At 39.6% G+C, this 42,762-nt stretch carries 44 protein-coding genes, 1 tRNA gene and 1 other annotated feature (1 of these 46 only partly in view); of the genes, 14 read left to right on the top strand and 31 right to left on the bottom strand.

Features of this window, described 5'->3' with window-relative positions:
* Nucleotides 1–206 precede the first annotated feature (206 nt).
* The 10 genes from pal to HMPREF3020_RS04575 form a co-directional block, all read right to left on the bottom strand.
* Entirely contained in the window at nucleotides 207–674 is a 468-nt protein-coding gene (pal, locus tag HMPREF3020_RS04615) for a peptidoglycan-associated lipoprotein Pal (protein ID WP_005696669.1), read from the bottom strand.
* A gap of 24 nt (nucleotides 675–698) precedes the next feature.
* Nucleotides 699–1,982, bottom strand: coding sequence for a Tol-Pal system beta propeller repeat protein TolB (tolB, locus tag HMPREF3020_RS04610; protein WP_049366381.1), 1,284 nt, complete (start codon nucleotides 1,980–1,982; stop codon nucleotides 699–701).
* A gap of 41 nt (nucleotides 1,983–2,023) precedes the next feature.
* Entirely contained in the window at nucleotides 2,024–3,277 is a 1,254-nt protein-coding gene (gene tolA / locus HMPREF3020_RS04605; protein WP_070775703.1) for a cell envelope integrity protein TolA, read from the bottom strand.
* Between the two features lie 18 nt (nucleotides 3,278–3,295).
* Nucleotides 3,296–3,715, bottom strand: a complete 420-nt coding sequence (gene tolR / locus HMPREF3020_RS04600) for a colicin uptake protein TolR (protein ID WP_032803822.1) — start codon at nucleotides 3,713–3,715, stop codon at nucleotides 3,296–3,298.
* A 78-nt stretch (nucleotides 3,716–3,793) separates the two neighbouring features.
* Complete coding sequence (gene tolQ, locus HMPREF3020_RS04595; RefSeq protein ID WP_005696675.1) at nucleotides 3,794–4,480, bottom strand: protein TolQ; 687 nt, start codon at nucleotides 4,478–4,480, stop codon at nucleotides 3,794–3,796.
* A gap of 20 nt (nucleotides 4,481–4,500) precedes the next feature.
* Complete coding sequence (gene ybgC, locus HMPREF3020_RS04590; protein WP_178162665.1) at nucleotides 4,501–4,929, bottom strand: tol-pal system-associated acyl-CoA thioesterase; 429 nt, start codon at nucleotides 4,927–4,929, stop codon at nucleotides 4,501–4,503.
* A 71-nt stretch (nucleotides 4,930–5,000) separates the two neighbouring features.
* Entirely contained in the window at nucleotides 5,001–5,288 is a 288-nt protein-coding gene (ybgE, locus tag HMPREF3020_RS04585; RefSeq protein ID WP_049369237.1) for a cyd operon protein YbgE, read from the bottom strand.
* Between the two features lie 2 nt (nucleotides 5,289–5,290).
* Nucleotides 5,291–5,389: a cytochrome bd oxidase small subunit, CydX/CbdX family gene (locus HMPREF3020_RS09420; protein ID WP_101494276.1), complete on the bottom strand. Its 99-nt coding sequence runs from the start codon at nucleotides 5,387–5,389 to the stop codon at nucleotides 5,291–5,293.
* An 11-nt stretch (nucleotides 5,390–5,400) separates the two neighbouring features.
* Complete coding sequence (cydB, locus tag HMPREF3020_RS04580; protein WP_070591486.1) at nucleotides 5,401–6,540, bottom strand: cytochrome d ubiquinol oxidase subunit II; 1,140 nt, start codon at nucleotides 6,538–6,540, stop codon at nucleotides 5,401–5,403.
* 14 nt (nucleotides 6,541–6,554) lie between these two features.
* The gene (locus tag HMPREF3020_RS04575) at nucleotides 6,555–8,120 is read right to left on the bottom strand and encodes a cytochrome ubiquinol oxidase subunit I (RefSeq protein WP_049370505.1); all 1,566 of its coding nucleotides are present in this window, start codon (nucleotides 8,118–8,120) and stop codon (nucleotides 6,555–6,557) included.
* A gap of 458 nt (nucleotides 8,121–8,578) precedes the next feature.
* On the opposite strand from HMPREF3020_RS04575, the gene HMPREF3020_RS04570 reads away from it, so the two are divergent.
* On the top strand, nucleotides 8,579–8,899 hold the full coding sequence (locus tag HMPREF3020_RS04570) for a DUF5339 domain-containing protein (protein WP_049364495.1): 321 nt from the start codon (nucleotides 8,579–8,581) through the stop codon (nucleotides 8,897–8,899).
* 56 nt (nucleotides 8,900–8,955) lie between these two features.
* Here the strand turns inward: HMPREF3020_RS04570 and ruvB are convergent, their stop codons facing one another.
* The 9 genes from ruvB to aspS form a co-directional block, all read right to left on the bottom strand.
* On the bottom strand, nucleotides 8,956–9,963 hold the full coding sequence (ruvB, locus tag HMPREF3020_RS04565; protein ID WP_070775702.1) for a Holliday junction branch migration DNA helicase RuvB: 1,008 nt from the start codon (nucleotides 9,961–9,963) through the stop codon (nucleotides 8,956–8,958).
* A 13-nt stretch (nucleotides 9,964–9,976) separates the two neighbouring features.
* On the bottom strand, nucleotides 9,977–10,588 hold the full coding sequence (gene ruvA / locus HMPREF3020_RS04560) for a Holliday junction branch migration protein RuvA (protein WP_070775701.1): 612 nt from the start codon (nucleotides 10,586–10,588) through the stop codon (nucleotides 9,977–9,979).
* 58 nt (nucleotides 10,589–10,646) lie between these two features.
* Nucleotides 10,647–11,219, bottom strand: coding sequence for a crossover junction endodeoxyribonuclease RuvC (ruvC, locus tag HMPREF3020_RS04555; RefSeq protein ID WP_070775700.1), 573 nt, complete (start codon nucleotides 11,217–11,219; stop codon nucleotides 10,647–10,649).
* Nucleotides 11,220–11,270: 51 nt separating this feature from the next.
* Nucleotides 11,271–11,705: a hypothetical protein gene (locus tag HMPREF3020_RS04550; protein ID WP_049376483.1), complete on the bottom strand. Its 435-nt coding sequence runs from the start codon at nucleotides 11,703–11,705 to the stop codon at nucleotides 11,271–11,273.
* A gap of 17 nt (nucleotides 11,706–11,722) precedes the next feature.
* Nucleotides 11,723–12,463, bottom strand: coding sequence for a YebC/PmpR family DNA-binding transcriptional regulator (locus tag HMPREF3020_RS04545; protein ID WP_049370509.1), 741 nt, complete (start codon nucleotides 12,461–12,463; stop codon nucleotides 11,723–11,725).
* Between the two features lie 49 nt (nucleotides 12,464–12,512).
* Nucleotides 12,513–12,971 carry a dihydroneopterin triphosphate diphosphatase gene (gene nudB / locus HMPREF3020_RS04540; protein ID WP_070775699.1) on the bottom strand — a complete coding sequence of 153 codons (459 nt, stop codon included), beginning with the start codon at nucleotides 12,969–12,971 and terminating at the stop codon, nucleotides 12,513–12,515.
* A gap of 101 nt (nucleotides 12,972–13,072) precedes the next feature.
* Nucleotides 13,073–14,341, bottom strand: a complete 1,269-nt coding sequence (locus HMPREF3020_RS04535) for an NRAMP family divalent metal transporter (protein WP_070775698.1) — start codon at nucleotides 14,339–14,341, stop codon at nucleotides 13,073–13,075.
* 273 nt (nucleotides 14,342–14,614) lie between these two features.
* Nucleotides 14,615–15,136 carry an opioid growth factor receptor-related protein gene (locus tag HMPREF3020_RS04530; RefSeq protein ID WP_049366392.1) on the bottom strand — a complete coding sequence of 174 codons (522 nt, stop codon included), beginning with the start codon at nucleotides 15,134–15,136 and terminating at the stop codon, nucleotides 14,615–14,617.
* Nucleotides 15,137–15,185: 49 nt separating this feature from the next.
* Complete coding sequence (aspS, locus tag HMPREF3020_RS04525; RefSeq protein WP_070775697.1) at nucleotides 15,186–16,952, bottom strand: aspartate--tRNA ligase; 1,767 nt, start codon at nucleotides 16,950–16,952, stop codon at nucleotides 15,186–15,188.
* Nucleotides 16,953–17,136: 184 nt separating this feature from the next.
* On the opposite strand from aspS, the gene cmoA reads away from it, so the two are divergent.
* Entirely contained in the window at nucleotides 17,137–17,862 is a 726-nt protein-coding gene (cmoA, locus tag HMPREF3020_RS04520) for a carboxy-S-adenosyl-L-methionine synthase CmoA (protein ID WP_070775696.1), read from the top strand.
* Nucleotides 17,863–17,930: 68 nt separating this feature from the next.
* Here the strand turns inward: cmoA and pgtP are convergent, their stop codons facing one another.
* On the bottom strand, nucleotides 17,931–19,259 hold the full coding sequence (gene pgtP / locus HMPREF3020_RS04515) for a phosphoglycerate transporter protein PgtP (protein WP_049381648.1): 1,329 nt from the start codon (nucleotides 19,257–19,259) through the stop codon (nucleotides 17,931–17,933).
* Between the two features lie 235 nt (nucleotides 19,260–19,494).
* On the opposite strand from pgtP, the gene gloA reads away from it, so the two are divergent.
* The 4 genes from gloA (at nucleotide 19,495) to priC (ending at nucleotide 22,986) form a co-directional block, all read left to right on the top strand.
* Nucleotides 19,495–19,902: a lactoylglutathione lyase gene (gene gloA, locus HMPREF3020_RS04510; protein WP_049356445.1), complete on the top strand. Its 408-nt coding sequence runs from the start codon at nucleotides 19,495–19,497 to the stop codon at nucleotides 19,900–19,902.
* Between the two features lie 74 nt (nucleotides 19,903–19,976).
* Entirely contained in the window at nucleotides 19,977–20,666 is a 690-nt protein-coding gene (gene rnt / locus HMPREF3020_RS04505) for a ribonuclease T (protein WP_049381647.1), read from the top strand.
* A gap of 116 nt (nucleotides 20,667–20,782) precedes the next feature.
* Nucleotides 20,783–20,910 (top strand) — a sequence feature (His leader region).
* 103 nt (nucleotides 20,911–21,013) lie between these two features.
* Complete coding sequence (locus HMPREF3020_RS04500; RefSeq protein WP_049381646.1) at nucleotides 21,014–22,366, top strand: Na+/H+ antiporter family protein; 1,353 nt, start codon at nucleotides 21,014–21,016, stop codon at nucleotides 22,364–22,366.
* Between the two features lie 38 nt (nucleotides 22,367–22,404).
* Nucleotides 22,405–22,986 (top strand): primosomal replication protein PriC, encoded by a 582-nt coding sequence (gene priC, locus HMPREF3020_RS04495; RefSeq protein ID WP_070775695.1) that lies wholly within the window; start codon nucleotides 22,405–22,407, stop codon nucleotides 22,984–22,986.
* Between the two features lie 68 nt (nucleotides 22,987–23,054).
* On the opposite strand, the gene HMPREF3020_RS04490 is transcribed toward priC, so the two are convergent.
* Nucleotides 23,055–23,144 (bottom strand) — tRNA-Ser (locus tag HMPREF3020_RS04490).
* Nucleotides 23,145–23,298: 154 nt separating this feature from the next.
* The gene (rne, locus tag HMPREF3020_RS04485; RefSeq protein WP_070775694.1) at nucleotides 23,299–26,142 is read right to left on the bottom strand and encodes a ribonuclease E; all 2,844 of its coding nucleotides are present in this window, start codon (nucleotides 26,140–26,142) and stop codon (nucleotides 23,299–23,301) included.
* Between the two features lie 427 nt (nucleotides 26,143–26,569).
* Here rne and rluC point away from each other — a divergent pair, with 427 nt between their 5' ends.
* The 3 genes from rluC (at nucleotide 26,570) to hflX (ending at nucleotide 29,286) form a co-directional block, all read left to right on the top strand.
* On the top strand, nucleotides 26,570–27,550 hold the full coding sequence (gene rluC / locus HMPREF3020_RS04480; RefSeq protein WP_070775693.1) for a 23S rRNA pseudouridine(955/2504/2580) synthase RluC: 981 nt from the start codon (nucleotides 26,570–26,572) through the stop codon (nucleotides 27,548–27,550).
* 86 nt (nucleotides 27,551–27,636) lie between these two features.
* Nucleotides 27,637–27,921: an RNA chaperone Hfq gene (gene hfq / locus HMPREF3020_RS04475; protein WP_005697164.1), complete on the top strand. Its 285-nt coding sequence runs from the start codon at nucleotides 27,637–27,639 to the stop codon at nucleotides 27,919–27,921.
* A 9-nt stretch (nucleotides 27,922–27,930) separates the two neighbouring features.
* Complete coding sequence (gene hflX / locus HMPREF3020_RS04470; protein ID WP_070775692.1) at nucleotides 27,931–29,286, top strand: ribosome rescue GTPase HflX; 1,356 nt, start codon at nucleotides 27,931–27,933, stop codon at nucleotides 29,284–29,286.
* Here the strand turns inward: hflX and HMPREF3020_RS04465 are convergent.
* The 6 genes from HMPREF3020_RS04465 to mepM form a co-directional block, all read right to left on the bottom strand.
* Complete coding sequence (locus tag HMPREF3020_RS04465; RefSeq protein ID WP_049364477.1) at nucleotides 29,276–30,226, bottom strand: sigma 54-interacting transcriptional regulator; 951 nt, start codon at nucleotides 30,224–30,226, stop codon at nucleotides 29,276–29,278. The two genes, hflX and HMPREF3020_RS04465, sit on opposite strands and share 11 nt — an antisense overlap.
* A gap of 120 nt (nucleotides 30,227–30,346) precedes the next feature.
* Nucleotides 30,347–31,255 carry a siderophore ABC transporter substrate-binding protein gene (locus HMPREF3020_RS04460; RefSeq protein WP_070775691.1) on the bottom strand — a complete coding sequence of 303 codons (909 nt, stop codon included), beginning with the start codon at nucleotides 31,253–31,255 and terminating at the stop codon, nucleotides 30,347–30,349.
* A gap of 14 nt (nucleotides 31,256–31,269) precedes the next feature.
* A complete protein-coding gene (locus tag HMPREF3020_RS04455) occupies nucleotides 31,270–32,031 on the bottom strand; it encodes an iron ABC transporter ATP-binding protein (protein WP_070775690.1) in 762 nt (253 codons plus the stop codon).
* On the bottom strand, nucleotides 32,022–32,981 hold the full coding sequence (locus HMPREF3020_RS04450; RefSeq protein WP_070775689.1) for an iron chelate uptake ABC transporter family permease subunit: 960 nt from the start codon (nucleotides 32,979–32,981) through the stop codon (nucleotides 32,022–32,024). The genes HMPREF3020_RS04455 and HMPREF3020_RS04450 overlap by 10 nt, the downstream gene beginning before the upstream one ends.
* Complete coding sequence (locus HMPREF3020_RS04445) at nucleotides 32,974–33,927, bottom strand: ABC transporter permease (RefSeq protein ID WP_005697091.1); 954 nt, start codon at nucleotides 33,925–33,927, stop codon at nucleotides 32,974–32,976. Before HMPREF3020_RS04445 ends, HMPREF3020_RS04450 begins: the two co-directional genes overlap by 8 nt.
* 133 nt (nucleotides 33,928–34,060) lie before the next feature.
* Nucleotides 34,061–35,536, bottom strand: coding sequence for a murein DD-endopeptidase MepM (gene mepM, locus HMPREF3020_RS04440; protein ID WP_070775688.1), 1,476 nt, complete (start codon nucleotides 35,534–35,536; stop codon nucleotides 34,061–34,063).
* A 178-nt stretch (nucleotides 35,537–35,714) separates the two neighbouring features.
* Here mepM and znuC point away from each other — a divergent pair, with 178 nt between their 5' ends.
* From znuC to tilS, 5 genes are all read left to right on the top strand, one after another.
* Nucleotides 35,715–36,509, top strand: a complete 795-nt coding sequence (gene znuC / locus HMPREF3020_RS04435) for a zinc ABC transporter ATP-binding protein ZnuC (protein ID WP_070775687.1) — start codon at nucleotides 35,715–35,717, stop codon at nucleotides 36,507–36,509.
* A 9-nt stretch (nucleotides 36,510–36,518) separates the two neighbouring features.
* Nucleotides 36,519–37,304, top strand: coding sequence for a zinc ABC transporter permease subunit ZnuB (znuB, locus tag HMPREF3020_RS04430; protein WP_070775686.1), 786 nt, complete (start codon nucleotides 36,519–36,521; stop codon nucleotides 37,302–37,304).
* Nucleotides 37,305–37,391: 87 nt separating this feature from the next.
* Nucleotides 37,392–38,339, top strand: a complete 948-nt coding sequence (accA, locus tag HMPREF3020_RS04425; RefSeq protein ID WP_070775685.1) for an acetyl-CoA carboxylase carboxyl transferase subunit alpha — start codon at nucleotides 37,392–37,394, stop codon at nucleotides 38,337–38,339.
* Nucleotides 38,340–38,453: 114 nt separating this feature from the next.
* Nucleotides 38,454–39,320 (top strand): pyridoxal kinase, encoded by an 867-nt coding sequence (pdxY, locus tag HMPREF3020_RS04420; protein WP_049369150.1) that lies wholly within the window; start codon nucleotides 38,454–38,456, stop codon nucleotides 39,318–39,320.
* The gene (gene tilS / locus HMPREF3020_RS04415; RefSeq protein ID WP_070775684.1) at nucleotides 39,320–40,612 is read left to right on the top strand and encodes a tRNA lysidine(34) synthetase TilS; all 1,293 of its coding nucleotides are present in this window, start codon (nucleotides 39,320–39,322) and stop codon (nucleotides 40,610–40,612) included. Before pdxY ends, tilS begins: the two co-directional genes overlap by 1 nt.
* A 15-nt stretch (nucleotides 40,613–40,627) precedes the next feature.
* On the opposite strand, the gene mutH is transcribed toward tilS, so the two are convergent.
* The 3 genes from mutH to HMPREF3020_RS04400 form a co-directional block, all read right to left on the bottom strand.
* The gene (mutH, locus tag HMPREF3020_RS04410) at nucleotides 40,628–41,299 is read right to left on the bottom strand and encodes a DNA mismatch repair endonuclease MutH (protein WP_070775683.1); all 672 of its coding nucleotides are present in this window, start codon (nucleotides 41,297–41,299) and stop codon (nucleotides 40,628–40,630) included.
* Nucleotides 41,296–41,835: a methylated-DNA--[protein]-cysteine S-methyltransferase gene (locus HMPREF3020_RS04405; protein ID WP_070775682.1), complete on the bottom strand. Its 540-nt coding sequence runs from the start codon at nucleotides 41,833–41,835 to the stop codon at nucleotides 41,296–41,298. The genes mutH and HMPREF3020_RS04405 overlap by 4 nt, the downstream gene beginning before the upstream one ends.
* Nucleotides 41,836–41,925: 90 nt before the next feature.
* Nucleotides 41,926–42,762 carry the 3' portion of a porin gene (locus HMPREF3020_RS04400; protein WP_070775681.1) on the bottom strand. Its footprint extends 534 nt past the window's final position, so the window shows 837 of its 1,371 coding nt (coding positions 535–1,371); the start codon falls outside the window, past its right edge — the gene reads right to left on this strand; its stop codon occupies nucleotides 41,926–41,928.

Below are 42,762 nucleotides of genomic sequence, written 5' to 3'. Positions count from 1 at the left end.
CCGCTGCTCTACCGACTGAGCTAACGACCCACATCATTTCGTAACAGGTGCGTATATTACCGATTTTATTTTCTGACGCAAGAAAAATCTGAAGAAATTGTGTTAATTGCGTGAATACTCGTCAATTTCTGACAATATCTTAGAACAAATAAAAAAGGAGAGTATTTCTACTCTCCCTTTTTCTAAGAATCAAAATTCTCTAAAAATTAGTATGCTAACACTGCACGACGGTTTTTAGAGTATGCTGCTTCATCGTGACCTAACACTGCAGGTTTTTCTTCACCGTAAGAAACAGTTGATACTTTACCAGCGTCAACACCTTTACCAGCTAAGAAACCTTTAACTGCATCAGCACGACGTTGACCTAAAGCGATGTTGTACTCTGGAGTACCACGTTCGTCAGTGTTACCTTCAACAACAACTTTAGAAGCTGGAGTTGCATTTAAGTATGCAGCGTGAGCATCTAAGATTTGAACGTATTCACCTTCGATGTTGAATTTGTCGAAACCGAAGTAAACGGTGTTGTAACGTTGTTGAAGATCTTCAACAGAGTAACCACCGAAAGTTTGACCGTTGTTAGCACCGTTGCCTGCTGCATCGTTATTTGATGAGCTACATGCTGCTAATGCAGCTACTGAACCAGCAACTAATAATGATTTAACAAATTTGTTCATTAGATTTCTCCTCAATGAGTTTTTTTATTTAGTCAAGTATGGAGACCAAGCTGGAAATTTCACTTGGCCATTACTTCCTGGAAGACTCGCTTTAAAGCGACCATCTGCAGAAACTAATTGTAACACCTTTCCTAGCCCTTGTGTAGAGCTGTAAATAATCATGATACCGTTAGGAGAAATACTTGGGCTTTCACCTAAGAAAGATGTACTTAATACTTCAGAACTACCGCTGGTGAGATCTTGTTTCACTACGTTGTTATTACCGTTGATCATCACGAGTGTTTTACCATCACTACTGATTTGCGCACTACCGCGACCACCAACTGGCGATGCACCACCACCGCTTGCGCTCATGCGATAAACTTGTGGTGAACCACCTCTATCTGAAGTAAAGAGAATTGAGCTACCATCTGGAGACCATGATGGCTCTGTATTATTACCCGCACCGCGAGTTAATTGAGTCGGTGTACCACCATTTGAGCTCATTACATAGATGTTTAATAAACCATCTTGTGAAGAAGCAAATGCGAGTTTAGAACCGTCCGGAGAGAATGCTGGCGCACCGTTATGTCCTGGGAAAGAAGCAACCACTTTACGAGAACCTGAACCTAAGTCTTGTACAACAAGTTGTGATTTTTTGTTCTCAAAAGATACATACGCTAAACGTTTACCATCTGGAGACCATGCTGGAGACATAATTGGTTGTGAGCTACGATTTACGATGAATTGATTGTAACCATCATAATCTGCTACACGAACTTCATAAGGTTGTGAACCACCATTTTTTTGCACTACATAAGCAATACGTGTTCTGAATGCACCACGAATACCGGTTAATTTTTCAAATACTTCATCACTCACAGTATGTGCACCGTAACGCAACCATTTATTTGTCACTGTATAGCTATTTTGTGCAAGCACCGCACCAGGTGTACCTGATGCCCCTACAGTATCAACTAATTGGTAAGAAATGTTATAACCACTACCAGTTGATGTCACTTGACCTACCACAACAGCATCAATACCTAAAGCAGTCCAAGCTTCAGGTTTTACTTCTGCTGCAGTCGTTGGTTGTTGTGGCATTTGGCTCACTGGAATTGGGTTAAATTTACCACTATTACGTAAGTCATCTGCAACAATTTGACCAATATTTTCAGGTGCAGAACCTGCGAAAGGAACAACTGCGATAGGACGAGCGCCATCAACACCTTCATCAATCACAATTCGAACTTCATCTTCTGCCATTGCTGTGCTTGCAAATGCAAACATCACCACAAATAGCCCCATAACACGTTTGATCAATTTCATTTAATCACCTTATTTTAACGTTGTTACTTTCCTAAAACCGATTATCGAGCATTGATATCAAAATCGATAGTCGGCGCTTTATATTTCTCATAAATAGCATCAGATGGTGCTGCTGGAACTTTTTTCGTTCTCGCTACCGCACTTAATGCTGCAGTACAAATATCATCAGGTCCAGAAACGCGTTGGTAGCCTAAAATCGTGCCATCTCGACCGAGTTGGATTTTAATGCTACAAACTTTACCGGCAAAGCTTGGGTCTTTTAAGAAACGGCGTTGAATTTCACGTTTAATGACACCTGCATATTGGTCACCAACTTTACCACCATCTCCAGCACCTAGTCCTGCACCACTACCTTGTGTACCGCCTTTATTCGCATTGCCACCTTTAGATGCGCTACCACCACCGATGTCACCACCATTCATGAAATCATCTAAAGCTGCTTGATCCGCTTTACGTTTTGCTGCATCAGCTTTCGCTTTTGCATCAGCCTTCGCTTTAGCTTCTGCATCCGCTTTAGCTTTTGCTTCTGCCTTCGCTTTTGCTTCAGCCTCTGCTTTCGCTTTTGCATCGGCCTCAGCTTTCGCTTTCGCCTTAGCATCTGCTTCTGCTTTAGCCTTGGCGTCTGCCTCAGCTTTTGCCTTCGCTTTTGCTTCAACCTCTGCTTTCGCTTTCGCCTCAGCCTTGGCTTTAGCATCTGCTTCTGCTTTTTCTTTCGCTTTTTGAGCTTCAGCTTGTGCCTTCGCTTTCGCCTCTTCTTCAGCCTGTTTAGCGGCTGCCGCTAAACGTTTTGCCTCAGCTTCAGCTTTCAACTTCGCTGCCTCTGCAGCTTGTTTTGCTTTTGCTTCTTCAGCTTGTTTCTGTTTTTCTAACGCCTCTTGACGAGCAAGCTCTTGCTGCTGTTTTTGCTTTTGCTTTTCAATTTCTTGCTGCTTTTGTTTTTCAAGTTCTTTTTGACGTTGAATTTCCTGCTGACGCTTAATCTCTTCTTGTTTCGCAATTTCTTGCTGATTTGGTTCAGGTTCAGGCTCTGGTTTTTTCTCTTCAACTACAGGCTCAGGTTTCTTCTGTTTATCAGTTTGACCTTTTTTCTGTTGTTGAATACGTCCCCACTCCTGTGCTGCGCTGCCAGTATCGACCATCACAGCTCCCATGGCATCACCTTCACCTTCTCCACCACCCATTATTTCAACGGTTTGATAAAGAGAGCTCCAAATCAACAAACCAAACAATGCAAGGTGCATCGCAATAGAGATGACAAACTCATTTGCACGTTTTTTTCGTCGATTATTCTGCACGGTTTTACCTACTTATTCTTAAATTGGGTTAGTCATTAAACCCACAGACTTAATGCCGGCAAGATGTAGTAAATTCAGTGCTTTAATCACTTCTTCATAAGGTACATCTTTTGCTCCACCCACTAAGAACATTGTGTTATTGTCTTTATCAAATTCTTGTTTTGATAATTGGGTTACCATTTCTTCGTTAAGGCCTTCTTGGCGTTGACCACCAATCGAAATCGAATACTGCCCAACACCTGCTACTTCTAAAATAACCGGTGTTTTATCTTCATTTGATACATTTTGACTTTGCACCGAATCAGGGAGTTCCACTTGAACGCTCTGACTGATAATCGGCGCGGTTGCCATAAAAATTAACACTAAAACTAAAAGAACATCGAGAAATGGCACGATGTTAATTTCAGATTTAATGTCTTTACGCTGACGACGAGCCATAATTTCCTCTAAAACTTCGCTAAAATCCACCGCACTTTTCGTTTTATTTATTAAGTGCGGTCAATTTTTCATTTATTTTTAATGGGGCGCTTTACCAAAAGCTTGACGATGTAAAATTGTGGTGAATTCATCAATGAAGTTACCATAATTTTGTTCAATCGCATTTACACGTAAGCTTAAACGGTTATACGCCATTACAGCTGGAATCGCCGCAAACAAACCGATTGCTGTTGCGATCAAGGCTTCTGCAATACCTGGAGCAACCATTTGTAATGTTGCTTGTTTCGCACCACTTAATGCCATAAATGCGTGCATGATCCCCCAAACGGTACCAAATAAACCAATATATGGACTTACAGAAGCCACTGTCGCTAAGAAAGGTACACGACTTTCAAGCGCTTCTACTTCACGATTCATCGCAAGGTTCATCGCACGAGTGGTACCTTTAATGATTGCTTCTGGCGCATCTGCGTTCACTTGTTTTAAGCGAGAGAATTCTTTAAAACCAACAAAGAAAATTTGTTCGCTACCAGTTAATACTTCACGACGATTAGATAAACCATCATAAAGTTTATTTAAATCTTCACCAGACCAGAAACGATCTTCAAAAGTGTTCGCTTCTTTTAACGCACTCGTCAAAATACGGCTACGTTGAATGATGATTGCCCAAGAAATAATTGAGAACGAAATCAAGATCACAATTACAAGTTGAACAACGATACTCGCTTTTAGAAAAAGATCTAAAAAGTTCAATTCTGCAGTCATTGCATACTCCGAAAAGTTATTTACTTTAAAAATGCCGCTTTTAATTCTTCAGGAATTGCGACAGGTTTCATTTTGCCTAGATCAACACAGGCTACCTTAACAGTAGCCTTTGATAACACCACTGCCTCACGAACTAACCGCTGTTCAAAGAGAATTGTTGCTCCTTTCACTGCCGTTATTTCCGTTTCGACAATAAGATAATCATCCAATTTTGCCGGAATACAATAGTCAATAGACATGGTTTTGACCACAAAAGCTAATTGTTGTTCCTGCAATAATGATTGTTGGGAAAAATTAAGCGTTCTTAAATATTCAGTTCGCGCACGCTCAAAGAAATGTAAGTAACGTGCGTGATACACTACTCCGCCAGCATCCGTGTCCTCATAATAAACACGAACCGGAAAGGTAAAACATTGGTTATTCAAAATAATGCTCAAATTATCAGCCATAACAAGCCGCTTATTTTAGAACCTGTTCATTAGATGTGCAAGCTCCAAATAATAATATTTGTCTATCGTTCTTATAAAAACCAATGCTGAACAATGGCAATTATTGTGGTGAAATAACCAATAAATGGCAAGAAAACGAGCTGCCATATTGCTCGGCGAATATCGAATCCGATACCGTGGATCCACAAATTAATCAATCCCCAAAAAATCGCAAGAATCCAAGCTGGATGTGCAGTACGAAGTGCGGTCGAAAATTGATTTAAATTAAAAAAGAAAGCCGCGGTTAAAAATAACGCTAAAATAAACGAAAGGGTTCGCAAGGAACCCTTATTACTTAATTGATAGAGTGAATTAATCATCATTACTCGTCAAATTTGCCTGACTTTTCTTTACCAATGGTCAATTTAGCACTCACCATAACTGCAGCCAACACACCCACTACCCAAATTACATATAACATATTGTTTCTCCTTAGTATAATGAGTTTTTGTTGTCTTCAACAAAGCTTTCATCCAAGCGACCAAACATTTTGTAGTATGACCAAGTGGTGTAAAGCAATGAGATGGTAACGAATACTAATACCAAGTAGAACATTAAGTTTAATGTTAATTGACTTGATGTTGCATCCCACATTAACAAGCTTTGTTCTGGATGAGTACTTGAAGGCATTACAAATGGGAACATTGATACTGCCGCAGTGATAATCACACCAGCCATTGTTAATACTGAGAATAAGAACGCGAAACCGCAACGATTTGCTTTAGATGCAACCACATTCAATAATGCACCAACTACTACTAATGCTGGGAATGCCCATAAAGCTGGATTTTCATTGAAGTTTTTGAACCATGCACCTGCTTCAACTGCCACTTGTTTACCTGAAGCTGGCGCTGATGCTGCAAAGTGATCAATCACGCTAGTCACCACATAACCGTCTTTGAAAGAAAGCCATACACCTGCAAGTACAAAAGTAATTAATGTCACTAATGCACCAATTTGTGTAATTGCTCTTGCGCGATCACGCAATGCTGCAGTGGTTTTCATTTGTAACCAGTTCGCACCGTGAGTCACTAACATTGCAAGGCTTAACACACCGCAAAGTAATGCGAATGGGTTTAATAATGCAAAGAACGAACCTGTGTAAGTTGCTTGTGAAAGCTCATTTAATTCAAATGGTACACCTTGTAATAAATTACCAAATGCTACACCGAATACTAATGCAGGTACAAAACCACCCGCAAACAAGCCCCAATCCCACATAGCACGCCATGTTGGGTTATCAATTTTCGCACGATATTCAAAACCAATTGGACGGAAGAATAACGCAGCTAACACGAGGAATAAGGCAATATAGAAGCCTGAAAACGCTACAGAATAAACAATCGGCCATGCCGCGAAGATTGCACCACCAGCACTTAATAACCAAACTTGGTTACCATCCCAGTGTGGAGCAATAGAGTTAATCATAATACGTCTTTCTACTTCTTTCTTACCTGCTACGGGTAAAAGTGCGGTCACGCCCATATCGAATCCATCTGTTACAGAGAAACCGATAAGCAATACAACAACTAGCACCCACCAAATAATACGTAGAATTTCATAATCAAGCATAATCCATCTCCTGCTTATTTAGATGATTGCTCAAAATAGTATTTGCCGGTTTTCAATGCACTTGGACCTAAACGTGCATATTTAAACATCAAATACATTTCCGCAATGATGAAGAAGAAGTAAAGTACACAAATTAAACCGATAGAGAACCATAAGTCACCTACACTCAAGTTAGAGGCAGACACACCCACCGGTAATACTTCATAAATCGCCCATGGTTGACGACCAAATTCAGCTAAGAACCAACCAAATTCAATCGCTAAGAATGGCAATGGAATACCCCAAAGCAATGCTTTAAGTAATAAGCGAGAAGAAGTCACTTTGTTACGTAAATTTTGAACAAATGCACCAAAGGTCAGTAAAATAATTAAACCACCTGCGGCTAACATACCACGGAATGCCCAGAAGTTAGGACCGACATTTGGAATAGTATCACGTGCTGCTTGTTTAATTTGTTCATCCGTTGCATCAACAACTTTATCTGTGTAACGTTTTAATAATAAACCGAAACCTAAATCACCTTTGACTTCATCAAATTTTGCTTTAGTTTCAGGATTTACTTGGCCTGCTGATTTTTTCTCTGCTTTTAATTGCGTGAATAAATCATAAGCAACCATACCGTTACGAACACGACCTTCATTTTTCGCTTGAATATCTTTCAAACCAACAATTTCAGTGTCTAAAGAACGCGTTGCAATTAAACCACCTAAGTAAGGGATTTCAATCGCAAAATCATTTTTCATTTCAGCGGTATTTGGAATCGCAACTGGATGGAATGGCGCTGGCGCAGGATGGGTATCAAACTCAGCTTCCATTGCAGCCAATTTCACAGGTTGTGCTTTACCAATTTCATAACCTGATTCATCCCCCATAATTAATACAGCTGATGCAGCGATAAAACCAAAAGTTGCCGCTACAGAGAATGAACGTTTAGCAAAACCAATATCGCGGCCTTTTAATAAATAGAATGCACTGATACCTAATACAAACATTGCACCGGTTGTATAACCTGCTGTTAATGTGTGTAAGAATTTACCTTGCGCAACTGGATTTAACCAAAGATCTAAGAAGCTGGTCATTTCCATACGAATGGTTTCAAAGTTAAACTCTGCCGCTACCGGATGTTGCATCCAACCATTCGCGACTAAAATCCACATCGCAGAAAGGTTTGAACCAAAGGCTACGCAGTAAGTTGCGAGTAAGTGTTTACCTTTAGTTAAACGATCCCAACCGAAGAAGAATAGACCCACGAAAGTGGACTCTAAGAAGAACGCAAGTAATGCTTCGATTGCTAATGGCGCACCGAAAATATCACCTACATAGTGAGAATAATAAGACCAGTTTGTCCCGAATTGGAACTCCATGATAATACCGGTCGTCACCCCTAGAGCAAAGTTAATACCAAATAACTTACCCCAGAATTTTGTCATATCTTTATATACTTCTTTGCCCGTTTTAACATAAATGGTTTCCATGATCACAAGAACGAAAGATAAACCTAATGTTAATGGTACAAAAATGAAGTGATATAACGCAGTTAATGCAAACTGCAAGCGTGAGAGATCAACAACGTCTAACATCTCAACTCCTTGTATAAATCTACAAGATTTTCACTTTATGATTACCAAGGATAACCCCAAATAACCACCCCAAACTACTCAACAGAAATTGTTAAGAAATATTGAATTATTTACGTAATAATTGCCTTTTCTATTCTCAAAACAGAATACAGTAACCGATTACAATATAAATATTCAAAAATTTGCCATATTCTACTACTATTTATGAGGATAAAAAACAGAAAAAACCGTTATCTTGATCACATTTTTTGATATAAGTTACAAAATACCCTATTTTGCATAACAATGACAAAATTGATCCACATCAAATTCTGTATTTTTTGCTCAAAATGGGAAAATTTATCTATCACAAGGAAACTTTATTTAAAAAAAATGGACAAAATAATCACTAGACAGGGCTGCAAGATTTTGCTATTTTTTAGCCTAATAATATTTGGAGAGATTTGTAGGGATTTACAATGAAAAAAATTTGCGTAATTTTGACCGCACTTTTCGGTTCTATGGCATTATCTGCCACCGCAGCACCTCTGACAGAAAACAAAGCTGCTCTTCCACAACAATGTACTCAGTTATTTAAAGAAACAGAAAATTTGATTGCCCAAGCAGAAAAACAGCCCGGCACTCACACTCAAGTAGGTAAAATCAAAAGCAAACTAAATCAAAGCAAACAGCAAATTCTTGAAATGGAATTAGCGACTCAACAAAAAAGCTGTGATGTGGGTTTAGCAAGATTAAATAGTATGAAGAGCTATACTGAAGGAACTGAAGGAACTAACTAAGCAGGTTTCAAAAAGAAAGGACATATTGATATCAATATGTCCTTTTTTTCTATCTCTTATTCTGACGGCTTCTGAAGTCCGAAGTGTCGATAAGTTAACGAAGTCGCAATTCGGCCTCGAGGGGTTCGCTGTAAAAATCCTTGTTGAATCAAATAAGGTTCTAAAACATCCTCGATAGTGTCTCGTTCTTCACCTATTGCTGCTGCCAAGTTATCTAACCCAACTGGCCCACCATCAAAACGTTCAATCACTGCGGTAAGCAATTTTCTATCTAAGTAATCAAAGCCCGCATCATCTATATCTAACATTGAAAGTGCTTGTTTCGCGATGTCTGCCGAAATAATGCCATCATTACGTACATCAGCAAAATCTCGAACGCGACGCAATAAACGGTTTGCAATGCGAGGGGTTCCACGCGAACGACGAGCCACTTCAAAAGCCGCTTTATCTTCTAATTCTAGATTTAAGCAAGAGGCACTTCTTGTCACAATAGAAGTTAAATCTTCAACGGAATAAAATTCTAAACGCTGAACAATACCAAAACGATCACGTAGTGGCGAAGTTAAAGAACCCGCTCGAGTTGTTGCACCAATTAATGTGAAAGGTGGTAAATCCAATTTAATTGAACGTGCCGCTGGCCCTTCGCCGATCATAATATCTAGCTGATAATCTTCCATTGCTGGATAAAGCACTTCTTCAATCGCAGGAGAAAGACGGTGAATTTCATCAATAAACAACACATCATGGGGTTCAAGATTTGTCAGCATTGCTGCCAAATCGCCGGCTTTTTCAAGCACAGGCCCCGATGTTGTGCGAATATTCACACCCATTTCATTCGCAACAATATTAGCTAGCGTCGTTTTTCCTAAACCTGGAGGGCCGAAGATCAAAAGATGATCTAGGGCATCTTGACGTAATTTTGCGGCCTTAATGAAAATATCCATCTGCTCTCGCACTTGTGGCTGTCCCACATAGTCGGCTAAAAGCTTTGGACGAATCGCACGATCGATGACATCTTCATCCATCTTTGCCTGACTGCTAATAATTCTATCTGCTTCGATCATATCTGTTTAATCTTTATAATGCGGCTTTTAAGGCTTCGCGAATTAATTGCTCACTGCTCAAGTCAGTTTTAGCTACTTTTTTCACCATTTTTTCAGCGTCGGTTGGTTTATAACCTAACGCAACCAATGCAGCAACCGCTTCATCTGTAGAGCTTTCAGCTTGGCGTAATTCTGAAGTTGACGGAATATGTTTGCTCTCCACAAAGAAATCACTTTGGCGAACATCTTTAAACTTCCCTTTTAACTCTACCAATAAACGTTCAGCTGTTTTCTTGCCCACACCAGGAATTTTAACTAATTTTGACAGTTCTTCTCGTTCAATAGCATAAGCAAACTGCTCTACTGACATTGCAGATAAAATCGCGAGTGCCAATTTAGGGCCAACACCATTGGTTTTAATTAATTCACGGAATAAAGTGCGGTCAGTTTTTTGGGCAAATCCAAAAAGAAGATGAGCATCTTCACGCACAACAAGATGGGTAAATAAAGTGGTTTCTTGCCCGATTTCAGGTAAGTCATAAAAACTGGTCATCGGTAACAATAATTCGTAACCGACGCCTTGTACATCAAGCAAAATTTCAGGAGGTTGTTTTTCTAATAAGATGCCTTTTAAACGACCGATCATAAGATTTCCATGTAAAAAAATTTTGCATAGAATAAAATAAAACTGGATATTAATCCAGTTAAATTTTTAGTCTAAATCGACCTCGGCTATACCTTGTTTTTAAAAGTGCGGTCATTTTTTCATGTGTTTCTGTCGTCTTGACCGAGCCAGCAATATGCAAAGAATGTTGAATGGTGTGGGCATGGGTAATCGCAATGGCTAAAGCATCTGCCGCATCAGCTTGTGGTTTATCTGAGAGCTTCAAAATTCGTGTCACCATATCTTGTACTTGAACTTTATCTGCCGAACCAATCCCAACGACAGTCTGTTTCACCAAACGAGCGGCATATTCAAATACAGGTAAATCGTGATTCACCGCTGCCACAATTGCCGTACCACGTGCTTGCCCCAGTTTTAAAGCGGAATCTGCATTTTTAGCCATAAACACTTGTTCAATGGCAAACATATCCGGCTGAAATTGCGTGATGATTTCTGTCACACCGGCATAAATTCGTTTTAATCGTGTAGGTAAATCTTCTACCTGCGTACGGATTGCTCCACTGCCGAGATATTCTAATTGGCGACCATTTTTTCTAATCACACCATAGCCCGTTACACGAGAACCTGGGTCAATGCCTAAAATAATACTCATAAATTCTCAAAAATAAACGGCCGGTCAATGCCGGCCGTTTTTTAGCGTTAATTATTGATTTGCTTTTGCAGTTGCTTTTGCATCTACATCACAGTTTTTCACAACAATTTTGTCTGCTTTTTTGCCTTTAATTAAAAGATTTACTGGCGCTACAGAATCAAATTTATCTAAAGTTAAACCACTATCTACGTTCCAAACATATTTGCCTGAAGTAAATGAAGTGAAGTCTTTTTGAGCTGCATCACGAGCGAAATCTTTCGCAACAACTTTGTTGCCTACCATTACCATTGCCGCTGTTGGCTCTTGGTTTTCGAATTGATAAACTGCAGTTACAGTTTTCTTGTTACAAGTATAAACAACTGTTTTATCCGTTACAGTTGGTGCTGCAGTTTGCTCTGCTTTGTTTTCTACTTTTGGTGCTTCGCTTGCACAAGCTGATAAAACAACAAGAGCGGCCATTGCAGGTAATACTTTAGCTAATTTCATTCTAAATCTCCTTAAAATTACAGCTGAGCTGCAACTTCATCACTAATTTCACCGTTATGATATACGTTTTGTACATCGTCACAGTCTTCTAACATGTCAATTAAACGCAACAATTTAGGCGCAGTTTCAAGATCAAGATCAACTGTTGTTGATGGAATCATTGTCACTTCTGCGTTATCAATTTTAAATCCTGCAGCTTCGATTGCATCGCGCACAGAACCTAAATCTTCCCACGCAGTATAGATTTCAAATGAACCATCATCTTGCGGTTGAACATCATCCGCACCGGCTTCAATTGCCGCCTCCATTAACGCATCTTCTTCACCTTGGCTAATTAAAATCAAGCCTTTTTTGCTGAATAAGTAGCCCACAGAACCTTCAGTCCCTAAGTTACCACCACATTTAGTGAAACTTGGGCGAACCTGTGAGATGGTTCGGTTTGCGTTGTCACTTAGACACTCAACCATCACAGCAGTTCCACCCGGACCATAACCTTCGTAAATTCTTGTTTCCATATTGGTGTCATCACCACCTCCCACACCGCGTTCAATCGCACGGTTAATGGTGTCGCGAGTCATGTTGCTTGATAAGGCTTTATCTACTGCAGCACGTAAACGCGGGTTCGCACCAACATCACCGCCACCAATTTTTGCAGCGGTTACTAATTCACGAATTAATTTTGTAAAAATTTTACCGCGTTGCGCATCTTGTGCTGCTTTACGGTGTTTAATATTTGCCCACTTACTATGGCCTGCCATGTTGTTTTCCTTCTTATCTTAAAAACGTTTGTAAATTATATCCTCTTTTCTACAGAGGAAAGCCGTTCATCAAATATTTTTTGATGGCCTCGGCATTATTCGGTGATTTCGTCATTTGGATCGCATCTTCTGGTAAAACCCATTGATACGCCAAATGCTCACTTAATATCGGTTCAAATTCCTGCTCAACTGCCAATAAAAACCAATGTTCATGACAGTGAGTCACATTCGGTGCGTATTTATAGCGGAAATGCGGGAAAATTTCAAATTCTATGCTCTCTTTGCAATCAAAAAGTGCGGTCGAATTTTCTTCTATTTTTAATCCAACTTCTTCCCAAACTTCTCGAATGGCTGTTTCTCTTGGTGTTTCATTGGTTTCTAATGTCCCCGTAACAGATTGCCAAAAAGTGGAATCATCTTGACGTTGAAGCATAAGAACACGATGCGTGCTTTCTGCATAAATTACCACGAGAACCGATTGATTATTTTTATATGTCAAACTCGTCATCTGCATAATTGAGAATGGGCAGCATCATACCTTTTCTGCTAAAAACTTTCAAAAAAATTACCGCACTTTAAAACTAAAGTGCGGTAATTATCTCAATTATTTTAGTTTAACCAGCCAGCTTGTTGGGCAATAAACAATCCTGCAAAGGCTGTTAAGTAGAATAAGCCGATAAGGGATAACCACAATAAGCCGCCTTTTACACTGTGTTTCGCGTGCTTAGTCAGAGATAAATTCAGCCAAGCAAAGATTGGTGCAGAAACAAATGAAGCAATCATCGCAAATTTCAGCATTGGACCCACTGCATTATTAAAGTAGAAAATAATCGCTAAACCCGACAATGCGGCTAAAATCATGCCAATGTTTAAAACTCTTACTGAGCTTTCTTGCTTACCAAACAAAATACGTACTGCTTCAACATTAGTACGAGAATAACCATCAATTACCGTAATTGTTGTACCAAACATACACATGAACGCAATCACGGCAATTAATAAACGTGCCCATTCACCGATAGTACTTGCATACATATTGATAAGTTGCGCGATATATTTTCCGCCTACCATCTCTACGGTTTCTGGCGAACCATATTGCACCAATGCACCAAGCGCTAAGAATACGACAGCTAAAATTGCTGTGCCGATGTAACCCACATTGAAGTCAAATAAACCGTCTTCATAAGATACTTTCGTTAGACGACGTTTTGCTACCACCCACATTGAGTTAATTGCAGAAATTTCAATTGGTGCCGGCATCCAGCCCATCAAGGCGACTAAAAACGCTAATTTACTTAATTCCCATGGAGAAGGTGCGACAAAATCAGGAGCGGCTACACCATGGATGCCGTTACGCATAAAAGCAATCACGACAGCGCTCACGGTGGTTACCGTTAAAGCAATCATGATAATTTTCGATAAGCTATCTAATAAACGATATTTACCCAACAATAAAATACCGGTTGTTACAAGAATCACTAATGAGCTTAATACTGGCATTGGGAGTGGGATTGGCGTAATGAACGTTAAAATTGCTGCTGTTAATAACCCTACTGCTGCAGTATTAATCACAGTTGCAAAAATGTTTAAAGCAAGGAATAACCAAAGATAGAATTTCCCTTTTTGACGGTACCCCTCTAGCAAAGTATTACCCGTATCTAAGGTATATTGAACACCGAAACGGAAGAAAGGATATTTGAATAAATTAGCAAGAATAACAATGCTCACTAATTCCCAACCATAGATCGCACCCGCTTGGGTGGATGCAATAATATGTGAACCACCAACAGCAGCTGATGCCATCACGATTCCAGGACCTAGGGCAGAGAATTTACTCGCCCATGTTGATTTTTCTACTGGAGTTGAAACTTCACTCATAAAATTTTCTCTTATAAATTGACCATAAACCGAAAAAGGCCTTATTTATAATAGAATTTTATCCTTGAGTAAAGTAAATAAAATCCACTTAAAAGCATTAGTGAAAAATAAAAATCTAATTATTCCAATATTTCAGAATATAACTTCAAAACAAATAAGCTTTGCCAGTATTCATACCAAAAAACTGATGTCTTTAAGTGAATAAAATTTTTTTCAATAAAAAGAAAGTGCGGTCAAATTTAACCGCACTTTATCGTAAACATGTATGCCTTATTATCTGTCCAATGCTGGTACTGATGTCGCATTCAGCCAATAATCAAATATTTTAGGGCTTACATTACCATACTTATCTGCAATAGATAAAAGTGCTTGTTGTAATGAGAGTGCTAACTCTGGCTGATCACACAATGCAAGGCTATGAATTGTTCGAGTCATCCTTAACTGATTATGGTCATGAGGTTTTAACCAAGTATATTCTTTCTTAGTCAAAATACCTTTTTCAATAATATTTACCCCATCACGCATCATGCCCCAAAAATCAAGCATTACATCTAAGGATTTCAGTTGGTGTTGCTTTAATAAATCAGAATGAGCAAAATCCAATCTATCCTGCTTTGTTAAAATCGGTGAAGGATGGTATCTCGACATCACCTCTAAAGGAAAAATCCATTGGATAAAATTATGCGTATATTCTAATTTTTGATGGCTAAATGCCCAAATATCCTCGATATAACGCCCATGTGTATCAGGGATTTGGTTTGCATAGAACTGTAATAAAGGACTTAAATTCTGCATAAATCACCAAAACAAAGGGCGTATTAAATACGCCCTAATAACTTTTCTATTATTCAGCTTTAGTCACTGCAATACTTAACTCACCTAACGCCTGCGGATTCGCAAAACTTGGCGCCTCTGTCATTAAACAAGCAGCAGCTGTTGTTTTCGGGAATGCAATCACATCACGGATATTTTCAGTGCCAGTTAAAAGCATGGTTAAACGGTCTAAACCAAATGCTAAACCTGCATGTGGCGGTGTACCGAATTTTAATGCATCTAACAAGAAGCCGAATTTTTCGCGTTGTTCTTGTTCGTTAATACCAAGAATACGGAACACGGTTTGTTGCATTTTCGGATCGAAAATACGAACAGAACCGCCACCCACTTCGTAGCCATTAATAACCATATCGTAAGCATTTGCTACTGCATCAGTTGGATTTGCTTCTAATTGTTCTGGCGTAAAATCTTTTGGTGAAGTGAATGGGTGGTGCATTGCTGCAAGATTACCCTCTTCATCACGTTCAAACATTGGGAAATCAATCACCCAAAGCGGTTGCCATTCGTCTAAGCGAGTTAAGCCAAGATCACGACCTAATTTCAAACGTAACGCACCCATTGCATCAGTGGTAGTTTGCCATTTGTCAGCACCGAAGAATAAGATATCGCCAGTTTGAGCTTTCACGCGTTCAGCTAACGCTTTCCATACCTCTTCATTTAAGAATTTCGCAATCGGGCTTTGTACGCCTTCAAGGCCAGCATGAATGTCATTTACTTTCGCCCAAGCTAAACCTTTTGCACCGTAAATACCAACAAATTGTGTATATTCGTCAATTTGTTTACGGGTAATTTCTGTACCATTTGGTACACGAATGACTGTCACACGACCGTTTGGATTGTTTGCAGGCTCATTAAATACTTTAAATTCAACATCTTTAACGATATCAGCCACATCAACTAATTCAAGCGGGTTACGCAAATCTGGTTTATCTGAACCAAAACGAGTCATCGCTTCTTGCCAGGTCATTTGTGGGAATTTGCCTAAATCCACACCAATAATGTTTTGCCATAAGCCGTGCACCATGCGTTCCATGATCTCACGTACTTCTGGTGCAGTTAAGAAAGAGGTTTCCACATCGATTTGAGTAAATTCAGGCTGACGATCTGCACGTAAGTCTTCATCACGGAAACATTTCACGATTTGATAATAACGATCAAAACCAGACATCATTAAAAGCTGTTTGAAAAGCTGTGGTGATTGCGGCAACGCATAGAATTTGCCTTTATGCACACGGCTTGGCACTAAATAGTCACGCGCACCTTCTGGCGTTGCTTTGGTAAGCATTGGGGTTTCAATATCAAGGAAACCATTGTCATCCATAAAACGACGCACAAAACTGGTGATTTTTGCACGGGTTTTCAAACGTTGTGCCATTTCTGGACGACGTAAATCTAAATAGCGATATTTTAAACGTTGTTCTTCGGTGTTATTTTGGTTGAAGTCTAATGGTAAAACGTCAGAAGCATTGTAGATGCGTAATTCTTTCGCTAACACTTCCACTTCGCCTGTCGCCATATTTTTATTAACTTGATTATCAGGACGCGCGATCACTTCACCTTTAATTTGAATACAAAATTCATTACGTAAGCCTGAAGCTGCAGTTAATGCTTCTTGATATTTCGGGTCAAAACAAACTTGTACAACACCATCGCGATCACGCATATCAATAAAAATTAAACCGCCTAAATCGCGACGACGATGAACCCAACCGCTTAATGTTACTTCTTGTCCAATATGGTTGCGGTTTAATGCACCGCAATAATGTGTACGCATCATTTCTATATTCCTTTCATTTTTCTAAAAATGGATAATTAACGCGTTGATTATACGGAAAAAGACATGCCTTTTAAATTGAAAAGCGAAATTTATTTGATCCTTTAAAAACTTTCACTAAAATGACCGCAGTTTTTTGCATTTTATCTAAATAAATGCCCTCTCAATACAACAACAGAATTCAATCATGATGAAAGATACAATTTTTGCCGCCCCGATCGAAAAACTGGGCGATTTTACTTTTGATGAAAGCGTGGCGGAAGTTTTCCCCGATATGATTCAACGCTCGATTCCTGGCTACTCCAACATTATCACGGCGATTGGTATGTTGGCTGAACGTTTTGTGACGGCTGACAGTCAAGTCTATGATTTAGGCTGTTCTCGCGGTGCGGCAGCTCTTTCTATGCGACGTAATATTAAACAACCTAATGTGAAAATTATCGGTGTCGATAATTCTTTGCCAATGGTGGAATGCTGCCGTCAGCACGTTGCGGCTTATCATAGTGATGTGCCCGTAGAAATTCTTTGCGATGATATTCGTCAAATTGAAATTAAGAACGCCTCAATGGTAGTGCTCAACTTCACATTGCAATTTTTACCACCAGAAGATCGTGTAGCTTTGCTCACCAAAATCTACCAAGGTTTAAACCCAAATGGTGTATTAGTGCTCTCTGAAAAATTCCGTTTTGAAGACGAAAAAGTGAATGAGTTGCTTATTGATCTCCACCACCAATTCAAACGTGCTAACGGTTACAGTGAACTTGAAGTGAGCCAAAAACGCACCGCACTTGAAAATGTCATGCGTACTGACTCGATTAACATCCACAAAGAGCGGTTAAAAAACATCGGATTTTCACACGTCGAATTATGGTTCCAATGTTTTAATTTTGGTTCAATGATTGCGGTAAAATAAACAAAAATAAAGTGCGGTCAAAAACATCATGTTTTTTGGCCGCACTTTTTATATGTAATTAACCTTAATTATGCCGCATTCGGCTTATGGAGTAAGGTAAAAGCAATGAAGCCAAATCCTAAGAAGCAAGAAACGATCAAGGCATAAAAACCACCATCCCAGCCAAATAAGTCGACCAATTTACCCATTACATAGCCTGCACTCGCAGAACCTAATAAGTAACCGAATAGTCCGGTTAGACCTGTCGCTGTACCTGTTGCAACACGTGGCACAAGGTCTGCCGCTTGAAGCCCGATCATCATTACTGGACCATAAATTAAGAAACCGATAGCAACAAGACAAATATTATCTACAAGTGGATTACCTTCCGGGTTTTTCCAATAAACAATAATCGCGATTAATACACCGGTTAGGAATAATAACATCGGCGGTGCACGGTGGCCTTTGAACACTTTATCACTTAAATAACCGCTAGCAAGCATACCAAAGATACCTGCATATTCGTAAAGGAAATACGCCCAGCTTTGTTTGTCTACAGAGAAATGTTTCACTTCTTTTAGATACGTTGGGGCCCAGTCAATAATGCCGTAACGAATGAAATACACAAATACGTTCGCAAGTGCAATCGCCCATAAGAACTTATTATTAATGATGTATTTCATAAAAATATCTTTAGAAGAAAGCGTGTGAGCCGATTCGACTTTCTCTACGATTTTTTCACCTTTCCATTCATCTACCGGTGGTAACCCTTGTGATTCTGGAGTATCGTGCATTAAATAGAACATGATGAATGCCAATACAATGGCTATTAAGGCCGGTAAATAGAATAAAGATTGCCATACGCCGAAAATCGATAAACCGAGGATCGCTAATGGACCGATTAAACCACCACCTAAGTTATGTGATACGTTCCACCAGCTCCACCACACACCACGTTCAGAAACCGAGAACCAATTGGTCATTGTTTTTGCACCTGGTGGGTATCCCATTCCTTGGAACCAGCCATTTAATGCAGCTAACACAATCATCAATGGAATAGAAGAAAGCACGCCTGGTACTAAACCGAAAATTAAGCTCACTAATGCAGAACCTAATAAACCAATAGTAATAAAATATTTAGGATTACTTCGGTCAGAAATATTCCCCATAATGAACTTACTAAAACCGTAAGCCAGTGATAACGCTACCCCAACTGTACCTAAATCAGCTTTAGTAAAACCATATTCATCAATAAGATAAGGAATGGCTAAAGAAAAGTTTTTGCGGATAAGATAATAAGCCGCATACCCGATAAATACTCCAGCAAACACCTGCCAACGTAATTTTTTATACTCGGCATCTGTTCTAGAACTTTCAATTCTTGGTGCTGGAGGCGATGCTTTTAAGAATGAAAACATCTTTGTCCTCCTATAATAATTTACAACTTGTCGTATCCTTGTAATAGCTAGGCCACTACAACAAAAAACAGATTACCAAATCTGAATATGAAACTGAGCTCTGACCACTCCAAATGATTAGTTCATTTTCGTTATTTAAACGACTCTAATTTCTGGGATAAATTACGTCCTAAGTCTATTTAAAAATTTCTATGCTATAATCATCCACTAACCCAATAGAAAAGAGGAAAACAAGATGCAAATTTTACACACAATGCTTCGAGTAGGTGATTTAGACCGCTCTATTAAATTTTATCAAGATGTTTTAGGCATGCGTTTATTGCGTACGAGTGAAAACCCAGAATATAAATATACGCTTGCATTTTTAGGTTACGAAGATGGCGAAAGTGCCGCAGAAATTGAATTAACATACAATTGGGGCGTAGATAAATATGAACAAGGTACAGCATATGGACATATTGCTATCGGTGTTGATGATATTTATGCTATTTGTGAAGCAGTTCGTGCAAGCGGTGGTAAAGTGACTCGCGAACCAGGCCCAGTTAAAGGTGGTACAACCGTTATTGCCTTCGTTGAAGATCCAGATGGCTATAAAATTGAATTTATCGAAAATAAAAGCTCAAAATCTGGTCTAGGCAATTAATTAAAAGTGCGGTTGATTTTTTCGCTCTTTTATAACGCAGGGTTACCTGCGTTATTTATTTAAAAGGATACAATATGTCCAATTCTAAAGAAATTCCTTATCACCACCAATTAAAAAATCGTTTTCGCGGCTACTTCCCTGTCATTATTGATGTGGAAACAGCGGGATTTGATGCAAAAAAAGATGCACTTTTAGAGCTTGCAGCAATCACCTTAAAAATGGATGAGAATGGCAATTTACAACCTGATCAAAAATGCCATTTTCATATTGAACCATTTGAGGGGGCAAATATTAATCCCGAATCTCTCAAATTTAATGGGATTGATATTCACAATCCATTGCGTGGTGCCGTATCTGAATTAGATGCCATCACGGGATTGTTCCAAATGGTGCGTCGAGGACAAAAAGATGCAGAATGTCAGCGTTCTATCATCGTGGCACATAATGCGGCTTTTGACCAAAGCTTCGTGATGGCTGCGGCTGAACGTACGGGTGTAAAACGCAATCCATTCCACCCTTTTGGGATGTTTGATACGGCAACGCTTGCCGGTTTTATGTTTGGGCAAACAGTACTCGTCAAAGCGTGCCAAGCGGCAAAAATTCCTTTTGATGGCAAACAAGCCCATTCAGCGCTATATGATACCGAACGTACTGCGGAATTATTTTGCTATATGGTGAATCACTTAAAAGAGCTTGGCGGTTTCCCGCATATTGCTCAACCCGATGCAACGGAAAAAACTGATGAAAATCAGACCACACTTTAATTTTTAAAATTTTTTAGAAAAAAACTTGCAATCGTTTTCGCTTTACCGTATTTTAAAAAGTAATTCAATTTAGTTATCTAAATAAGAGAGTTTCAAATGAACTTTATCCTTCGTCACCATCATCGCCATTCAACTGAATAATCTTTCAGGCTGTTGGCGTGCTTGGAAGATTTCTTCCGAGCTGACAAGATAAAGATCAAAAAAATCTTACCCCTCGGAAGGCAACTTTCGAGGGGTTTTGTTTTATTATTAATTTACAGGAGTTTATTACTATGCGACATTTAACCTTAAATCAATTTTCTTTTATGCGACCTTTTTCTTTTAATTAATCAATAAGGAACAACAATATGTTATCGAATCCCGTTGTTATTTCAATTGTCGTGCTACTAGCGTTAAGCTTGCTGCGCGTAAACGTGGTTATCGCACTGGTGATTTCCGCTCTGACTGCAGGCTTGTGTGGTGACTTAGGTTTAGGAAAAACCATTGAAGCCTTTACAGGTGGTTTAGGTGGTGGAGCTGAAGTAGCGATGAACTACGCCATGTTAGGCGCATTTGCCATTGCGATTTCAAAATCTGGTATCACTGATTTGCTTGCCTACAAAATCATTACCCGAATGAATAAAACACCAACCGGAAAAAATTTAGCTTGGTTTAAATATACGCTACTGAGTATTTTACTTTTATTCGCTATTTCATCCCAAAACTTACTCCCAGTGCACATTGCGTTTATCCCGATTGTTGTGCCGCCGTTACTTTCTATTTTTAACCGTTTAAAAATCGACCGTCGTGCAGTCGCTTGTATTATTACCTTCGGTTTAACGGCAACCTATATGATCTTACCTGTCGGTTTCGGGAAAATCTTTATTGAAAGTGTTTTAGTTAAAAATATCAATCTTGCTGGTGCATCACTCGGCTTACAAACTAGTGTAGGTGAAGTTTCTCTTGCTATGCTTATCCCTGTTTCAGGTATGATTCTTGGTTTACTCACTGCGGTGTTTGTTACCTATCGCAAACCGCGAGAGTATGTTGTGACAACGACTGAACCAACTACAACTGAAATTGAACAACACATTGCGAACATTAAACCTATTCAAATTACTGCAAGTGCGGTTGCTATTGTCGCCACTTTTGCCACACAGCTTTTCACAAGCTCTACAATTATTGGTGGTTTAGTTGGTTTAATCATTTTCGGTGTATTCGGTATCTTCAAACTCAAAGAAAGTAATGATATTTTCCAACAAGGCTTACGTTTAATGGCGATGATTGGCTTTGTTATGATTGCAGCGTCTGGTTTCGCTAATGTGATTAATACCACAAGCGGTGTGAAAGAGTTAGTTGATGCGCTTTCAACGGGTGCGATTCAAAGTAAAGGCGTTGCGGCATTCTTAATGTTACTCGTTGGGTTATTGATTACCATGGGTATTGGTTCTTCTTTCTCAACTGTACCAATTATCACCTCAATTTATGTACCACTTTGTCTCTCTTTTGGTTTCTCACCACTTGCGACAGTCGCTATCGTAGGTGTAGCGGCGGCATTAGGGGATGCGGGTTCACCGGCTTCTGACTCAACACTTGGGCCGACATCCGGTTTGAATATAGATGGTAAACACGACCACATTTGGGATTCTGTTGTGCCAACCTTTATTCACTACAATATCCCATTATTAGCGTTCGGTTGGATTGCAGCCATGACCCTTTAATCGTTATAATCCCTGCATACATTATGCGGGGATTTTTTATGTCTATTCAATCATTACTCAATACGCTCGAGCAAAAAGTACAGCAACTAACTCAAGCCTATCAAGCTGACTCTGATAAAAAAATCAACGCAAAATTTAACCGCACTTTATTTACCGAAGATTTTGAAACCGTCGGTTTTTATCTCAAAGAAATCCAGCAGAGCTTAACTAAGCTATCTAATATCCCCCATCAAAATGAAGAGCAAATTGTATTTATGGCAGAACATCTTTTAGGGCAATGTACCGCCTTGACTGAAGCCATGAATCGCAAGCATAAAAAGCCCATTCAACCGAAAATAGCAGAGCCACAAGTTGCAAGTAGTAAATCACAACATAGCATTCATCGTCTCCCTCCTAGAGAGCGTCTAGAAAAGTATTATGAAGCCTTGCAGCAACTCACGGAAAAATACGAAGAAGCTAAAGCACAAGCTAATACGGCTCAAACAGATATTCAGCAAGATATGCATAAGCAAACAGCCGCGATTTATTTAACTCGCCGTCAAAAATGTTTAGAAGCGATTGAGACCTTAGAAGAATACCTTGCCTTTAAAGAGGCCCAAGAAAGTGCAGTCAAAAAATAAGATATTTTTTAATAGACTGAAAAGCAAAAATCCCTAAATCTTTCGACTTAGGGATTTTTTGAATTTGATGGCGGAGGAAGTGAGATTCGAACTCACGGAGGGCGTAAACCCTCGCCGGTTTTCAAGACCGGTGCCTTCAACCACTCGACCATTCCTCCGTGATTTAAGCGAGGTGAATAATACGTTTTTTCCCCCACCCCGTCAAGCAAGAAAATAAAAAAATTATCTGACTGACTACTTTTAAATCACTATGTTTTAAAAATACACAAAATAAAAACGGAACCTACTGGTTCCGTCTTTATGGTTAAGATATTACTCTGATTTTGCTTGTGTAGGTTCAGAGTAAATGTGACTAATTGCACTATGATGACCTGCCGCGCCTTTACCGTTAAAGTAATAGCGAGACTCTGTCCATTCTACAATTGGGAATGGTTTAGACTCTTCATCTGGTGCTTTCGCTAATGTCATCGCTGCTTTTGTGTGCTGTACTGCTGAAATGGTACCTGCACGACCTGTGAACACATAAGAACGAGCGAGCTCAGCTTTTTCTTGTGGTTCCACTTCTGCCGTTGCAACTTGAGCAACTGGTTCTGGTTTATGATGCAAGCGTTCTAATGACTCTTGCACTTTCTGTTGAACCGCTTCATTTGCCGGTTGAGTAATGAAATCTAACGCAGGTTGTGCTTCAACTGATTTTTCTTCCACGACAATACCAGTTGCCGGGGTGATCACACCTTTTTTCGTTTTTTCTTGCTCAAGCAATTCATCCACAGATAAGAAATTGCTTTCTTTCGCTGCATTCACAACAGAATAATCGACACAAACTTTACCGCTTGCTAATTCAGGTGAAGCAACTGCCGCAAATAATGGCATTGGTGACTTCACTTCATTACGACGACGGCGTTGATTATTCGATGTACGTAAATGACGTGGAGTACGACGCTGACGTTCTTGACGTGGTTTATCTTCAGCATTATCAGCAACATTGTTTTCAACCACTTCATTTTGAACAGTCTCAACAACTGGTACTTCAACCGCTTCAATAACATTCTCATTTACGTTATTTGCATTGTCCTCAATACGAACACGTTTACGTAAATCACGACGTTGACGACGCTCTGCTACCGGTTTCTCTGTTTTTTCTTCTTGACGATTATCATCAGAAACATGAGCAAAATTAACCGCACTTTCAGATGTCACTTCTTCATTCGCGTTACGACGATTGCGACGATTATTTACACGCTCGCGAGTTAGACGTGCATTTTCTTCATCTGTATTTTTCGCATTATCGTTTTCTTCATCTGTATTTTTCGCATTATCGTTGTTTTCGTTGTTGCGAGAACGACGATTATTACGACGATCTTGATTGCGGCGATTATTACGGTTGTTGTTACGATTGTTGCGGTTATTTTGATTTTTCTCTTCTTCTTTTGGTTCAGAAGCAAATAAACCTTTAATTGCGGCAACAATTTTCGCAAACAATGATGGTTCTTCCGATTTACGCTCAACCGGTGCTGGTGCAGCTGTTGGAATCGATAAAGATACTGCTGCACTTTCCATCACTTGCTCAGAGGTCACTGCTGCAGTTTCAATATTGCGAGAAACTAGAGACTCTTCTGGTACAAATGTATCGTCTTGTGCATCATGGAATTTCGCTAAGTTATAGCTTAATTCATTTAGCTCTTCGCCCTCACGAACACGGAATACGCTGAAATGTGGCGTTTCCATTGCTTCATTTGGTACCACGATAATATCAACATCATGGCGTTTTTCGATGCTATGAACGGCTTTACGTTTTTCGTTAAGTAAATAAGATGCAATTTGTACTGGCACGATGGTGTGTACTTGTTTGGTATTTTCTTTTAACGCTTCTTCTTCGATTAAACGTAAGATAGAAAGTGATAAACTTTCGTTATCACGCACTTTACCTGTACCTTGACAGCGTGGGCAAACATGGTGAGAAGATTCACCTAATGACGGGCTTAAACGCTGACGCGACATTTCCAACAAACCGAAGCGAGAAATACGGCTAATTTGAATTCGAGCACGGTCTTGACGTACCGCATCACGAATACGGTTTTCTACTTCACGTTGGTGACGAACAGGTGTCATATCGATGAAATCGATGACCACTAAGCCACCTAGGTCACGTAAACGTAATTGACGAGCAATTTCATCTGCGGCTTCAAGGTTGGTATTTAATGCGGTTTCTTCAATATCACCACCACGAGTTGAACGCGCCGAGTTAATATCGATCGCCGTTAACGCTTCTGTCACATCAATGACAATCGAACCACCAGAAGGTAAACGCACTTCACGTTGGAAGGCGGATTCAATTTGTGACTCAATTTGATAGTGACTAAATAACGGCACTTCGCCTTGATACAGTTTCACACGATTGATGAAATCTGGGCGTACAAGTTTGATGTGTGCTTTCGCTTTTTCAAATACTTTCGGGCTATCAATTAAGATCTCACCGATATCACGACGCAAGTAATCACGGATCGCACGAACGATCACATCACTTTCTTGGTGAATTAAGAACGGCGCCGGACGACTTTGTGAAGCTTGTTTGATCGCTTCCCAATGATGTAAAAGTACTTTTAAGTCCCATTGTAATTCTTCTGGTGATTTACCTACACCCGCTGTACGCACGATAAGACCAACGCCTTCCGGTACATCTAAAGAACTCAATGCTTCTTTTAATTCGATACGTTCATCGCCTTCAATACGGCGAGAGATACCACCTGCACGCGGATTGTTTGGCATAATCACCAAATAACTACCGGCAAGGGAAACAAAAGTGGTTAAGGCCGCGCCTTTATTTCCGCGCTCTTCTTTGTTCACCTGAACGATCACTTCTTGGCCTTCGGTCAAAATATCACGGATATTTGGACGACCTTGGAACACATAATCAGCAGGGAAATACTCGCGGGCAATTTCTTTTAAAGGAAGGAAGCCATGGCGCTCAGCACCATAATCCACAAAGGCTGCTTCTAAACTCGGCTCTACGCGAGTGATTTTCCCTTTGTAAATATTGGCTTTTTTCTGTTCATGACCCGGACTTTCAATATCCAAGTCGAATAAACGCTGGCCATCGACCAACGCAACGCGCAACTCTTCTTTTTGAGTCGCATTGATTAACATTCTTTTCATTGTCAATTTCTCGTTTTGAATTATCTAAAATACCTTGAAAATTAACCGCACTTTACAGATTTACTGACCTTAGCCATCGACCTCGTGTTTCTCGCGAACAGTCAATCTCACGACTGTGTGTTGCTGGGTGCATTGATAGCATACTCAATTGTTATCTAAGACAATTTTCGTAAAACAATGCGATGTGTTAATTACGCATTGCAAGGAAGCGTCAATCTTCAAGAAAAACATGTTGATTATCAATGTCTTATGCCATTTGCCGCATTGAGTTTTGACCAACATACAAAATCACTTTCTAAATGCCAAATTTGAGGCGCAGAAAGACGCTCTATTATCCACATTCGAGGCTAAATTAGCAAGGCATTCTTGCTATTCTCACCAGGGATATTGTGATATGATTCAGCCCAATTTTTAAAGGACAGATTCAATGACTGAAAAACAAGAAAAAATCATCAATCAATCCGTCAAAATGCTCACGATTTCTGAAGATGAAGCAGGACAACGCATTGATAATTATTTATTGGCAAAATTAAAAGGTGTACCAAAAAGTTTGATTTACCGCATTCTGCGTAAAGGCGAAGTGCGTGTGAACAAAGGGCGAATCAAACCTGAATATAAATTACAAAATGGTGATGTGGTGCGTGTGCCACCTGTTCGTGTTTCTGAAAAAAATACTGCCCCAATTTCTAAAAACTTGAATAAAGTCGCCTCCCTTGAAAGCCATATTATTTTTGAAGATGACTGTTTATTAGTATTGAACAAACCTTCCGGCATAGCGGTTCATGGCGGGAGTGGCTTGAATTTTGGTGTGATTGAAGCCTTGCGTGCATTACGTCCTGAAGCCCGTTTTTTAGAATTGGTCCACCGTTTAGACAGAGATACATCAGGTATTTTATTAGTCGCCAAAAAACGTTCTGCCTTACGCAACTTACACGAACAACTTCGTGTTAAAACCGTGCAAAAAGATTATCTCGCACTCGTACGCGGCCAATGGCAATCTCATGTAAAAGTCGTGCAAGCCCCTTTATTAAAAAATGAATTGGCCAGTGGTGAACGCATCGTTAAAGTCAGTGAACAAGGCAAACCTTCAGAAACGCGATTTGCCATCGAAGAACGCTATCAAAATGCGACCTTAGTAAAAGCGTCACCTGTAACAGGAAGAACTCATCAGATCAGAGTTCATACCCAGTATGCAGGACACCCGATTGCACTGGATGATAAATACGGTGATAAAGAATTTGATAAATATATGCAAGATCTCGGGCTTAATCGCTTGTTTTTACATGCGTTTTCTATTCGATTTGAGCATCCTAAAACGGGTGAAACATTACGTCTCAATGCTCAACTAGACGAAAAAATGAAAACAATTCTGAAAAAACTGCGTGAAAGCAAAGAGATAAACCCATAGACAAGAAAAATGTTTATTGTTATATTTGATGACGGAGACAACTCGTTTCTATCATTAATTAACATATAACAACAAAGGATAGCAAAATGGCAAAAGGACAATCATTACAAGATCCTTATTTGAATGCGTTACGCCGTGAACGTATTCCTGTTTCGATTTATCTCGTTAATGGGATTAAATTACAGGGTCAAATCGAATCATTCGACCAATTCGTGATTTTATTAAAAAACACGGTTAATCAAATGGTGTACAAACACGCAATTTCGACTGTAGTTCCAGCACGTTCTGTTTCTCACCACAATAATAATGGCGGTCATCATGCAGCACAAACTTCTGATGCTGTAGCGGAAGTAGAAACACAAGCAGAATAATTCTGTTCAATGAACGATTTCATCAGTTTAAGTGCGGTTGAAAATTCACCTGAAATTTCAACCGCACTTTCGTCATCTAAAACAGTCGACAATAGCCAATCGACAAAAGATAAAGCTGTCGTCGTGCATGTTTTCTTTTCTCAAAATAAAAACATTGAAGATCTGCAAGAATTCCAACTTTTAGCAGAATCTGCCAATGTTGAGATTTTACAAATCATCACCACGAGCCGAGCGACGCCACAAGCGAAATATTTTATCGGTGAAGGAAAAGCACAAGAAATTGCAGATGCAGTGAAAGCCTTAGATGCTGATGTTGTTTTGGTGAATCATCAATTAACCCCTGCACAAACCCGTAATTTAGAAAGCATCTGCCAATGTCGCGTAGTGGATCGCACTGGGGTGATTTTAGATATCTTTGCCCAACGAGCCCGCTCGCACGAAGGGAAATTGCAAGTTGAATTAGCTCAACTTAAGCATTTATCCACTCGATTAGTTCGCCGAAAAACAGGCTTAGATCAGCAAAAAGGCGCGGTAGGATTACGAGGCCCTGGCGAAACGCAGTTAGAAACAGATCGCCGTTTAATCAAGGTTCGTATTGCGCAGTTGCAAAATCGTTTGGCAAAAGTCGAAAAACAACGCAACCAAAATCGCCAAACCCGACAAAAAGCGGATATTCCGACCATTTCTTTAGTGGGTTATACCAATGCGGGAAAATCGACATTATTCAATTTCATCACGCAAGCCAATGTCTATGCGGCGGATCAGCTTTTCGCCACCCTCGATCCCACATTAAGACGTTTACAAATTCAAGATGTTGGTACGGCCATTCTCGCGGATACTGTTGGTTTTGTTCGCCAACTCCCCCATGATTTAGTGTCCGCTTTTAAATCTACCTTGCAAGAAACGGTAGAAGCCAGTTTGTTATTACATATCATTGATGCAGCTGACGCTCGAAAGATCGAAAATATTGAAGCGGTAAATTTAGTATTGGAGGAGATTAAGGCTGATAAAGTGCCAGCTTTGCTTGTGTATAACAAAATCGATTTATTGGAAAATGTGGCGCCCCATATTGAATATGATGACGAGAATAAGCCCGTTGCCGTTTATCTTTCCGCGCATTCAGGTGAAGGATTAGAGCTGCTACTTGAAGCCATTAAAGTGCGGTTGAAAAATGAGATACTTTCTTTCACTCTCACGCTGCTCCCGCAAGAGGGCAAAATTCGCCATGCGCTCTATCAATTAGATAGCATTCGTCACGAACAAATTTCGGATGAAGGTGAATTTATCCTCAATGTACAAATTGATAAAGTCGAATGGCTCAAACTTTGTAAACAATTCCCTAAACTGTCAGAAATTATTTACTAATACCGTATTGTTTTAATTTATTGGCAATCGCCGTATGTGATACACCTAATCGTTGTGCTAATTTTCGAGTACTTGGATACTGAGCATAAAAAGCACGGAGTACACTCGCCTCATATTGTCCCATGATCTCATCTAGGGTTTGCTCTCCAAAATCATCCACAGAAATGACCGCACTTTGTACAGGTTTTAAATTTAAACTTTCAATATCAAGCTGGTTATTTTTCGCTAAGGAACAGGCACGATACAAGACATTGTAAAGCTCTCGCACATTACCTTGCCAAGGCTGCCCTTTCAAATAACTCAAAAAATCAGCATCATATTGCGGCATTGGAATCTTAAGCTGCGTGCTAATTTCTTGTAAAAAACCGTCCGTTAAAGGCTGAATATCTTCAACTCGCTCACGCAATGGCGGTACATTTAGTGCTAAGACATTTAAGCGATGGAATAAATCACTGCGCAATTTCCCTTGCTCTAACAGCTTTTCCATTGGCTCTTGTGACGTACAAATCACCCGAACATTTGCATGATGTTCTTTTTCTTCGCCCACTCGACGGAAAGAACCATCCGTTAAAAAACGCAGTAATTTTGCCTGTAAACTTAATGAAAGCTCGGCAATGCCATCTAACAACACCGTGCCTTCGTTAGCATATTCAAAAAAACCGATGGTTTCACTGTCACCCACTTTACGCCCAAACATTTCGCTTTCCGCATCTTCATCCGGCAGGCCTGCACAGTTTACTGCAATGAATTTTTTCTCACGGCGCAAGCTCGCAAAATGGCAAGCTTTTGCTAATAGATCTTTACCTGTGCCCGTTTCACCCTGAATTAAAAGCGGCACATCAAACATCGCAAAACGTTGTGCATTTTCGACCGCACTTTTCATGGAAAGGCTTTGAGTGACAAAGCAAGAGAACGGATCTTGTGGATTAAATGTCAGCATAAAATAAGCTCTGTTTTATTAAATTATGCCGATATGATAGGAAGTTTATTGATATGTGTAAAGATTAATTTACATATAAAAAGGGCAATACTTGACTGCCCTTTTAGATGATTTTTCGTATTATTTTTTCACTGCACGATCAAGTTCTTGCGCAATGATTTCCATGCTTTCTAAACCACCAAACGCAAGATACCAATTGGCTGCATCAAGATACACAATGTGTCCATCTTTATACGCTTTGGTTTGTTTGATGATATCGTTATCCAATACTTTTTGCGCATTGTTGGCTTTTTCTGTAATGGCCGCTGTACGATCCACTACAAGTAAAAAGTCTGGATTTTTTTCTAAGATATATTCAAAACCAACGCTTTGTCCATGCGTAGAAGATTTGATGCTGTTATCAATCGGTTTAAAACCAAATTTTTGATACACCATGCCATAGCGAGAACCGTCACCAAAGGCACTGATTTTACTTTCATTAACCAATACCAACAAAGCTGTTTTGTCTTTCGCATCTTTTGCGACTTGGTCAACCTTGCTTTCCAATGCTGAAAGTTTTTCTTTCGCGACACTTTCTTTACCAAAAATCTGACCAAGTGCGGTCACATTTTGTTGAAAACTTGTGTAGTAATTATTGTAGTCATTTTCAACATTAAATACTGGCGCAATTTCTTTAAATTTATCGATCATTTTTTCTTGACGCTTAGAAACAATGATCAAATCCGGATTAAGCTCATTAATTTGCTCCAATGATTGTTCTTTCAAATCGCCGACATTTTTATATTTTTTGTCTGCAAATTCTGCAAGATAAGTTGGGAGTTTTCCGCTTTGTGGGAAGCCCACAATTTTATCTTGCACACCTAATGCACGAAGTGTGTCTGCTGCACCAAAATCGAGAACCACCACACGTTGTGGATTTTGTGGCACGACTTGTTTTCCAACGGAATTTTCCACCGTAATATCCGCAGCTTGTACAACACCAGAAAGTGCGAAGAGTGAAAGCGCTAAAGTTGATAATGTTTTTTTCATAAAGATTTCCTTACTTATCTAAAATAAACGGCAATTTTATGGTCGTCGATATCCTGAATCGGAATCGACATATCATAAATATCTTGTAATACGGTTGATTGCATAATGTGGTTAATCTCGCCTTGGTGCACTAATTTTCCATTTTTCATGGCAACAATGTAGTCTGAATAACAAGAGGCGAAATTAATATCATGAATCACAATCACCACGGTTTTGTTGAGTTCTGTCGCTAATTTACGCAAAACTTGCATGATCTGCACAGAATGCTTCATATCCAGATTATTTAATGGTTCATCCAACAAAATATAATCGGTATCTTGTGCAAGCGTCATTGCAATATAAGCACGTTGTCGCTGACCACCACTTAAACTATCGATATATTGGTGACGAATATCATCTAAATTCATATAGGCAATGGCATTATCAATAAAAGTGCGGTCAGTTTGGGTTAAGTTTCCTTTGCAATAAGGAAAACGCCCAAAAGCGACTAAATCTTCAATAGTTAGACGCAAATTAATGTTGTTAGTTTGCTTTAAAATCGCAAGTTGTTTCGCAATATCGCTACTTTTCTTACGATTGAGCAATTCACCGTTGAGATAGATCTTGCCACTATCAGCATTCAACAAACGGCTCATAATAGACAGCACCGTACTCTTCCCCGCACCATTCGGCCCGATAAAAGACGTAATTTTCCCCGTAGGAATGGTAACGGACACATTATCCACCACCTTTTTGCTTCCGTAACTTTTAGTAATATTGCGAATTTCTATTGCCATTTTTTGTTTGCTCTTAATAACAAATAAATAAAGTACACCCCGCCGACAAAATTAACGATGATGCTTAATGTCGTGCGGAAGGTAAAAATATGAGTAACCAATAATTGCCCAAAAACCAAGGTAATAATGGAAATTAACATCGCAGCAGGAATAAGCACCTTATGGCGATAATCACGAATAAATTCAAAAGTCACGTTCATTACCAATAACCCAAGGAAAGTAAGTGGGCCAACAAGTGCGGTCGACACTGACGTTAAAATTGCCACGAGAATTAACAGGACTTTTAAGGTCTTTTGATAATCGATCCCTAAGTTAATGGCATTTTCTCGCCCTAATGCCAACACATCAAAGCAATGCCAATATTTCAAACTGAAAACAATCGTCGCTACTAAAATGGCTAATGCGACCCATAAGATTTGAGTATTGATTCGGTTGAAACTTGCAAAGCCAATATCTTGTGCGATCTGAAATTCATTTGGATCAATCAACACTTCCATAAAGGTCGTTAAGCTACCAAAGAAGGTGCCGAAAATAATCCCGACAAGCAACAAGAAGAAAATATTTTGGTTTTCTTTCTTAAACAGGAAGTGATAAAGCACTAATGAAAACGCCATCATTAATCCCGTACACAAGACAAACAATGCAATAGAATTCATAGAAAGCAATGTGCTTGAACCGAAAAGGAAAATGATCGCCGTTTGAATCAGTAAATACAGCGAATCTAACCCTAAAATACTCGGTGTAAGAATTCGGTTATTCACGACCGTTTGGAAAATCATCGTAGCAAGTGCAATTGCCGCGCCTGTAATCACAATCGCAATTAAGGATAAGGCACGATTTTCCAAGGCATATTGCCAACGGTTTGGTAAGTTGTAGCCTAAATAAAGTGCAAGAGAAACAATGGCTAACAACGACAATACAATCAGTTGAGAAGAAGATTTCTTAGCCATTTCTATACCGCTTTAATAATAAAAATAAGAAGATCCCACTGCCAAATACACCAACCACGGCATTAATGGAAATCTCATAAGGATAAATCACACTTCGACCTAAAATATCGCAAAATAAAACAAATACAGCGCCTAGCAAGGCCGTATGAGATAACACTTTCTTCAAGTTATCCCCTAAATAAAGTGTGACGATATTCGGGATTATTAACCCTAAGAAAGGAATCACGCCAACAGACACGATAATAATCGAAGAGACCACTGCCACAATGAGCAATCCGAGATAAAGTACCTGGTTGTAATTTAGACCTAGATTAACCGCAAAATCTTTCCCCATCCCGACAATAGAAAAACGATGCGCAAATAAATAAGCCACAATGAGTGTAGGAATACTGAAATACAACAATTCATAGCGACCAGACATCACAAGAGAAAAGTCCCCTTGTAGCCACCCGGATAAGTTTTGTAATAAATCTTCTTTGTAAGCAATAAAGGCGGTAATCGAACTGATGATATTACCGAACATAATCCCCACTAAAGGCACAAAAATCGTGTCCTTGAATTTCAAACGGGACAGAATCGTCATAAATAACAATGTGCCAAGGAAAGACACAATCACCGCAATGGTCGTTTTTAACAACATTGAAGCCGTTGGGAAAAACAGCATCGCCATTAAAATCCCTAATCTTGCACTATCCATGGTGCCCGCAGTGGTGGGAGAAACAAATCGGTTTCGACTGAGTTGCTGCATCACTAAGCCACAAATACTTAAGGATGCACCCGCAATCAAGATACTGATTAAACGAGGCACTCGACTAATGAAAAATATCTGCCATTGATTACCTTCAAAATTCAGTAACCCTTGCAGATTAACAGTACTTACCCCGAGAAAAAGTGAAACAAAGGAAAGCACGATCAAAAGAAAAATCAGATAACGTCGCTTAATCATAAAAATGAGAATAATTCTAAAATGCAAAAAGAATAGCATATTGAAGGAAAAGAGAAAAGATGAAGTGCGGTCAGTTTTCGGCTAATTTTTAGTCGTATAAAAAATGCGGTCAAATTTGACCGCACTTTATTCGCTATAATTTTAATGTTCTTTCAACTTCTTTCGCTCGGACTAAGAATTGCTTACGTTCTGCCGTTGCCATTCCGCTGCTGGTACCCGGCAATTTCACCGTAAGCGGGTTCACCGCACGTTCATTAATATGAAACTCGTAGTGCAAGTGTGGACCGGTTGAAATCCCTGTATTACCAGTTAATGCAATGCGCTCCCCTTTCTTCACAGTTTGACCTGCACCTACTAAAGCTCGACTTAAATGCATATACACCGTTTGATATTCACGACCATGGCGTATCACCACATAACGTCCTGCACCACCTGCTTGATAAGCCACTTTTTCTACCACACCTTCTGCAGGCGCAATAACTGGCGTACCCGGTGAAACAGCAAAGTCCACCCCTTTATGCGGACGAACACGTCCTGTTACTGGGTGTCGACGATTTGGATTAAATGGTGACGAAATACGCGCTTGACGTTGCAATGGATAACGTGCAAAGCCTTTACCAAGGGTTTCCCCTTGCTTATCGTAGTAACGACCATTAGCGGCTTGAATGCCATAATAGCTCTTACCGTCTGTCATAATGTGAATCGCTTCAACGTTACCTTGACCGGTTAATTTATCACCTAAATATTCACGTGATACTAAAATCGCAAATTTGGTGCCTTTACTGAGTTTTTGAAGGCTTACCTGCCACTGTAACGCAGAGCTTAACTGGCTGATTTGACGACCATCCAGACCTAAATCACGCAAACTTGATGCAAAAGATCCGTTAATCGTACCTTTTAGCACCTCTTTCTTCCAGATACTTTTCTTCTCTAGAATTTGGCGTTTAAACTTACCGTCTTCCGTGCGTTCATAAATGCGTTCTTCTTTTTCAGACACCAGCCAGTTTAAATATTCCAGTTGATCTTCTTTATCTAAAATCCAATAGAACTGCTGACCTGCACGCAAGGTTTTTAATTCAGGATATTCGGCAATTAAATTCTTCGCCGTATCATCTTCTAAACCTGAAAGCTCTAACACGTCTTTTAAGGAATCACCACGCACCACGGTATGACTAAATTGATCGGTAATACGCAATGCCTGATCAGCTACATCTAAAATACCGCTGAGCGCATCTTGCGCATCTTTTGGTAAATCAGTTAGCTCATCAAACTGCGGTTTAATTTCATCCACTTCATCATCTTTGGCTTGAAGATCATCATCGTAAGAAGTTGCATCTTCCGTATTCGCATGTTGTTTCGCTTCAGGGTGTTCACCTGCTTGAGGTTGAGACTTATCAGATTCTGTTTTTTCAGGTGTAAGGGATTGATATTGAACGTTATCCACCATCTCTGGCTCAAGATTACTTTGCAGAGAAGGATCATAGTCAGCGGTATCTTTAAAGGCGAGGAAAATTCCCGTTAAAATAAGCAAAAGTGCGGCAAAAAAAATCGCTGCTTTTAGGCGGGATTTTCTTTTCCGTCGATCTCTAGCTAATTTAACGTGTTGCAAAATAGATACCTTTAAAATGAATAAAAAGCTTTTCGCTCTTCAGACTACAAACTCTGGGAAAAATTCATTTTACCCTAAAAATGTCAAATCTTATGCCTAAATATTAGGCATAGTCGGAATTTCTTGAGAAAAATAAGGAAATGAGCTATTTTATTGAGCTATTTTTAAAGGGGGAATTATGCAAATTCGCGCCATTCAACCAGCCCAACCCACACCATTAATTACACTGAAAAATATCAATGTGGTCTTTGAACAAAAGACAGCATTACGGGATATTAATTTCAGCATTTATCCTAATTCAATTATCACCATTGTAGGCCCAAATGGTGGGGGGAAATCGACCCTCTTGAAAACCTTATTAAAATTACAACCGCCGACATCCGGTGAGGTGATTTATAGCACCAATGTCAGAATTGGCTATGTCCCACAAAAAATTCACCTCGATCACAGCTTACCAATGACGGTTGAGCGTTTTCTGGCACTCAAAAAAGGGGTTAAAACGCAAGAAATATCAACCGCACTTGAGCAACTCTCTATCACTCATTTGAGAAAAAATAATATGCAAAAACTCTCAGGTGGGGAAATGCAACGCGTGTTATTAGCTCGTGCGATTTTGAACAAACCCAATTTACTGGTGCTAGATGAACCAACTCAAGGGGTCGATATTAATGGTCAAGCTGAACTTTATCAGCTGATTCACCGTACTCAACAAGCCTTAAATTGTGCGGTTTTAATGGTTTCCCATGATTTGCATATCGTGATGGCGGACAGTAAAGAAGTGTTGTGCATCAATCAACATATTCGCTGTGCCGGCACACCCGAAAGTTTATCGAATGATCCAACATTTATACGCCTTTGGGGCAACCAAATCTCACAAAATGTGGGCTTTTATACGCACCATCATAATCATCATCATAATATGCACGGTGATGTTTGTAGTTGCAGTGCCAATCCATCTGAATGCCAACAATAAGGAAAAATCATGTTTGAGATTTTATTTCCCGCCTTGCTTACGGGCTTACTGCTTTCCTTAATTACCGCACCACTGGGTGCTTTTGTGGTGTGGCGTAAAATGGCTTATTTTGGTGATACCCTTTCCCACTCGGCCTTGCTTGGTGTGGCGTTAGGGATTTTCCTACAAATTAATCCTTATGTTGCCATTGTAATTTTGACGATTATTCTTGCCGTATTAATGGTTTGGCTCGAAAGTAACACGCAATTTTCAGTGGATACCCTTTTAGGCATTATCGCACACAGTTGTCTTTCCCTTGGTGTGGTTACGGTTGGCTTACTTAAAAATGTCCGAGTCGATTTAATGAGTTATCTTTTTGGGGATTTACTCGCCATTAATTTTAACGATTTACCTTATATTGGTGCTGGCGTAATCATTGTATTAGGCACACTGCTTTACTTCTGGCAAGCCTTACTCTCCACCACCGTTTCGCCTGAACTTGCCCAAGTAGAAGGCATTAACATTAAAAAAATGCGATTTATCTTAATGATTTTGACCGCACTGACAATTGCATTAAGTATGAAGTTTGTCGGAGCCCTGATTATTACATCGCTCTTAATTATTCCTGCCGCAACAGCTAGACGTTTTGCTAAAACGCCTGAACAAATGGTATTTATTGCGATTTTAATCAGTATGCTTTCCGTCATTGGCGGGTTATTCCTTTCTGCCTTTTATGATACAGCGGCAGGTCCTTCTGTCGTGATTTGTTCCGCATTTTTGTTTTTGTTATCATTACTAAAAAAGGAATATTTATAATCCGCTCCAACCAGTGAAAACCATTTGCACCGCACCTTAAATCTTGATAAAGTGCGGGCAACTTTTGACGATATTTTAGGATAAGAAATGAGCCAAGAATATTTAGATTTTGAATTACCTATTGCTGAACTTGAAGCCAAAATTGAAGCGCTACGTTCAGCATCTGATGACAAAATTGATTTACACGATGAAATTAAACGCTTACAAAAGAAAAGCGATGAATTAACCAAAAAAACCTTTGCAAATCTTGATGCATGGCAGGTTTCTCGTATGGCACGTCACCCAAATCGTCCATACACGCTTGATTATATCGAACATATTTTTACTGATTTCCAAGAACTTGCAGGCGATCGTGCCTTTGCAGATGATAAAGCAATCGTAGGTGGTCTTGCTCGTTTAGATGGTCGCGCGGTAATGATTATCGGTCACCAAAAAGGTCGTACAGTAAAAGATAAAGTAACACGTAACTTTGGTATGCCAGCACCTGAAGGTTATCGTAAAGCGCTACGTTTAATGCAAATGGCTGAGCGTTTCAACTTACCTATTATTACCTTTATCGACACGCCAGGGGCTTACCCGGGTATCGGTGCGGAAGAACGTGGTCAATCTGAAGCGATTGCTCGTAACTTACGTGAAATGTCTACCTTAAAAGTACCTATTATCTGTACGGTAATCGGTGAAGGCGGTTCCGGTGGTGCATTAGCCATTGGTGTGGGAGATAAAGTGAATATGTTGCAATATTCAACTTATTCCGTTATTTCACCAGAAGGCTGTGCTTCTATCTTATGGAAAAGCGCAGAAAAAGCGTCAACCGCAGCAGAAGTCATGGGCTTAACCGCAACTCGTTTAAAAGAGTTGGGTTTAATTGATAATATCGTTCAAGAGCCATTAGGTGGTGCACATCGTAATTATCATGAAATGGCACGTAATTTAAAACAATGCCTTGTTGAAGAACTAAACGAACTCGATACCTTCGACAAAGATGGCTTATTAGAAAGACGTTATGAACGTTTAATGTCTTACGGTTATTGTTAATAAAATAGAAAAAGAGCGGTTAGTTTAACCGCTCTTTTTTGTGTTTTGAAAAAATGTTGCATGGATGCAAGAAACAGCATCAATGCCTAAAATAATATAAAAGGAGAACTCAAAATGAAAAACGTATTAGCAATCCAATCTCACGTGGTTTATGGCTTCGCTGGCAATAAATCTGCGACCTTCCCAATGCAGCTCTTAGGTGTAGATGTATGGGCACTCAATACCGTGCAATTCTCTAACCATACTCAATATGGCAAATGGACAGGCATGGTGATCCCTCAAGAACAAATTGGTGAAATTGCTAACGGTTTAGATGCGATTGGGAAACTGCAAGAATGTGATGCGTTACTTTCTGGCTATTTAGGTTCAGCGGAACAAGTTGATCAAATTATCTATGCTTTAGAGAAAATCAAAGCTCGTAACCCAAATGCACTTTACTTGTGCGATCCAGTGATGCCAAATGCCGAAAAAGTCTGCGTAGTAGCGGATGGTGTACGTGAACGCTTAATTGAAAAAGCCATTCCACGTGCGGACATCATGACCCCAAATCTTTCCGAACTTCGTACACTTTCTGACTTCCCTATAAACACCTTTGACGATGTGCTCAAAGCCGCCAATGCATTAGTGGCTAAAGGTGTGAAAAAAGTGTTGGTCAAACACTTAGGTAAAGCAGGTAAATTAAATGATCCTGATACCTTTGAAATTATTATGGCGACACCTGAAGGTGTATGGCATTTAAGTCGTCCGCTTTATAAATTTAACTTTGAACCTGTTGGTGTGGGTGATTTAATTGCGGGGACTTTCTTGGCGCATTACTTAAACTGTGGCAATGATGTTGAAGCTTTTGAAAAAATGAATAATGCCGTTGCGGGTGTAATGAAAACTACGTTTGATTTGAAATCTTACGAACTCCAACCGATTGCTGCACGTTTTGAAATCTTAAATCCAAGTACAAACTACAAAGCTGTTAAAGTTGCCTAATGGATCTTTTTTCATTATTCCAAGCACAAATTCCAACCACCGCCAATAAGCTTCTCATCGCTTTTAGCGGTGGTTTGGATTCCACTGCACTGCTTTCTTTAGTTAAAAAACTCAGTGAAAAACGACCGCACTTAAGCCTGCGAGCTATCCATATCCATCACGGATTAAGCCCGAATGCGGATGCTTGGACAGCTCATTGCCAACAACTCTGTGAACAATTTGCGATTCCACTTATTATTGAAAAAGTCAAAGTGGAAATGCACGATGGTATTGAGGCTGGCGCAAGAGAAGCCCGTTATCAGGCTATTTCAACACATATTCAACCTGACGAATATCTGGTTACTGCACATCATTTGAATGATCAAACTGAAACCTTTTTCCTCGCATTAAAACGAGGCGCAGGATTACAAGGTTTAGGTGCCATGCAAAAAGAAAGCCAATTATTCGGGATGCCTATTCTACGCCCGCTCCTTTCTTTTAGCCGAAATGAATTAGAAGATTACGTTCAGCAAGAAAATCTGTCTTGGGTCGAAGACGAAAGCAATCAAAATAATCATTACGATCGTAATTTCTTACGTAACCAAATTTTGCCTGAATTACGCCAGCGATGGGGGCATTTTGATCATACAGTTCAGCGTGCCGCACAACATTGTTTTGAGCAACAACAACTGATTAATGAATTATTACAAGATTGCTTTGAACAGCATCTTCTTGAGGATCAAAAACAGTTTTCGCTCCTGAACTTTCTAGACTATTCATCGCCAAAACAAACCGCACTTTTGCGAATGTGGTTGGCTAAAAATCAGATTGCCATGCCAACGCAAATTCAATTAATGCATATTATTGATGATGTTATTCAGGCTAAAGCGGATGCCTCCCCACAATTTCAACTTGGGGAACATATTATTCGCCGTTATCAACAATGTCTCTATTTAACGGAAACATTCACTGATTTGTCGCAAACTTGTCTTGATATGCCGTTAAATCAACAGATTACCTTGCCCGATAATCTTGGAACAATTTGTGCAGCCCACAATGCGAGAGGCATTTTAGTGCATTGGAATGACAAACTGATTCAACTTGCTGATACACAAGAACCGATTCAAATACGATTTGCTTATACTGGCAAAGTGAAACGACAGCATAATCGCCCTGCCGAAACCATGAAAAAAATTTGGCAAGAGCTCGGCGTTCCACCTTGGCAACGAAATCGCATTCCACTCATTTTTTATGGTGAGACTTTACAAAGTGCGGTGGGATTTTTCCGTGTTTTTCAAAATGAAGAGAAATAAAAAATGGGTGATGATTCACCCATTTTTATGATTAAGAAAAGCGTTTAAAATGCCTGCCGTAAATTCTTTCCGTAAATAAAAGCCCAGTGGCAAGGTATCAATCACTTCCCCATTTTTACCAATGCCTTTCGTAATGGCTTTACTATTGGCGCCTTTTGGACGCAGTTGCATGACTTCACCAATACGCGCCGTAATCTGATCTAACTTTCCGAGCACAATATAATCCATCAACTCTTCCCAATCTTGGCGTAATTGATGTTCTTGTTCAGTCGAAGGACGCCATAAGATAGGCTGACCAATATGGCGCTCACGCAAAGGAATGTCTCGACTACCTTCAATAGGAATCCACAAAACTGTCGATAATTTATGACGAACGTGTGAATTTTCCCAATTTACTCCTGAGTTTTGAACCAAGGGCGCAAGGCTCACAAACGTGGTTTCCAACGGAAAACCTTCGGCATTGATGGGTAAGGTTTTTAATTCGATGCCTAAATGGGAAAAGTCCTGCTCTGCTTTACTACCAGCAGTCGCTCCTAATGCGGTTTCAAGCAACATTCCAACCCAACCTTTATCGCGTTTTAAATCAGGCGGAACGGAAATATTTAACTCATCTGCAAGTTCGCCAAAGGTTAACCCCGCAATAGATTGCGCTTTTTCTAATAAGGCTTGTTCGGTTTGTGGGATCATTCGTGGTATTTCTTCAATAATTTCGGTTTAACGTATTCTACGCCTTTGTCGATGTAAGGAATATTTTCTAGTTTCAATAAAAAGCGTTTTGCTGGCAATCCACCACCAAAACCAGTAATTTCACATTTTTTCCCTAATACACGATGACATGGAATGATAATACTAATGGGATTACTCCCTACCGCACCGCCAACAGCTCGCACCGCCTTAGGGTTATTAATGCTTTCTGCTAAACCACCATAACTCGCCATTTTACCATAAGGAATTTGACGCAATGCTGCCCAAATCGCTTGTTGAAATGCGGTACCTTTAGGCGATAAAGGAATATCGGAGAAACTTTCTAGTTCGCCATTAAAATAACGCGTTAAAGCGCCCCGCACTTTTTCAAAAAGCGGTAAATTCTCTCTCAAAATCCAATTGGGATTCGGCGTGGTTTGTTCTAATTCACAATCTAAATTCGTTAAATATTCACCATCAGAAAGCATCAATAACCGACCAATTGGTGAGTCCATATAAGCATAAAAAAGTGCGGTCATTTTTCTCTCGTTTTTTATAAAGTCATATAAGAAAAAAGCACACCGAACATACATTCGGTGTGCTGCGTATTATGCTAAATTTTTTACAAATTAGAAACTGTAGTTTAAGTTTAAACCGTAAAGGTTAGCACTTGCTTTAGAGGTATAATTCGCTGTTACTGTCGCTAAGCCACCAATTGATTGGCTTTCGGTAAAGTGAATTTTTTTTCCACGTAAGTGTGCAAAACCCGCATCAATAGAAAGATTAGGGGTAAATTTATAAGTTGCCCCTACGCTATACCACATACGATCAGTATCTGGAATAGATGCACTTGCATGCTCTGTTGGTGCAGCAGCTTCATCATAAGCAATACCGGCACGAAGCGTTAATTTATCATTTACATTATAGGTTGCACCTAATGCATAACGAGAATTGCTACGATATTTTTCATCTTTGTGGAAAGCAAGCTCACCGTCATTAAAGGTTGCGTGTAACTCTTTGAAACGGCTCCAGTGTGTAAATTTGTAGCTGTAGTGTAATGCCAAATTATCTGTGACTTGGTGGAAACCTGATAATTCTAAATAATCTGGTAAGTGTAATGTTAACCCACCTGCAGCAGGGCCTTGACCACGAATAGTACGACCTGCACTCACAGCACTATCATCTTCAAAGTCAATATCAACTTTTGAGTGATAGGCTAAACCAACACGGTTATTTTCGTTGAACTCATACATTAAACCAGCATTCCAACCAAAACCCCATGCATTTTTATCCTGTAAGTGGGTTAATACAGTTTCTTTATTCACACCTTGTAATTTTGCTAAAGAAGCGGCCGCGTTTGGTGAAATTCGTCCAGCTTTCACTAATGCAGGAACTAATGGCGCAGCATTTTTCACTGCATCACTTAAAATACCTGCACGACGCTCAATTTCTGCTTTTGCATAAAC

Origin of the sequence: Haemophilus sp. HMSC068C11 (assembly GCF_001815355.1) — a bacterium.
Taxonomy (GTDB): domain Bacteria; phylum Pseudomonadota; class Gammaproteobacteria; order Enterobacterales; family Pasteurellaceae; genus Haemophilus_D.
Note: the sequence above shows the minus strand (reverse complement) of the source record. Positions and strands in the feature narration are given on the sequence as shown.

Excerpts from the sequence above, each read along its gene's own strand:
- HMPREF3020_RS04570 (WP_049364495.1), top strand. The coding sequence starts at position 8,579 with ATGAAAAAAATTTGCGTAATTTTGACCGCACTTTTCGGTTCTATGGCA.
- rnt (WP_049381647.1), top strand. The coding sequence starts at position 19,977 with ATGTCCAATTCTAAAGAAATTCCTTATCACCACCAATTAAAAAATCGT.
- pal (WP_005696669.1), bottom strand. The coding sequence starts at position 674 with ATGAACAAATTTGTTAAATCATTATTAGTTGCTGGTTCAGTAGCTGCA.
- HMPREF3020_RS04545 (WP_049370509.1), bottom strand. The coding sequence starts at position 12,463 with ATGGCAGGCCATAGTAAGTGGGCAAATATTAAACACCGTAAAGCAGCA.
- HMPREF3020_RS04455 (WP_070775690.1), bottom strand. The coding sequence starts at position 32,031 with ATGGCAATAGAAATTCGCAATATTACTAAAAGTTACGGAAGCAAAAAG.
- HMPREF3020_RS04500 (WP_049381646.1), top strand. The coding sequence starts at position 21,014 with ATGTTATCGAATCCCGTTGTTATTTCAATTGTCGTGCTACTAGCGTTA.
- HMPREF3020_RS04465 (WP_049364477.1), bottom strand. The coding sequence starts at position 30,226 with ATGCTGACATTTAATCCACAAGATCCGTTCTCTTGCTTTGTCACTCAA.
- znuC (WP_070775687.1), top strand. The coding sequence starts at position 35,715 with ATGCAAATTCGCGCCATTCAACCAGCCCAACCCACACCATTAATTACA.
- ybgE (WP_049369237.1), bottom strand. The coding sequence starts at position 5,288 with ATGATTAATTCACTCTATCAATTAAGTAATAAGGGTTCCTTGCGAACC.
- ybgC (WP_178162665.1), bottom strand. The coding sequence starts at position 4,929 with ATGGCTGATAATTTGAGCATTATTTTGAATAACCAATGTTTTACCTTT.
- gloA (WP_049356445.1), top strand. The coding sequence starts at position 19,495 with ATGCAAATTTTACACACAATGCTTCGAGTAGGTGATTTAGACCGCTCT.
- HMPREF3020_RS04405 (WP_070775682.1), bottom strand. The coding sequence starts at position 41,835 with ATGACCGCACTTTTTTATGCTTATATGGACTCACCAATTGGTCGGTTA.
- HMPREF3020_RS04550 (WP_049376483.1), bottom strand. The coding sequence starts at position 11,705 with ATGAAATTAGCTAAAGTATTACCTGCAATGGCCGCTCTTGTTGTTTTA.
- pdxY (WP_049369150.1), top strand. The coding sequence starts at position 38,454 with ATGAAAAACGTATTAGCAATCCAATCTCACGTGGTTTATGGCTTCGCT.
- hflX (WP_070775692.1), top strand. The coding sequence starts at position 27,931 with ATGAACGATTTCATCAGTTTAAGTGCGGTTGAAAATTCACCTGAAATT.
- ruvA (WP_070775701.1), bottom strand. The coding sequence starts at position 10,588 with ATGATCGGTCGTTTAAAAGGCATCTTATTAGAAAAACAACCTCCTGAA.
- cydB (WP_070591486.1), bottom strand. The coding sequence starts at position 6,540 with ATGCTTGATTATGAAATTCTACGTATTATTTGGTGGGTGCTAGTTGTT.
- rne (WP_070775694.1), bottom strand. The coding sequence starts at position 26,142 with ATGAAAAGAATGTTAATCAATGCGACTCAAAAAGAAGAGTTGCGCGTT.
- priC (WP_070775695.1), top strand. The coding sequence starts at position 22,405 with ATGTCTATTCAATCATTACTCAATACGCTCGAGCAAAAAGTACAGCAA.
- HMPREF3020_RS04575 (WP_049370505.1), bottom strand. The coding sequence starts at position 8,120 with ATGTTAGACGTTGTTGATCTCTCACGCTTGCAGTTTGCATTAACTGCG.
- tolB (WP_049366381.1), bottom strand. The coding sequence starts at position 1,982 with ATGAAATTGATCAAACGTGTTATGGGGCTATTTGTGGTGATGTTTGCA.
- tolR (WP_032803822.1), bottom strand. The coding sequence starts at position 3,715 with ATGGCTCGTCGTCAGCGTAAAGACATTAAATCTGAAATTAACATCGTG.
- HMPREF3020_RS04450 (WP_070775689.1), bottom strand. The coding sequence starts at position 32,981 with ATGGCTAAGAAATCTTCTTCTCAACTGATTGTATTGTCGTTGTTAGCC.
- accA (WP_070775685.1), top strand. The coding sequence starts at position 37,392 with ATGAGCCAAGAATATTTAGATTTTGAATTACCTATTGCTGAACTTGAA.
- pgtP (WP_049381648.1), bottom strand. The coding sequence starts at position 19,259 with ATGTTTTCATTCTTAAAAGCATCGCCTCCAGCACCAAGAATTGAAAGT.
- znuB (WP_070775686.1), top strand. The coding sequence starts at position 36,519 with ATGTTTGAGATTTTATTTCCCGCCTTGCTTACGGGCTTACTGCTTTCC.
- cmoA (WP_070775696.1), top strand. The coding sequence starts at position 17,137 with ATGATGAAAGATACAATTTTTGCCGCCCCGATCGAAAAACTGGGCGAT.
- tilS (WP_070775684.1), top strand. The coding sequence starts at position 39,320 with ATGGATCTTTTTTCATTATTCCAAGCACAAATTCCAACCACCGCCAAT.
- aspS (WP_070775697.1), bottom strand. The coding sequence starts at position 16,952 with ATGATGCGTACACATTATTGCGGTGCATTAAACCGCAACCATATTGGA.
- HMPREF3020_RS04535 (WP_070775698.1), bottom strand. The coding sequence starts at position 14,341 with ATGAGTGAAGTTTCAACTCCAGTAGAAAAATCAACATGGGCGAGTAAA.
- tolQ (WP_005696675.1), bottom strand. The coding sequence starts at position 4,480 with ATGACTGCAGAATTGAACTTTTTAGATCTTTTTCTAAAAGCGAGTATC.
- ruvC (WP_070775700.1), bottom strand. The coding sequence starts at position 11,219 with ATGAGTATTATTTTAGGCATTGACCCAGGTTCTCGTGTAACGGGCTAT.
- nudB (WP_070775699.1), bottom strand. The coding sequence starts at position 12,971 with ATGACGAGTTTGACATATAAAAATAATCAATCGGTTCTCGTGGTAATT.
- ruvB (WP_070775702.1), bottom strand. The coding sequence starts at position 9,963 with ATGATCGAAGCAGATAGAATTATTAGCAGTCAGGCAAAGATGGATGAA.
- mutH (WP_070775683.1), bottom strand. The coding sequence starts at position 41,299 with ATGATCCCACAAACCGAACAAGCCTTATTAGAAAAAGCGCAATCTATT.
- rluC (WP_070775693.1), top strand. The coding sequence starts at position 26,570 with ATGACTGAAAAACAAGAAAAAATCATCAATCAATCCGTCAAAATGCTC.
- HMPREF3020_RS09420 (WP_101494276.1), bottom strand. The coding sequence starts at position 5,389 with ATGTTATATGTAATTTGGGTAGTGGGTGTGTTGGCTGCAGTTATGGTG.
- hfq (WP_005697164.1), top strand. The coding sequence starts at position 27,637 with ATGGCAAAAGGACAATCATTACAAGATCCTTATTTGAATGCGTTACGC.
- HMPREF3020_RS04460 (WP_070775691.1), bottom strand. The coding sequence starts at position 31,255 with ATGAAAAAAACATTATCAACTTTAGCGCTTTCACTCTTCGCACTTTCT.
- HMPREF3020_RS04445 (WP_005697091.1), bottom strand. The coding sequence starts at position 33,927 with ATGATTAAGCGACGTTATCTGATTTTTCTTTTGATCGTGCTTTCCTTT.
- HMPREF3020_RS04530 (WP_049366392.1), bottom strand. The coding sequence starts at position 15,136 with ATGCAGAATTTAAGTCCTTTATTACAGTTCTATGCAAACCAAATCCCT.